The following is a 57,671-nucleotide window of genomic DNA, read 5'->3' on the forward strand; positions in this document are numbered from 1 at the left end:
CGTTCAAATACGCCAGCATCCCGCCACTCCTGAAATCGGCGATGAGCAGAGCTTGACGAGCATATACCGGTGGCATTCAGCGCATTCCACTGGCAACCCGTCCTGAGTACGAAGAAGATGGCGTTCATTGCAGCGCGATTATCAACCCGCTTGCGGTGCGTACCCAGAGGATGGTGAGTTTTATGCTCCGGGATGAGAGGAGCCATTTTCTCCCAGAGTTCATCACTGATTTGCCACTTGTTGCCTGCCATACGTTGCCCTCAGAAATTATCGTTATTCATTATATTATACGATAATTCCTTTTGGGATAGGCTCTAAATCCTTCTTGAAGTTAGAAATTAATTCAGCTAGAGAATCGGCAAGCTTTAAAGCGACCTTGTAGTCATAATCTATGAGAATTACCTGTCCGAAACTACCTTCCTCTGTTGGACTTAAATCAACGCAAATTAAACAAGATGAACAGTCATCCGCAATTGGGATTCTACTTTTGCCGAAGGTATACTCTTTATCTATACCTTTATCGGTATAACTGAGTACGTTTCCATCACCATCATGGCTATAGTTTTCTACAAGGCTTGAGGTCTGTCCGATAGAGAGTAAAGCGACGCCATAAGCAAAATTTGCTTGCTTCTCGGGGTCCTGCCCTTTAGATGTTTTGTACAGTTCAACTAAATCTTGTGGTAGCTCTCTACCCACATTACAGCGAAGCAAATTTATTTCTTCTTCCGACGCTGGCTCTAAGAACGCATCAGCAACTAGTGGTGCTTTATTAAGTATTTCTTTTCTTACTTGCTCGAACATTAATTTTCCCTCGTTTTCATTGTAATCTTCGGGTTTGAAAGAATAAGCTTCAAAATCGAAGCGATGGTATTAATCTATTTCTTCTGCACTGCTCCAACTCAAATACCAGAAGTCTTAGTTAGAATGAGTACTAGTTATGCGGAACATAGGAAACTCGTATTACCCCTATTAATTAGAGGTAATGCGAAATGCGGTTAACTTGAGCGAGTATGAGCAAAGAAAGAGCCGTTTCCTAACTTCTAAATTTCTCTGTTTCATGGGCATATTTGGGTCGGAGAGTTTTGACTGCTCATCACCGTGTTGCGCGCATTAGTGTAAAACTGGTAGATTAGAATTTTAATAAAATAAATGTTACATCTCTAGATTTTGAACGAATAACCCTTCACGATTCTTATACTTGTTAACGGCTCTTATATCAGTAGAAACGTAATCACCACCTTTATTATCAACTTGTCTAATCTCGTATCCTCCGCAATGAACAGAAATATTCGCTTCTATTGAATGCTCATTTTTTGTTTCACCATTTACTTTCTTTGCTGACGAAACCCATTGGAAGCAAAACCTATCTTGATTATCTAAATATTCCGTAAGAGCAACTGATGTCCCTTTATCCACTTCGAAATAATCAATTGATAATATCTTGGATATGCCAGGATATTGGTAAGATGGGTTCTCTACTGTTGGTTCACTTAGTTCGGTTTGATTAGCACAGCCAGCAATAACTGATAATGTCGATGCCATAAGTAGTATTTTCTTCATTTTTGTTCCTTGTAGATGATAAAATTAGCCCCACGATCTATTAACGCTTTCGATAGTGGGGTTGTGTATGTTTATCTAATTGTTTACGTTTTGAAGGTCACGATAATCAACAGACTCATCAGCACTTGAGATGCTTGCTGCCTCACCGAACATTGCTATGTAAGCACTTGGGAAAGTCAAAGCGGCCCCTGCTATACCACAGATTAGAACGAATTTTCCTACGCCCTTACTTTGTGGTGAGCTTTCTCGGCTATTCCATGCCCAGGTTGCAAGGCTAATGACAATCATTGCAATACCAATCCATAAGCCTATGGTATATGTAGCACTACCACCTGCAGCTGAAATTGCATCCACGTTTTTTGCAGCTTGCTCTAGCTTTGTTTCATTGGCTGCCATCGTAGTTACAGAGGTTAGTGCTAGAGCGATACCCAGGGCACCGGACCATTTCGTTAGTTTATTCATAGTTACTCCGTGCTATCTCCTTCATCGAAGATATAAGTTGTGTTAGAAGAGAGGTTTGCCCGACCAGATGAGTCGAGTGTTATTGGGTCCACTGTGTCACTAAAGGTAAATACCTCACCCACTAGATCTAAACCACCGTGGAAAGTTAATAATGCGCCAGCTATTGAGAAGGATATTGGCCATAGAACAGAAACATCATTATCCGCTTTGTTTGCTTTGTACCAACCGATGAAACCAAACACGACAAGACCGAGGCCAAGTACTGCTCTCAAATTCCAGAGAACTGCAATCCAAAGTCGAACATGTTTAATTACATTTATTCCGCCATCTGCAATGGTGGAGTTATGCGTTTCTGAAGCGAATGAACTACTGGATAATGTGTAAACAAACATCCAATACCACTTTTTCATCGAAGCGCTCCAATACAGTAAGTATCTGAACAGATTGTTCCGTCAGCCGAGATTTCTCTAACAGTTCCAATGAAGTCGTAGTATTTTCCTTTTTCTACGGAAATAGTTCTTTCGCCAGAGGTCTTGGTAAGATTTACGACTAGCGCACTGTTTAGGTCCTGCGACTTAGTGATCATTGCGTAGTCAGGAAGAAGAATTCGCCCATCCTTGTATGTTACTCCCGTACTTGGAACTACCATTTTTGGCGCTTCTATTGGCTGTACTACAGTCGAGCTAGATGCTATTGCCATCGTTGGCTGTACTACTTTGCTATTTACTTCTGTATTTTTACCAATATGTTGGGTGGTAGTCTTAGCAACCTGTACTGCCGTTGGCTTTGTAATCGATTCTTTAGCAGGTTTTACAACTTTCTTTTTAGACTGCTGAGAGCGTCGAAGGTTGGCTAGTTCAGTCGGCGTGTACTCCTGGCGTTCTTTATCAATAAAGTATTTGCTGCCAATAAGTAAAACTCCGTCTTCTCCCTCACCTTTAATGTTGGTGACTTTATGGTTGCCAATTTTTGATTTGAACGGCTCACTTTTGTAAAGAGTGATGTAATGTGGAGAGTTATCGGATCTATCTGGTGCACGTACAGCAAAAACCCCCTCAGCAATCTCATCCACAACGTTGAATTCTTTTAAGCGTTTACGCTCACTACTTCGCGCTGCTTTCGTATGTCCGTTTGAAAGGCTATTGTTTAATTTAGCAAACTCGCCTTCAAATGAATTTACATCGCTTTCCAATTTATCCAATCTATTGGTTAAACTAACGTTAAAAGTTTCTTGAGCAGAATTAAATTGATGATATGGCTTCAATCTCATTGTAATTGAGTCATCAATTTGTTGCTGTAAGGTCGAACTGATCGTCTGTGTAATATTCTGTGACGCAGCTTTCGAGGTTGACTTCACAATCTCACTTTTTTGCTTACCAAATTCATCCTTTACTTTGCTAGGAATGTCTATTTTAGTAATGATTGATTGAGCGATTTCTTGTCTTTGTAATTCAGTGATAGCACCAAACTCTTCAGACTTAGTAATCACATCTATTTCAGTCTTAATGAGTTCAGGCAATGATTGCCTGAGAGCGGTGATCTCACGCTCAAGATTTCTCTCTAGCTTTTGTATTTCTTCTACTTTGGAAGGGCCTCCAAAATCTGGTATCAAACCCATTTTATGTGCAGCTAAACTAGCACCACCAACAAGCAAAGTAGCTCCTACGACATAAACGAGTAACTTTACTTTTGGCTTTGCTGAGCTGCTTTGGCTTTTATTCGCTTTGCCAGCATTTGCGTCTTGAGCTTCGTTATCGCTCATGATGATCGCTCCTTGTTTTTAATTGAATAATGTATTATATAAAAGATCTAAATTAATTCCATAAACGAGTTTTGTTGTCACTCGGGATTGATACATTTTGCCCAATATTCGATTTGCGAATTTCAGAGCTTAGGTCAGTTTCTTCGGAATTAACTTCTGTTAGTCTATTTTGCTCCGCCATCATCTTGAGAAGATCGCTCTGATTCGGAGTTTGAATTTCATCCGTTTCTTGTACTTGATTCTCAAACAATAAGTACATAGTTTGACCTTTCGGTATCTCTACCTGAACAGGTCTTCTCGCATTATCGTATAGGATAGGTAAAAAGCCTTGTGCAGCTTTGGCGATACTATAAACAATTCTGTCTCTCGTATTATCAATCGCACCTGTCGAAGTTGTTGTTTCCCCATTTGATGTTGTCACTGTCGTATCAATGAGTGAATCCAAAAAACCTGTCATAAACAAACCAGCAAACATGCCACCAAACCTCTGGATGTAATGGTGGTCTACTTCACCTTCTATAAGCGCCTTTTCAGTTTCAGCAGATAATACCCAAGCTTTTACAGGGATTTGTTTCCCATCTCTAATAACAGACGTTACAGTTAAGGCAACACCTGGAGCTTGTTCTATAAGCTCCATTTCACCGAACGCAATACTACCTTCTGCTTTTCCGGTTAATAAACGAATTCTGATTGGGCCAGGAATGTCTGAGTCGATAGGCAAGGTGGTACGGGCATAAACCAACTCACCTGCATCAAATACTATAGACTCTTGGTCTACTTCAACTGGTGGCTGTCTATATTTTTCATTAGAGGTTTCTTTTTCATTGTCCGTATACCCAACTGTGTTTTCTTTCTTATAATAATTAGGATGAATCCCCATTTGAGTCTGACCTCCATCAGAACGATACAATGCTGAGGCCACTTCTTGTTCTGCATCACTCGGGTCAAAAACGAACTGTGATGTTTTACTATAAATGTCAGCCTTCTTACTATAAGTGATTTTGTACTTTTCGCCTGTATCTGGTGCGTAAGGGAGACCTGAAAATAATGCTTGTGCACCTTCTGATATCTTTTTTTGTCGCTCAGCTTCTAATTGTATCAACCGCTGTCGCTCAGCATCGGCTTTGTCGTTTCGATTCTTTATTTCTTGAGCCTTTAAACTCATTTTAGTCGTTGCTAGTTCGTTTCGGAGATCTTCTAGCTGGCTTGAAGTTTCTATATCTTGTTTAGGCAACGGTAATTTTACGTCTCTACCTGCACTATTCTCTTCTGTATCTGAATTTGTCTTTTTAGACTCAGCATCTTTGCCAGACTTAACTTCTTGCCCCAGGGGATCAACCTCCTGCGACTTAGGCTTGTCAACTTCGGTTTTTGTATCTGGTCCCGTTGCTGATTCTTGTACGCGAGTTTTACTGATATGGCTCTCGCCATTAGTAGCAGCCTGTTTACGCGCGTTCTTCTCCCTTTCTTCGGTTTCTTTAGCGATAGGTGAATTTTCAGGAACACTGATTGTCCCATCAGTTGAGTTCTTAATCACATCGTCAGTTTTAACGACAGGTCTACCCGCTGTTTTATCACCTTTGCCCGAAAGGTCTTCTGTAACTTGATTGGAAGCCATATAGATTGCGTATCCAATCCCTCCGGCGGCTACTACAAACAAACCTACAACGATTGCTATTTTTTTTAATTTCATCGGTGAGAAGCCTTATAGTTCACTTGTATCCACAAACGCTTTTACTTTCTGTCGACCATCGCTAAACCAATAGAATGAACGGGGGTAAAGCTTGTAAAGGTTGTAATCACCGACACTTCCCTCTCTTACCAAAGAGCTACCTTTGCTTCTTAAAATGGCTGTTGTTCTGATATAAACAAATTCATTATATAAATAGGCTTGGCCATTGATTCCTTGCAATTTAGTTTCTTTGGCACCAGGCACACCTGTTGTCGTACCTGAAAGAAAAGAAAAGAATTCTGGACCAGCTTTATCAAGATCTACACTTGAAGTAGAACGGTATTGTATTGGCTTGGCGTTCGGGCCAATTAGTGGAATGATCACTTGTCTTCGAGAATTGTAGTAATCTGTTTTTTCAGAACTAATCATGAAAGGAATAGTTGTATCTAAACCCTTCAGCTGAAACCAGCCCGAATGAGTTACTCCAGGTAAACGAGCTTCCAAGCTATATGCGTTACCGGGTGTTTTTCCAGCCTCGAAGGCTCCCTGAGCTCCTAGCTTAACATATACAATAGGCCAAGGAGCTCCTGTCTGGTCGAAAAATGAAATAGACCCAGGGAAGCCAGGGTACACCTGCAAAATTAACTCCTGAGGTAGTGAAGGATCGAATTTAATCGTATCAATTAGACTTTCCGGGGGCCTTACTAAAAGTTTATTTTCTGCAATTAGCCTCTGCCTTTCTATTTTACGCATCCTTTCAATAAAAGCAGGGTCGGAGTTCATTTTCTCACTTTTAATGATGTCATTCTTTTTATTCTCAGCCCTCAGTATCTCAAGTCTGTCTCTATTTTGGTAATTACTCTGGAGTTTCGAGTATTCTAGATCTGTTATGTACGTCTGAATTGCATTTTGTTCATACACCTCAAGTTCACGCATGTTAATCAATATATTTTCTATACTTCCATATTTCTTTAACAATGCATCCGCAATTGCAGCATGACTAACTTGGTTAGTTTGATTAGCTTGAGAAAACGCCGACAATGACAACACCACCGCACTTACTGTTAAGCGGAAATAGGCTTTCAGAGAGGAGATGTTTCTTGAGTGCATTGGTAATCCTTGAAGTTTAACAAGCGTAAATATATTTCATTTGTGTATTAAAAACAACCCTACTCAGACAAACCTAACGATTGTAGTGTTTTCTCTACAATATCACTGACTTCTTCGTCGCCGAGAGGCTCTGATTGGAGTTCTTCTTTAGGATATTCCAATATGTCCTTGACTTGATTGATCGCCGCCTCTGTGGCTCTTTCAGCATTAGGCTCATCTAAACCAGCTAACAAATTTATATCTATAGTAGTACCAGAGATAGTGCCTTTATTGTTCTCCTGAGCGCTTTCAAGAAATGGATCTGATAGGTTAGATGAAACATATCTACTGTTATAAGCGATATCCAACTCGCCGTATGCATCATTGTCAAAATTAGCAAGGTCTACTTCGGAGGTCTCTTCGTTCGTACCTAAATCTTGAGTGGATAAATATGCTGGTGGCGAAACAACTTCTTCGCTAGTACTGTGCTCAAAGGGACCTTCGGCATAGAAGTTGTTGTACTGCATAATTGAATCAAAATCGTGTTCTTCTTCTGGCCAATCCTCATCACTATAGGTGTTTTCAAAGTCATTAAAATCGAGCTCATCATTAAAGGCTGAAACTTCTTCATTATAAGCCTCCATAGAGCCCATAATCTGTACTTCAGCATCTGTTTGTGCAAGACCAACAAGCTCTTCATCGAATACATCTACTGATGATTCTTCAGGTCGTATTTCTTCGACTTCTTCAATGGCGCTCTCCGTTATCAACGTTGCGTCTTCTTTAATTATCCCTAAACCAATAGCCATCATCATTTGTTTAGAGATGTTTTCAGTGAGGTTTAATGCTCTTACTTCAGTTAGATTATTTTTTAGCTCTAAGAACTCCAACATTTCGACATTGCTATCGATATAATCGTTGGCCTGTTGAACATATTCATTGGATTTTACTAACTGCTGCCTCTTAGCCGTTTCTACCTCATCGTCAGAAGGCTCAAGCACCTGAGCAAAATAGTTCAAACGAGAAGTTTCTACATCTGGGAAGTCGAGTTTTAATGCTCGGAATGGGTATACATCACCACCAAAAATGTATAAGCCTTCTCCAGGTTCAGCACTAGCAAGCATCTTAGCGTTTACAGTATCTTTTTCTTCTACTCGGACATCATCGTTATCATGGACCGCCCCAGCCAAATTATTCTCTATTCTATCCTGACGGGAACCAAATACCTTGCCAGTTCGACCAAGCGCCAACTGTAACGATTCACCATGGTCTTCATTTTTAAGAATGAATTTATTGTTTAAGTTGCCCATTAGTGCTTCATATTCATCCCGGCCGCAAACCTTCTGGAACATTCCGGCTGTCTGAGCTCCAAAAAGAACGTGAAAACCATATGAACGAACCAAGGCAACAATCATGTAAAAACCTTTAACCGCATACATTCCGTACTCATCAAAGAAAAGTCGTACAGGATATCTAGCACTGGAAGGTCTATTGTCTACTGTAGTAATTCGAGAACCTTGTAGCTTATAGCCAGCAGCTCTCATTAAAATAGGCCGTAATCCCTGCAATAGAAGCCTACCCAATGCTGCAACGGAATCTGGGTTTTTGGCAATGGAAGGAAGCAGAACTAATAATACTCGCCCCCCTAAGCATACATCCGTCATATTTACTTCCGAAAGTTTTGTCACGAATATATGCCCCATGGTTTCACTCAAGTCAGCCATGGTTTCACTAATCATCATCACACAATATGTGTGCTGTTCATCTGCTTTACTATTAAGATCAAGGTTGTCTATCTGTTCCTCAGTCATATCAAATATGGCATCACTAATAGAAGGCAAGGTTTTTAAATACTGCTGGAGTGGTTGTCGGTACTTTAAAGGCACATCTTTTCGCGCTGCCTTTTTGAGCATAGTTTTAATGACAAGAAAGTTTCGAACCACTTCGATGTTTAAATCTAAGCCTTCCACATCCCTTTCGTAAGCAAGATACTGATATGCTCCCCCAATCATAGTAGAACTACGACCTTCCCAAAAAGAGCTATCCCCTCCATCCGTTTCACGCCCTAACCCCATGGTTATAGTCTTCATCTGGTCAGGGGTTCCCGCATTTAGAATATTCATGTTATTCGAAATGCGATCGTCGTCGTGCATGTTAGTAGTATCTAAGGAGTCCATGGGAGTCAGAAAATTGAGAACCAACAAATCGTGGAGTCTATCTAATCGTTTCAAGATAGCGAAAATTGTCCAAAACAATTTTATATCCGCCTTACCATCAACTATGACTGCTGATGTTCCTCCTGGCTGGAGAAGTGCTTGAAATAGCAATGTCAGTATAAGTACAGTTTTACCCGAGCCCGTACTGCCCATGACGAGTGTATGTCTTGTTTCCATATCCGGGTTGGATACGAGTAACCTACGTAGAAAAAATTCAAACCCGAATATTAATGTACCGTTTCCTCTTTTACGCTGGGGAATAAGATGGCCAGCTTTAACTGCGTCTTTTAACGACTCCTTTTTTGAAATAAACTGCTCCCACTCCGGCGCGTCAAAAGGATATTCATGCTTCTCTCTTGAGTTTGTAAGCTTCAGACAAATTGCAAATGCAAAAATAAAGTCCCCATTTTGAGGGAACATAAACAAAGCAATCCCGCATGCAGCAATTAATAAAGGAAATGACACATTTACTGCTGACTGTATTCGCATCCACATAGTGCGAGAATCACGATGAAAGAGCTCTGGGTTATTCAGTTCAGGGTTTGTGTTTAGAACCGACTGCTTCTTAAAACTGGCCATACTAATCAACTTCCTTGTACTGCTTCATTAACTCAGGAATATCCTCATAAGGGTCATTGAAGACTTTCTCATCCTTTTCTATATCGACACCTAGTGACTTTAGAATCTGTTTTGCCTCATTCTCTCGGCCATCAGCCTTTTTCTCTATCTCGCTGAGATCAAATAATCTACTAAATTCATCCTCATCCATGTTCAGGAGGTCTTCTCCTTTCTTACCTGCTGTTAATATTCTCTCTGCATTAATGTGAAGGTCTTGCACTGCTCCTAGGACACTTGGAATTGTCATTCGAAATCCGGCTTTTCTTTCCATAAGAAAATGCGAGCGAGTACCACTTGCTTCTAAGAAAGGTGTTTCTCTGCCGATAGACTGCAATACCATTCCTAAATTTCGGTCATGCTTAGTTACCCAAGTAAACTCGTTTCCTGCAATACGGTTTACATCTTTAAAGAGAAGCATCAACGCCCAGATTACAGTAGTAGAATAAGCATGCTTCTTTGTTACCATTGCATAGAGGATTTCTTCGAATGTACGGGTTGTCTTTCCATCCATTTTTTCCTTAAGCTGTGTAAGAACCTTTCTTTCAATACCGTTAAATAAAAGTATTGTGTCTTCGATACTGCCAGCGTAAGGGACGCCATCATTCAATAAAGTTGTTGGACGAAAGCCACCTATTATCGCTCCTCCTCTCTTAAACTTATCCGCTTCATTACCCTGTTTATCTACATATTCAATTGGAATGGTTTTCCCATTATCATCAAACAACCGTGCTAGTTTATCTTCCGAATGTAGTTGTTGCGGTAAAGGACAGAGGAGAAGCCTCTCTAAGCTGATAGTCGCTGTTCGAGAGCAAAACTCTATTGTTGAGTCTTTCGGGTTCTCGCAGTAATAGAAGTAACAAATAGGCCTAAAATTGCTAACAAACCCCGTTTCTTTTTGCATTTCTTTGTCACGTTCTATTTCATCTAATGTGACACCCAAAGGAGGATTTGCTGTGAGCATTTCGTAAGGAGATACACCCATAGCGTATCGGTTTTCATAGTCAGAGCGATTTTCGAAATTGTAATCATGTGAATAGTCACAAGGGTTTTCACCCTCTAAACGTTCTTTATATTTAGGAAACATCCAGCCAATGGAATATCCCATCAATTTATCGTAGAAGTTGGGCGGTACTATACGTTTTAAATGAGGATGAACCTTGGAAGCAGCCCGTATCATTGATTCAACGTTGTGTTCTTTTCTGGTTTTAGAGCGTATTGAATATTCTTTACAACCTAAGTAGATCAGAGCTAAAGCGAAGGGCCATTTAAGTATATTTCCGAAAATAGAGTCGTAAGCTCCAATATACTCGGGTGTAATCATCGTATAATGCAATTCTAATATTTGATATAGCCCCTCCTTAAACCCCCATCCTTGAAATCCTGTTAGCCAAGAGGTAGTTACAACCACGAGGTTCTCAAAAGCAAAAAATGTAAACATCTGAGCTATCTTTAGCATTCTCCACACAAAAGCAAGTATGTGGAAAAAGTGCGCGTAAACCCCGTAACCCATACCTATTGCTAATGCTAGAGCTAGGGCGACTGAAGCATTCAACTCTGATTCTTTTTCTGGCGTACGCTGACTCATAACTTAGGAATCCTTAAAAATTATGTTTGTGTCATCAATACGTCGCTCTTTAAGAATCATTTTTAGAGAATCATACTTTCCTTTGGTCAATGGAATGGGTAACACAAGCCGTGCCCTTAGACCTTTTCGATGAAGTATAAAGTTTACGGTTATGACGAAGTAGTAATAGAGGAAGACAACACATCCGAAAGTCGTTAAAACTTTTGCCGAAAAGTTCTTGTCGGAAGCTGTTAACGATTGCATAGCTTGAGTTATTTCGAAGGTTAAGACGATACTGATCACACAAAATATGACCGAAGCTCCGACAATCGCTTGCCCTACTAAATGTGACTTAAGTACTGGATGTATCGTTCTGAACTGTTTCCACATTCCGATATATGTGACGAATAAACTAAGTACCGGAGCAAGAAGAGAAACTCCACCTGAAACAGGCATTAAGAGTAATGAAAGATACTGTAGAAATATTAAAGTTAACATTTTTGCACCGTTGCTTTTAATCCATTTAAGGCATATATTTTTCACATCATAGCAAATTTATCAACGGATGGAATGGTTTTAGCTAAACGAAAACAACCAAATCTAACATCTCGGTCAACCCTCAAAATCAAATCAACCAAACAACCAAACAACCAAACAACCAAAAATATGGCATTGCTTTTCATCCGTAAAAGACATATATTTTTGTGATTATAAAATATGTCATAGGTAGTAGTAGTTTGGAGTCACTGTTAGGAAGCAACGTCATTTTGTTTTCTCAAAAAGAAAAAGAAACTTTATGCATTATCTCGAATGTCGAATATGGACGCCGTGTTGCTGAGTTACAACTATCTTCGGCTGATAGCTACAAACCTGTTTTGAGTATTCTTGTCTCTATTGTCGATAGTAACCATCCAGAGTTGGACACCCTCGATCGCTGCTTCCTTGTTAACTCATCAATCTCTACAGATTCCATTGAATTAACAGAGCTTTTAGAAAAGTTTAAAAGCTCAACCCAGTCATACCAACAAACGATAGAGATTGATGGTGTTGAATTTTCCTATCTGCGCAAGGAAATAGAAAGGTTACAACTAATAGGATAAATGTAATGGAAAACGAAGAGTCTGTTGGCTTTAAATCAGTTACCCAATCTGCCGAGTTAATTATCCATGCAGGGTCTTCTCCCATCCCAGGAGAAGTCAGAAGCCGCCTAGAAAAGATACCAAGTATAAAGCCAAGACCAGCGCGCAGAATAATGGGTGTGAAATTGGCTGAATTGGGTGTCAATAGAAACCCTTATGTTGCAAATAGAGCAACTAAGGCTTTACTTGCACTGACTTCAATTACGTGGGGCCTCACCCTGCTTTTATTGACTGGTTCGCTGGTTAATTTTTACCTGCTTGAAAGAATAAATATCAGCGCTACCTCCCATGACGCAAGGATTGAGCCTACTGGCAAGCCTGTACGCATCGGTAACTTGGATTAGAGGAAGGATATGTTTCGCTCATCCGTAATTAAGAATCATCGAGGGCTCCTATCTGGTTTCGTAGTGCTGGTGGTCATTATCTATTTCTTAGAGTTTGCACTAAACACTCTTACAACAAATAAATCTGGTTACTACAAGATCCCCACTTACAACGATAAGGGCATTACCCGAATAGTTCCTCAGGTCCCATTAAGTGACCGTCTTTTTTCTGACTCTGAAGTTATGGATTTTGTAACTGAAGCTATGTACAACACACTCTCTCTATCTTTCGATAGTTATGAATTGTCTATGACAGAATCAGCATTACTATTCTTTACTACTTCTGGCTGGAAGTCATTCTCAAGCGCAGTTCAAGAAGCAGAAATTTTATCAACCATTTTCTCTAATAAAGAAATTATTGAGTTTTACCCTACCCGAGCGCCTTTTATGGAATACAGTGGCACAGTTGACGGGAAAATTGATGGAAGATTCACAAAAGATGCCTACTGGGTATGGCGAGTTAAAGTTCAGGGCAAGATTATGAAAAAATCTTTGAAGGTTAAAGACGCAACTGAAACTGAGCTCGAGGCTATTCAGAATCAAAGGCACCAGGCCGCTAATGTAACTTTCTGGCTTGATTTACAACGTGTGCCAAAGGGTAAGGGGGCAAGTGCAGTTAAGATCATAAGTTCTTCTAATTGGGATGTTGATTGGTTATGAATATTCCACGACTTATTCGCATACTTAAATTCGACTGGCCATTTGTGCTTGCTATCGTTTTATCTGTTTTAGCTATTTTTAAACTTTCCGAATTCAATGAAGAACTATTAGGGAACCCGGATAGAGTTTTTCTTTATTCTGATGGTAATGGTGGTTACACAAGGGCCTTTGTATCACGTGACCCACGCTATACAGACGAGAAGGTTGTCAGGTTTCTTCGTCGTATGGTGAGCTCATGCTATACCGTCGATTATAAAACCGCTCAACACCTAATGAACGGTGAACGCGATAACGATTATGCCAACTGTATTGAAAAGCACTTTGCGCCAATAGCCGCCACATCACTGTTCAATGTTTATCCTACTGACCCTATGATTGAGGCGATTCTTATGTCAGAAGGTAAGGCTAACGTTGTTGTTCCTTACGATCCTATCGTTACCTTAAAGAACAAACCTGGTAAGCCTTTAGTTTGGGTAGTTGAGGTTCCGATAATGGTAACAGTCCAATCGGTATCAGGAGACCAAACAACCTCATTCATTGCTCACTACACAGTTCTACCTGAACCTAGAGCGGATAACGCAAGTTCATTACTCATCGACAGGGTGGTTTTTAGATGAACGTTAAAGACCTATTCAATTTTATTAGTACAGCTTTGGGGAAGACTCCGTTAACAGGAAGACAAAGTTCGAAGTCTACTGAGGATAGCTTTGTTAAAGGGGATACCTTTAGTTGCCAATCAATACCCTCCAGCGAGGTTAACCGTAACCACGATGCCGTGTTTGAAACAGATAAACGTCATAATTTAATCTATGACAATTTTAAGTCTGTCCAGCGATCTCCATACTACGCTCTGGTTTTATTTTTCTTAGCTATTGTTGCATTTTTATACGCCTTGAACCTGTTCATAGATACCACAAAGATTACTTCAACAAACTACTTTATTGCATCAACGACAAGTGATACTGCTGTATACCCAATACCCACAGATAAGCATATCTTGCCGACTAAGGACCAAGAAAGAAACCCTGGCGAAACTTACTCTGAAGAAGAGTCAGAAGTATTAGTTCGTGAATATCTAGTTGATAGCCTTAAAGACTGTTTTTCAATGAACTACTTAAATGCAGCAACAGTACTGTCTAGGTGCAAGTCCAACCATTTGGACTCTGAAACAGACACCCAAGACATATTTATTGAGCTTCTAAGAGCAAGTAACTATATAAATATAATGAAGAAATACCAGACTTCTGCATTACTCCACGTAGACACAAGCTCTATTAAACTTTTGAACAAAGCAATAGCTCAGCGTGAAGCCGTACCTGGCAGCGGCGTTATGCGTAGCCGCGCTGTCTGGATTTACCAACTTAAGATGCATTATACGATGGAGAAAGTTTCTGTCTCTTCTCCCACCTTGTGGCAAGTTGAGATGATCAGAGAATCTGCTTTCAACAAAGAGTTCCCTGTTTCTATCTTCAAAATACGCGATATCGAGTGAGTGAACATGAAAAGTCAAAATAAAGAGCTTCAAGTTAACCCGAGAAACTTTCAACCGTCTTTGTTGCAAAAAAATTTACATAAATCACGCAAAGGAAAGTCAAAAACTAAAAAAGCGTTGGCAAAAGCTCCAAACTACTATAGAGACCTTTTTCAGCCAATTGAAGGGGTCTTTAGCCGACCTTCATTTGGCGAGTTTCAATTCACTTACTGTGGATACATGATAGCTAACCAGCGTGAGGGTGTTCTCAATATCTATGTACCACAAGAAACAGACTCCCCATTACTAGAGTCACTCGAATCATACGGGTTTTATCTATGTAAAAAGTACCCTATTTCTGTACCCAATAGCTCTAGATCCTCAAGACTTCTTATGAAGCGCTATCTTTCAGAAAAAGTATCAGATCAGCAAGCTGTGGAGACAATAATGCAGTTAAAGATCATGCTAAATGCAGCAATAAAAAAACAACAACAAAGTGAGGATTTAGATATATCGGCAATGCCTAGCCTCAGTCCTACAATATTTAAGTCACTAAAAGATATCGGTATAAATAAGCAATCAGAGTTAAGGAAGGCAGACTTAAATGTTTTGTTCCATAAGATCAAAAGTGGAAACTCGAAGAGCTATAAAGGGGTACGCTTGTTATTTCAGCTACATTGCTTAAGAGAGGATACTCAAGTTCCTTACTTATCTAACGATACCAAACAACGCTTAGTTGATTCTTATAATTTTTTCGCCAAAATTAGAGGATACGCCCCTCTGACTTATATGTTTTACAGCTAGAAAATAACCTTGCATTAGTTTCTTTCGACATGCAATTAAACCATCAGTTACAAGGTAACCAGTCGCTCATTAGGCCTCTATTTATTAGTTAGTTTCAAACAGCAATAGATGTTGAATGTATGTAATTCTCCACAAAACATATGGTGACGTTAGCTAGGTATCGTTCACCATACTACAAGTGCTGATTCCCTCATTAACCCTATATTTTAAATCCTTCGATTCTAGTTTCCTTTACCTCTACTGTTAGCTTGGGGTGTGGTAACTGTCCTCTAGCCAGCATTTGAATAGGATTTCCTGTTCGTTTTGTAGTGGTTTCTTTATTACTTTTTTCATACGCTACTTTGGGTGATATTGAAGACTCCCAGTAAAGAAGGTCTACTGGAAGAGCGCATAGAAATTGTAGAGGTTTCCGTGTCTTGAACTCACCGTGAACTAAGCGCCTTTGTGCATATGAGTAAATTAGATCCTTTTCTGCACGAGTGGTGGCCACATAGAATAGCCTAAGCTCTTCATGAACATTGTCTTTCTCATTACCTTTGAAGTGTGCTTCTTCTTCGCAGCCAATGACATATACACGCTTAAACTCTAAGCCCTTACTAGCGTGTTCTGTCATTAACTGAACCGCACTAGCCCCTTGCTCACCAGAATCCACCAGCATGTTAAGTTCTTTGATACAATCATGTAAGTGTCCATGAACCTCAGTGAAAGCAAAAAGGCGCTTTGTTAAGGTAATGACGTTTTGCTCTCTTTTATTAACTTCTGAGATTACTTCTGCTGTCATCTCTTGAGTTTTATACTTCTTCTTAGCGTTATCTATAATTTTGGGTTTGAACAGCTCGACCCAGATTTGATGCAAACCTTCCTCTAAGCCAGAAAGTACTTCTCCCCACTTATTTCTCAGTTCAGAATCACTAAGTTCATAGTTATTTATTTTTGCTAAGTCAGTGATTGAACCGCATTCGAACAATGCTTCTTTGATAATTGAGTGGCACTCCAACAAAGAGGCAAATCCAAGCTTTCTATCTTGAGATTTTACAGTTCCATACGTGGTCATGTACTTACAGTATTCAATAACTGTTAGGTTTTTATCAATGAGCTTTTGGCGCATAGTTACGCCCTTAGTTTTAAGGCTTGCTGCATCAATGACACGTGAAGCAGCCATAACATCCTTCTCATTAGCACAGAAACGTAGGAATGCACTCCAGTCCTTTACTTCTTTACTATCAAAGAAATCCTTGTCGCCAACAACTCGGTATTCTACCCCATGCTCAATAAGTTGAGCTTCAATTGGGTCTTTGATTACTTTTGAACGATACAGAATGGCAATTTCTTCTGGTTTTAATTCACCAGATTCGATAGCCTGTTTAATCTCATTGGCTGTCGTAATTGCCTCATCCTTGTCATTGGCAAATTGTCGGGCAATTGGCTTATCACCCTGAATATTTGCCATTGCTATCATATGTCCGTCTGTAACCTTTTGGTCTTCATGCATTAAGTCAGCAATAGCATTGGCCACATTTACAACTTGTTCAGTTGATCGAAAGTTCTCTCCCATCTGAACAATCTTCATGTCTCCGAATTCTTTTTGAGCATTTAGTAACTGACCGACATCTGCAGCCCTGAAAGCATAAATACTTTGTTTTTCATCACCAACCATAGTTAGGTTATTGCCTTGACCAACAATAAGTTTTAACAATAAGCCTTGGACTGGGTTAGCATCCTGATGCTCATCGGCAAGTACTGCTTTAAACTGGTTTTGCAACCAGGTTCTAAAACCTACATCATGTGTGAGAATTTTTACCGCATGGACGAGAATGTGGTCGTAATCAATAGCATTCAGCTCAATCATTCGTCTGTAGTAGACCTTCCAGATACAAACGCAATGGCTTAACAAGGCTTTCTCATCAAAAGTCAGATTTGGGTTGGTTTTGGACTGGTGCTCGAACTCAGACTTAGGACCACGACCATAGGACAAGGATAGCCCCATGAAGTTTTGAACATACTTTGCACCACCGTGCTCTTTTAAGAACTCATAGTCTGAGTTCGATAATGTTTTCTTAGCTGACTCATTTATTAGTGTAAGGGACTCAGTTTCATCCAAGATAACTAAGTCACTCGATGTATAACCGCACTTTACAAAATATGGGTGTTGCTTTTTGATGGCAGGTTTTATGACTTGGTTTAGTGCAAAGGAGTGCCAGTTACAGATAACAGCTTGATAAGCTTTGATACCTATACGTAAGTAAAGACGCTCTAACATTTCCGCAGCAGCTTTCTTGGTAAAGGTTATGGCACAAAGTCGACAGGGTTCCAAGCCTGACTCAATGAATGTCGCGGCCTTCTCCACAATAACGCGAGTCTTACCACTACCTGCCCCCGCATTAATCATGCAAGGTACTCCAGTCGTGTTGACTCCTTCATACTGACTCGCGGTTAATTTCATTCTCATCCCTCCCATTTAAGTGTTTATATATGGTATTTTAATTCAACCTCAAAGTCAACTTTAGTCTATTGTTTTTTGTTGCTAAATGATATATTTCATTTAACGGAGGATTGCGTCTATGTTTGAATTTTTGGGTGTAACAGCAGCTGACGGTCTTGAGCAACTTAAAGAACCGGAAAGGTCTTATTACGAATATGTAATAGAGCATGGCGACACGGGGCTGTACAAAGCCATGCCGTGGAAAAGTAAACGAGATTTACTTCTTACTTACAAAGGTGAGATTGAAGAGTGTACTTTAATCTCTAGCAAGCTAAACAATATACATCCTAAATACATACGTACAATCATGAGAAGCGAGAATGGTTGGCCAGGAGCTGACCAGAAAGCCAAGAACGGTTCTGGTGATTTAGGAATAATACAAGTTAACCCTAAGGTTTGGGATCAAGAGTTTCGTAAGCTTGGTGTGACTATAAACTGGGAAGACGTCAGAGATGATGTATGTGCAAATCTATTTATTGGTGGTGTCATTCTGGCCAGAAGATTAAACGCAACGAATGACATTTTTAAAGGCCTCGCTAACTACCATCGATATGCAACTTCAGACAATAAATATTTTCATTACTCGTACCGCCTGAAAGCAATGAAGCACTTTGCTGATATTGAATCTGAGTATGGTCGTTGGATTTCTCACCGAATACACGCAGTCAATAAACTAGGAGAATAGCCATGTGGGTCGCTATTGCAGAGAAGTCTTCTCAAGCTGAAAAGATCGCATCAGCTTTGAATCTTAGAAAGCAAGGTGGATTATATTCAGGCTTCTACAAAGGGCAAGAACTGATCCTTTGGTATGCCGCAGGTCACTTCCTCGAACTGTCTCCCCCTACAGAGCAAATACAGAACTTCAGTTGGAACGATCCACGTACTCACGAACGCATCCCTCGCAAGGTTCCTTATAAAGTTTGTCCGGACATACCAGCTCGTGACGGATACCCGGCAAGAAAACCAGGAGAGCGAATCCAATTACTTAAACAGTATGTCGACAAAGCGACTTTAGTCATTGGTGCTACAGACCCAGACCGAGAAGGTGAAGTCATATACCGTAGCATTTTAGATTTCCTTAAATACGATGGCCCATTAAAACGAGTTTGGTTAACAAAGGGGTTATCCAAGGATGCAATACAAACCTCTTTCGATGAAATGGTCGATGCATCTCAATACTACGGCGAATATTTAGCTGGGTCTAGTCGTCGTATGGCAGATTACGCAGCCATGGTTCTAACTGCCACCTACACTTATTACTCAAGAAGGGGAATGCTTGGAAAGTACCTAGGCTCAGGGGATAAGAAAAGCTCAACGACATCTGTTGGTCGAGTTCAGTCGACTGTTGTAGGTTTTACTTACCATCGTCATCAAGAAAGAGCAAACTTTAAATCTGTAACTCACTTTCGTCCGGTACCGCTGATCAGGTGTAACGGCGCTGTAAGTTTTGAAGGCCGATACCTTCCAGAGATAAAAGACTCCGACTATGACTCCCCTATCCCTGGCGTAAAGTGGGATGAAAAAAATCTAGCATCCAAAATATCGCCTGATATGTCTGAGGAAGAAGTCGAGGAGTTAACCATAAACAATAGACCTAAACCTCTTTATATCGACAAATCTATTATGATGGATTTTACGGAAAGGCTTAAGCAAGCGTGCATATTGGATTTAGATATAAATGAAAGTATGGCGACTTCTGCCCCACCAAAGCCTTTATCACTGACCAAACTACAGAGTCTGATTAGCAACGCTAGTGCCACTGATGTCCTCAATGCAGCACAACGCCTATACGATTCTGGTTTTATCACTTACCCAAGAGGTGAAGAACAAGAGATTTCTGACAAAGATTACAACCCTAGGGATATTGCGGACAAATGTACTCAACTAGCAAAATGGGACCAATTTGGCCAAGCCGCCCTTAAAATCGCTGCCATTCAAACGGGACAAGACGATACCTGCGCAAGTTTCAAACCAAGCTGCTATACGCCAGGAGATAAAATACACGATGCTCTAGCTCCTGTTGTTATACCTAAACCAGGAGAGCTACAGGGGCTAGATCTTCAGGTCTTTGAAGAAATTACGTCGCATTACTTGCAAGCACATTTACCTCCATCAAAATATTTAGTTCAAGAAGGGGTTTTAAAATTCGATACCCATGGGCTTTTTGGAGAACCGGTATCTAGTTTCAAGATCACAAAGCGATCTTGTATAGAAACTGGGTGGGAACATTACTTTAAAGGTAAAGAGACCGTCCAAACTATCAGCTTAAACGATTTAGACAAAAGCAATGTTTCAATTCCAGATGTTGAGCTAAAGGAGTCTACTACAACTAAGCCCCCTCTCTTCACTGAGGCCTCACTACTTTTTGCGATGTACCATGCGGCAAAATTCGAGCCTAATCCTATTCTTAGGAATTCACTCAAAGAATCAAAAGGCATTGGGACACCAGCTACTAGGCCAACTCAAATCGCAACTATCTTAATGCGTGAGTTCGTAGCGTATACTAGCAAGGGTAAAAACCCTTCGATTGATATCACCCCAAAAGGGATTGAATTGTATAAGGCACTACCTGATTCATATAAAAGCCCTGGTACTACTGCCAAATGGGAACTCAAACTTTCTGACATGAGTAAACTCCCTCAACGAGAAGCAGAAGCAGCGTCTCTGGAATTTATAAACACTCAAATTGAAAATACTGAAAAGCTAATAGGTTTCCTGAATAAAAACCTGTTTGATAAAACACCAAGAGACGGTGTGAATCCTAACATGCCACTTTCAAACCAAACCAAAGATAAACTTCAGAAGCGTTGTAAAGGGCTCGGACTACCAATGCCCAGACAGGCCTTAGCAAGTGAGGCTAAAGCGAGGCAATGGCTACGAGAGCACCCTTGGTTGGTAACTGACGCTATGCGAAGAAAGATTTCACAAATATGCTCTTTCAAAAAGATCCAGCCGCCAGCGCTTAAAATGACTGACTTTGGTAAAGCTCTAGAATTTATAAAAGTTCACGAAGATGATGTCCCAAGTACTCCATCTAAAAAGTTTCTTGATTACGCAAAACAGTTGGAATCGAAGACTGGCCTGAAAATTCCTTCTCAAGCGATTAGTAACGCCAAATTACTATCTAAATATGTAGAAGAGGCAAAACGTATTAAGAAACCAAGTAAAAAGACTATTGCTGCTATTAACGAGCTGGCTAAAAAGCTAAACGTTAGGGTTCCTGCTAGTGAATTAGAAAATGACGAAAGAGCAAAAAACATACTTAGCCGTATGAAAGCAATGATTGCTACAGCATCAAAATAAGGGGTTCAAGTAGATATGATGAATGATATTCTCAAAAGGTATAATATTCTCGAAAAGTATAAACAGGCGTTCCTAACTTCTGACTTTTATAATGACCAAAAAGTTTTAGCACCGGATGATTTAGTCCCGATGATAAGAGGGTTTCTCCATGCTAATGGGGAAGATTTATTAGTGGACAATCACACTAATATCTCTGCGTTCGCCAAGTCAGTCTTTGCGGAGACCAACCAGGAAAAGTTCGAAAGCTTCTTAACCGAACTAAAGTTACTTGTAGACGAGCTTAATTTAGACTTTAGAGGTTCTGCCGACATACCTAACTATGACAATCTCTCTATTACGCTTAGCTTCGACACAGCAAGCGAAGACCAGATTGATAGATTGATCCGTTTCGTCAGAAATAACCTCACGAATAATTTCCGAGCATCAGGCCAATACCCTTTAGCTGTATGGAAAGCTTTCATTATCTCCTCAGATTGCTGGTCGGTAGAGTTCCGATTCTCACCGAGATGGGAATTTAAAGAAGATATCCAAGGATAGAAGATTTAGAGTTAATGGTGTTAAATGCTGGAGGACATTATCAGTATTGGCAAATCAACTAACTAGGAAGATCTATGCACAAGGTGACTACGATATTAAAAACAAACATTGGGAACGTGGAAGGTTACTTAGATGAGAGCGGTAGCCTGTTTATTCTGAACCCGCCTAAGATTGAAAATCGCAAGCTTGCTCACTTCCTCCCAACACCTTCACAACGTTCAAAAGATGATGTGGAACAAAACCCGAATAACTACCTAAAGGTCGAGGAACCGAGTGAGTTCGAAGGGGTTTGGGAAGTGAGTGGACCAAATGTAGGAAAAGGGGATGCGTTCACACCTTATCCTTTTATGTTTAAGAGAGTAAGCCCCCCATCTGAAGGTAGTTAATACGGCACAACTATATTTTGGGTGGTTTCTTAATTGTCAAGATAAATATTTTTAGGTGCGGTTATTTCTAAATCGAATTAACAAACCGTAATTTGGACTTATAGACAGGGTCTTATTCAGTTAGTTAGTGTTCACTGACTGATATTTTGAATTTTGCTATTTATCCACAAATGATCCTCGAACTGCACCTTGATAAACTTTTTTTATCGCACTATCTTGATACCCGTGAGCTCAAGTAGTTCAGTGCATGGAAGCAAATAGTAGCTGTGCTTAGTTTCTTTCGTGATATTAAACTGGAGCTCAAAATCACTTAAACCCCACCATAGGCAGGGTTTAAGAGAGAAGCCAAATCGAGTAGCTGCAACTACTCATTATGGCTGCTGGGTATCATTCTCGACACCTGACACACGAGACTATAGATCACCAGTAGCCTATTTGGCAATTTTCTTGTTCAATAGTTAATGGTGATTAATATGTACCCACAAAGGTTTATCTATCTGATTATGAGAGTATGGAAAGCAATGGTCTCGGTATTCAAACTCAATCCACACATATGTATCAAAGGGTTAATGTATCTAGTCGAGTTTTTTAGAGACTAATCCATTTGTATGTACACACTTCTTAAGGTGTGTACATTATTTAGACAAAAATGTTAAGTCCGTGTGCTCTAACTTCTTATACACATTTGGGTATTGGGCTCGAGAAATCTTTAAGTTTAAAAGACCTTGGGCTATTTCATCACTTTTAAATTCGGAGAGGTCAAGTTTACTTTGCAAATATCTACCATAATCAAACATTCTATTTACCTTAGCTTGTAATACTCCCAGCTCAACTAGTTGATATTCCGCATCTTCTCTCCAACTAGGCCTACGGCTCGACTGCTTATTCTCATATTCATTTTCTACTCTAGCGGATAAGTACTGAGTCTTACTTAGTATTTTTGCCATTACCAGAACAACATCTATGTCTGCGTTTTCCATGCATTTTGTGAATATGGCTGTTGTATTGGCCAAATCTAGTTTCGGTGGTACAGGCTTCTTACCTGTTCTTTTCGGCATACCTTTCCAAAATTCAATTGATTCGGTGTAGAAGCTAGCCATCTCAGTTGTGTATTTAGTTAAGTCAGACAGAGTTTGAGGTAACAATGCTCTTGCTGCTAAAAGTTGGCTCTCTCGATTCTGTTCTTCGTGATATTTAGCTGCATAAACCGCCAATAAGCTTGCTGTAAAAGCAATCATTGCTGCATTCAGAGTTTGCCAATGAGACCAAACTTCTTGGACATATGACCAATTTCCACCACCATCAAACCATGGCTTTAATATCATCATCACGAAATACACCCCGATCAAAATACAACCAAAGGTAGAAAAGTATACTCTTACAAAAGTATCCAAGAGAGTTTTGGGAGACCCCATTCTTTTCTGTATTGAGCTAAGAAATTCAGTACTGATACCGATAACTTTGCGAAGATAATTGGCCCCATCACGAAGCTTCTCTACCCCAGATAGTTCTTTATCCATGTTGTACCACTCCTAGTAAACAATTTTTTAAAGCTTAAGGTTACCAAATTGTACTCGTTTCTATGCATAATGAGCGCGATACTCAACCACAGTCAACTAAGAGGTTCATAGTTTCGTGTCTATGCTCTAGATAGCCGATTAGGTTGAGGAGCTCTCGGAAGGAATTAGACCAAGCGTAAGTAGTAAGCTTACGCTTGTTAGAAGAGTTCTTAGTGAGGATTAGAGACGTTCTTGGTCAATGAGTTGCTCTAACGTATTTCAAATGTATTCCCGTAGGAGTGATATTGGTTAAATCTCGACTGTATACATACCCATACTTTTGTAAGAGGTCAATTGAGTGATACGTCCAGCCAGCGGCAAAGGCTACACCAGCCAAGGCAAAATAAACACAGATTTTATTAGCTAGCTGCATTGCGCTTTGAGAGTAAACTTCATTAATTTTTTTTCCGCACAACATAGCTTTTGGGGCCATAAAAAAAATACAACCTAACGCCCCTAATAATCCAATCGGCACCCACAGAGTTAGAACGGATAGCTGAACAGTGTCAGCTTTATTCAATAGTTCAAGATAGTCTCTATAGACTACATAAGATGGATAGCCCCAACAAATTATCCCAAACAAAAGAACAAAGATACCAGCCAAACGTAATCTTGTTTTATGTGACATTCTCAAGCATCCTTACGACTTGATTAGAAACTTTGTATTCACCCCAAACAACCTCAATTAAGACATATGTTGCTGTAACAAATAGCGCACCAACCATTACGGGAGCTCCCAGAGCTGCCGTAGCAAATAACAGAACTTCACCAGCTGCTGTTTGCAACATGAATTTGAACATATCGGCACCTACATTGCCAAACCAATCCACTAAGTGATAGTCGTCTTTAAAAACTAAGTCGCTGGTGGCTAGACTAGCGGACACCACAAAGGTTAAGGCACCCGCACCCTTGAAGTTTGCAGTTCTAGATTGAGGACTAAAGCCTGCTTGCACCGACTTAAATGAATTTAGAGGGTACTTCTTACCATTCATATTAAGCCGAGTACCATTGACAAACGCATGCCGTAGCACTTTGCCATTCTCGTTTGTCCCTGAAAATGCGACAAATAATTTACCTCGACTTTCTACCAAATCAGCTTTAACGCCTAGATCGCCAAACTGTTTAGCAATTGATATCGCATTAAACATAGGCTCTGTGTGATTGAACCAAGACTTAGCGGTGTTAATGCTCAAGGCGATAGCAGCGACATCCTTACCAGACTCCAGCCAAACGTTATGTAATATTTTATGTGCATCCTCTAAATCTGTAATTAACACATGCTGGTGGTTTTTAGCCATTTCATCCCCAAGTGAACACTGTAATCCTATTGAGTCACTGAGAAGCTGAGGAGCATTCAATCCTAGAGAAGTAGGTCCTAACCCTGCTTTTTCTCTATCTCTAAGAACCCTCTCACGATTTTCTGCCCATCTTTTTTCATCGCTTGCTGAAGGAGTTAATTCAGCTCTACGCTCTCGTTGCTGACGAGCGAAGAGCTCTTTTGTGGTTTCTCGTCTTTCTTCTGGGGTAACAGGGGCAGATTCATATCTCATAGGATCATACTTACACTATAAAAATATGATTATATCAATATTTTCAATACGTTATCATTATCAACAATGCCGATTTACGCTTTAACTGCCAGAAAAGCCATTATGGCTAGTTAAATGTTCACATTGAAACCTAAATCACATCAACTTGAACTCAAGTAGAAAGCTTTTAAAGAATAGTTCCCAAATTGGTATGTAATTTATGATATCGATACTATTCATCTCAGACCACTGAGTTGCTTTAATGTGTATGGTAACCGATCGCTGATGGATAGTAGTCCTTCCATAATGGCACATTCTCGTGTTGAACAACTTTCCTATAGTGGAATACCTTACCCTGCTCGTTGCACCAATTTTTTAGATACATCTCAGGTAAAAAGTGATTGTCTTTTTTTACGCTCAATGAAGCCTCCATTTTCTCTTTTAACGCTGCATTATGGTGCTACAAAACCTTACCATACCACCGGGCTTATACCTTACTACTCGAATCTATAGTGCAATTACAGTGTCTCTCCTTGCTCATGAATCGTATACTCAAAAACCTATGGTTCACAGATGTGCACCAGGCCATCTAACCATCCCAATAGCTCATGCTCTTCCTTACATTGCACCAGTACATAGCTGGATATATAATTACTGTATATACATACAGCAGTCAGACGTGTTTTTAAAATGGGTGTTTTACAAATATTTGATCAGTCAATAAATTGCGGCATAACAGGCTTTGAAGACCCAACAAGCGGGAGTGTCCGTAAATCCCTGTCATTGTCAAAACAGCTAGTTCATCATCCTAGCGCAACCAAATTAACTGTTGCTCATCAAGATGTACCTTACTTCGGTATTTCAGATGGCGATTACCTGCTTGTTGACTCAAGCCTACAACCTGAAGCAAACGACTGTATTTTGGTTGAATACCTTGGCGAAAACGCTCTTGTGTCATTTCAAGAGATACAAAAGCAAGAAGATATTGTAGTTCAAGGCGTTGTATCTGCTCGTTTTCATTGGTACAGAAAAGGCCATTCGATACCTATACATAACTCATTGAAAGAGTTCGACCTTCATGAGTTATTAATACCTCCTGAGCAACAACATACATGTGTATTGATGCGTGCAAACGGTAAGTCTATGTTACCAATCATTGATAACGGAGATTTGCTACTCCTTAACCGCAGCCTCTCATTTAAAGAAGATCATCCCGTTATCATGGCTTTAAATGGTGAATTGGTATGTAAGAGGTTGAACAAAAGACTGAAAAAAGCATACAGCGACAACCCAAAGTTCAGATCTGTTTATCTATCATCAAGTGACGAAATTCGCATTTACGGCTGTGTCTCTATGGCTATCCGAATTTACCGGAGAGAACTTCGTGGCCGTTAAATCATTCGCACTAATAGACGGAACGGGATTTTATGCGCACAGTAGTGCTCAATTTCATCCTGGTTTAAAAGGGAAACCAGTACTCGTGTCAGCAGGCCAAGGTATTAGTATTGCCGGAGCAAATATAAAGGAATTTGGGATACCCAAGTTCTCTCCTATTTGGGAAATCGACTCTAAAGTTGCCATGCATCATGGCGCAATATTTAAGTGTAATTTTAATACCTTAGGGCAGATATCTAGGAACTTTAAGCAATCACTTATAGATGTTTCCGAGGGGCTACCCATTTTTCATTACAGCGTCGATGAATCTTGGGTGGAGACTACGGAGCTACTGAAGAATGGCATTGACCTGGAAAGCGAAGCTTGGCGTTGGCGTGAACACATTTGGAAAACAACGGGGGTTCCTACAGGAGTCGGGATTGGTCCTAGTTTAACTCTTTCAAAACTGGCTTCGTTTGCAGCCAAAAAACTTCAGGGTAGTAACGGTGTATTTGTCATTAGTAAAGACAATTTGATTCAGACATTAGAAAAGGTACCTGTTTCAGAGGTTTGGAACGTAGGCAGGAAGCTATCTAAACACTTTTCTCATATGGGCATTTATAGCGCGTTAGATTTAGCTCGCCAAGATCCTAAAAAAATGCAAAAAGCCTTTTCGATTTCCGTCGCCAACACGGTCCATGAGTTAAATGGCACACCTGTCTACAATTGGAACGACACACGACCTAAGAAGCAACAAATTTGGTCCACCAGCTCATACCGGGACCGCTTACAATCAAGGGAGTCCATAATGTCGGAATTATCTCTTCACCTTGCAGAAGCATTTTTTAAGTTACGAGCGCAAAAATCAGAAGCCCTGGCTATAACAGCATTTGTGTCCACATCCATACATGACGATCCTCAGGAGCAGTTTAAGGCTAGCCGGAGCATACACTTAAGTTACGGTGTATGCGATACCTCTGTAGGTCTAAAGACGTTGAGAGCTATTCAGGGTGACCTTATTCCTACTCAACCGACAAAAACGCGCATTTATAAAGTTGGAGTTGGCCTTACTAGTTTAATCGACGCAGAGCACAAGCAAGCAGATCTATTTGAACATGATGTTAATAACCATAAATTAAGCAAAGCAATCGACTGCATTAATACGCGCTTTGGGAAAGGAACAATAGAATTTGGAGCACGTACAAAGCGGTACTCAGAGCGACCAGGGAATGTAAAGTTGCTAGAGCTGGAGAATTATTTCAGCGATTTTAATGAGCTACTTGAGGTTAAGTGTATCTGAATGTATTGGGTTGTGTGAATTAGTGAGAATGCAATCTGTCAGTTTGGTCTCCTGAGGGTGATAAAATCTGACAGGTTGTTCTATATTGCTTCTGCCCTATTACGAGTTTAAGCATTAAGGTAACGCTTTTTCTGCTTTTCAATCATTTCTTTATACAGTTTAAATCCGCGACGAATGCTCTCATCGGAAAAGCCAATGCCATACCCTAGGTCAGAAAGTTCAGCAGCGAGGTTTTGTTCCAACTCCGTGTAGGTTAGTTTTTTAGGGTTGATTGAACGGTCTTGGTGTAAAATCATTCCACAAAGGTAGTTTTTAATCTTACTGCGTGGAGGAGAATTAAGGTTGTTGGACTGATACAAACTTATTGTTTCATCTATTTTCCTGCCCCCGATAGATTCTAGCAGCTTGTTTAGATTAATAATCTCTTCTATTGAAGTAGCGCATTGTATTTCAGCTCGGATATTATTTGCTTGAGAGGCATATAGGGATTGTTTAAACCATGCCGTTACCCACTTTATCTCATTGTCGGAAAGAGGCCTAGAAACATCAACACTCATATTGACCCAATCAATAAGTTCCACTTTGTCTGATGAACCGCAAAACTCAAGAGCCATCCAAGCAGAGAGGTGCTCTTCTTCAACTGTAAATTGTCTTTCCTCATTTGCTAACGTCCGAGATAAAGCTTCCTTTGGAACCAGTTTTTTTCTGGTAGAGTTATCCAAACCAAAAGACTCACGATAGAACTGATGAAGCGTATATGGCGCACTGTAAAAACAAAGCCCTTCACTCTTTTTCTCAAAAGGGAGGTGGAAGTAGTGCAAGGCTTCTCTATAATCATAAATACTAAAGAAAAGTGTTGGCGAATACCTGTGATAAAAGGTGTTTTTATATTCTCGAATAGGAGACAATGCGGTGACAAATTGCTCATCAATCATCTGAGCAATGCTAACCAAATCAGGTGATATTGTTTGCAGCTCTTGCTCTAAATTCTCACCCTCCCAATTCTCAGCCTCTAATGCCCTTTCTACTTCATGCTGTAAACACAGAGTGATATCTTTAACCCAAAATCGATCGGAATGGTTTAGATCAAAATAATAGTCGCTAAACACAAATGCATGAAAAGGACCATCGATGATCTTGTCTGGTTCTATGTCACTTACTGAGAATGCAGTTTCAAGCTCAACCCTTTCTAAACATGTTTTAGATGCATCCAGAAGAAGACCGTATGCTTGTTTATAAATTGCTACATCTTCAGGATAAAGCTCGCATATTGCTTCTCTGTAAGCCTCTTGGCAAATAAAGTCACAACAACTGCTTTCTGAACTTCTTTTAAATCCGGCAATTAGCTCTCTAGACACAACCTACACTTCCAACAAAAAAACAAGTTCAAACCTAATCTAATTTACCTTTTTTTTCAATGACTCCTATCGAGTTACTGATCCGTTAGGTTATGACTTTTCTAACACCAAACTGGAAATTAATTCTTTATATTCAATATGTTCTGTTTAATGGAATCTATGTATATCACAGACACATTTCACACCCATAATCTCAACGAATTGTCAAGGTCAAGAATTAATGCGTTTGTGCTACTGTCCACGGCTTTTCCATAAGATAAATTGGTTTCATTCATTCAAGGTAAATCATTGCAATTTAAGGAGAACTAATGAAATCAAATGTGCTCCCCTTTAAGGGAAAGCGAACGTCTAAACTTGAGACAGGTCAAGAACCACAAGTTACTGTACAAGAGCTCGCGCCCAGAGAGTTGTTTGATATGGCTTTTGGCGATGAGCAAGGGCGAACAAGGCTAAGAGAAATGAAGCGGAGGGAATATGGGTTTAGTAAATAATCAAAGTACTGAGTATGAGAAGTACATCGACGAACAAGAAAAGCTAGTCGGTTTAATCAGAGTGACTGGGGCAAGGATGTACGGCTATGGGTATGACGATGCTGTAGAAGACTGCCAAGACAGAATCAACATGCTTGAAAATGAACGTGAGTTGTTGGAAATCACGGTACATGAACAAGAGGAAAAGTTAAGACAAGTAGGCTCTCATTTAGGTGCCGGGCTCAGTAAGCTTAGGTAATCAGGTCTAACGCTGAACGCACCCCAAAAGCTATGCCATCCAGTCCATATTATTTTTTAGTCAGTTGGTCATTAAGTGAGAAGACCAACTGACTAATTTGGAAAAGTTCGAATTACACTTTGCGAGTCTACTTAACTAATTGAGGGAATTTCAATCATTATGCTCTTGTTATAGCAATCACCTAAGATAAAAAAACCAAGTAATAAATCAGCACTTACTGCCTACCAGTGCTCTCTTTATAGTCTGGGAACCTTTCCTGATATTGTTTTGCAATAGAATGATAGCTATCTTTTTCTGTGACAGCCCGGCCCCCTTCTAAAAACAAAATATGCCTCACAGGTATACGTTCACTGAGTAATTCTTCTAGTTTACTAACATCGAAACTTTTGCCCAATTTGCATTTGCAAACCGTATTTACTAGGCCCCCCATTGTGGATACCTTTTGCCACTCACGAGCAAGGGTATCAATATCATTATCAGTCCAAACTTTCGGATTAGGAGGTGTACCATTATGGTAGAATGCAAGATGATGGAGAATACAGGTAGACCCCTTAGGATTTCGGTCACCTATAGGTGTACCATTTGGTTTGCTGGAATAAAACTGCTCCCATACAACAAATCCTTGTTTGTTAGGTGCTACCTGACGGGCTATCTGAGATGAAAAGTGAGAGATAGGTGGTTGATAATTAGGTTTCAGATAGTCCCAATTTGGCCGATCACTTTTTGCTTCAAACAAACATAGTTTCCCGACTCCCTTGTCATAATCAATCAATAAAACACAAGCATCAACGCCCCATGCTTGCTCTTCATTTGATTTCAACTTCTGTGAAAATGCAGCTGATTTTAACGGTAGCCTAGCATTAATCCTATTACGAATTTCTGCAGTTAGGACAGATGTATATTCATTTTCACTAGAAATGATACCTATACTAAAATCGGTTCGAAGATCAACATCAACCTGATTGATCAACTTTTCTATCAACTCTCTCGTTTCTCTGTCAAATAGTGCCATTTACTTACTTCTCCTAATTTACTCATCTCGATAGAATTATGATTGGCGTCTCTTTTTAAAACGGCCTGAGCTACTTCTTTTGTTCTTTTGAAACTCTCTTGCCAGTTCAAAAATGTTTTGTGAGCAACGTTGTACAGAATGAAACGGATGGGATTCTACGAATCGTAACTTGGCTCTTGTGATGGCGACATACATTAGATTCAACTCATCTCGAATTTCGTCTTCTGTACGCTCGATTAATTTCAATTGGTCACAAAAATCATCCCCTAGCACCACCTGGTCAAACTCTAGGCCTTTCGTTCTGTGGCAAGTTCCTACGACAACTTCAGCAGCCTCAATATTATCCACTTTAGAACGCTTCAAGTTCTCATAAATATCAAACAAACCAGTATCATATTTAGAGACAAGTCTGAGGATTCTAGCCATATCGATGTTTTTCGTTTTTTTTGCAACTTCTACGAAATCTTCGAATGTAGTAAAATCACGCTTAAAGTCACGTGAGCGTATTTTATCGTACTGCTCTAGCTTCAAGTAGAGTAAATCAAAGAGCTCGTTAAATGGATAGTTATTAAAACCTCCAGTCCAGTAAATGCTCTTGCCACGTTCGTCAGCTTCTATCGCGACTTCAATCGTTAATACGATCGTACGGTTGATATAGGCTATCTGGAGATTTTCATCTAAATCGTTTTCTGAAGTTAAAACAGACTCGATAATGCCATTATCGGTCCCCTTAAGCCGTTCATGAACACCAAGTTGGTTCAGAAAGGCATTGGCATATGTAGCAACCTGTTCATTGAAGCGAAATGACTGGGTTAATGAGAAAACTTCGGCTCCACTATTTTCTTGAACTTTCAGTGCATCTTCGGCACCGCGATAACGATAAATTTGTTGCGACTCATCGCCACATACATAGACTCTCATATTAGTTTGAGCTTTCATAAAAGCTCTCACTGCAGGGTTAAGGTCTTGCCCCTCATCTACAAGTAGCACATCAAAATGCTCGCTCAAATCTACTTGGGCAATAGAGAAACCTTTTAGGTAACCATCGTGCGTCATGGGAACCGGACTTTCCAATAACTGCATTTCATTCCAGATTTGCTTGGCACTAGAAACTAGCTGCTCTTGAATATCCAATGATTTTTTATTTTTGGGGTTGTATGGAGCGTGTTTTTTTTCTATTTCTTGGTCTTCACTACAAAAATAGTTTTCTAAAGTAACCATAGTCCCGTTTGCGATGGACCAGTCGCACCTGAGGTGCTTTCTAATCAGCCCCATGCTGAGGTTTTCTGCAAACTTGTGGCGGTAGTATTTTCCTACGAATTGATATGCTAACTGATGGCCAGTGAGTGATAGACAATTGGGAGGTAAATTAGCGGCATCTGCGATCGGACGATTATAAGTAATATAGAGCATTCTTAGCTCTGGATATGCATTCGCGAACAATCTAAATAATGTAGTTTTACCAGTTCCTGCAAGCGCTTTGATCACAGCAAGCCTAACAGGTTTGTATATGACGTTTTGTTGTTCTAACGTTGGTTTCATTCTGCCCCCAAAGCCGTTTTAATATGGTATATTGTGACAGCAAAACAAAAAGCAGTCAACTATCATATATAATAAACCCCGGAAAATATCCAGGGTTTATCAATTAGTTAGATTTCAGTTTCTAGAGATTACATTGGTGAGGTTTTTCGAGATTAGAAACCGTTAGTGGCGTTAATTCATCGCTAAAGCAATGGTACTCATCAACGAAGTTCTTTTCACACATACGGTAGGCAAAGAGCTCATTACCCACATTTGGAAGCATAAGTTTTCCATTTGTAGTGTCTGTAACTAATTCAGCACCTGCCACATCTAATGAATCAAGGCTTGAAACTTTATAAACTTCTATTTTGGTGTTATCGCTAGTGACATGATCATTTAACTTAAACTCCCCCATTGAACAAACATCAATAGAACCACCGAGAGTATCTAAGTAAAACTCTACATCACACTCACCAGCTAGTGGACTTTTTAACGCTACCCCTTCCTCTGACAACTTTCTCATTTGAAGCATTGCCTCATATGCATTCAAAACACCATAGCCGCAATATCCATTGTCACAAGAATAATTAAGAAAACCACTTCCCGCTTCACCGACCATTGGTTTGCCTGTCGATTGTTTAAGAATGGTAATGATTTCTGTAGGAGTTAAATCGGGACTTTCGTTGAGCATTAGTGCAATTGTGCCCGTTACTAGAGGTGTCGAAAGACTCGTTCCAGCCGTTTCGGTGTAGTCCAAAGCTCCATCATTATTCGAATCAACGATTGTCGGCAATGAGAGGCGGTCACCATAAGCAACAATGTCTACGTTAACATCAAAGTTAGAAAACCCAGACTTATATCCATCTAATTGGTTTGAGCCTACTCCGATCACACCGGGACAATCTTTTGGTAACCCTGTTTCATAATTAACGCCTCGATTCCCTTGCGCTGCCACAAAAGTAATCCCCTTATCTTGCGCTACTCGAATCGCGTCTTGAACGTCACCACCACACATTGTGTTCCGCAACGTTAACGACATATTTATAACATCAACTGGCTCTGAAATTAGCGGTACACCAGGAACCTCTTGTCCACTCAGCCACTTGATTGCAGCAGTTAAGTCTTCAACTTTTGCTTCACTACATTTCAGTGCTCGAGCTGCAACCAATTCAACATCAGCTACACCTTTTACGCCATCCCCTTGAGGGTTGGCACCAATTAGTGATGCAACCATATTGCCATGACCTATATCGCAGTGTTCACCACGGTCAGATATCGGTGTGTCAAAATTTGCTGTGTAACCTTCAGTTCCGATAAAACTATATCCATCAACAAAAGGAAGCTCTGGAGTATTTAAAAAGCCTCCATCTATAACACCCACACGTGTCACGTTATTGGTTTTTGCAGTATCTCTGGCCTTAGAAATACTATTCGCCCCTTTAAGTAAGTCTTGGTCTGCCCAATAGGTATTTAACTGTGACTGGTGGTAACCAGTTGAGTCTGACATCGCTAAAGGATCGACTCCTTTAAATAAGATAGGTTCTGCAATGTTCGCATGAGCATAACCGTTAAAAACTGCAGCGCTAATTAGTAGAGATAGGGTGATTTTGTTCATTCTATTTGTCCTTAAATGCTGCAATTGCCGTAAGTAGGGTCAGTTAAATTTTCAACAAACTGAAATTCAGGGTTGAACTTGAAAACTGACAGTTCAGTAAACTGACCGTAGTTCACATTACCTTTAAAGAATGAATAGCCTGTCGAAGAGGCATTGAAATCCACTGCTGGGAGTACACTCAGGCTATTCTCTTTTGCGGCAATCTTGTTCAGATGATCTATGTATTGTTTAGCGCTTGCGTTTAGTTCAGATTCAAAACTTGATAATGGATTAACAAGTAGAGTCTCTATACCACCATTATGCACCTTGCTTACTGCCAACTTGATGTCGTTTAGTTTGTCCAGGTATACCTGCTCATCAAATTCGGGTGTAAATGGGAGCTGACCATGACCCATCAATAAAAAAACCTTTTCATAAGCATGTTGGAGTGATTGTAGCTCCGAAAACTGCTTAATCTCTTCACTGTTATCGATGTACGTTGAAGCGACTTCAAGACGCTCATTAAGACTTGTGTTAACAATATCAAGGCTAAAGTTCGTAGATATTTGCTCGCTGCCATCTTCAAGTGTCAGTGTGAGGCTCAAATCACCTGAAGACTTAAGTAATTCATCTGCTGAAAGAATTAAATTCGATTTATTTACAGACCAATGAATATTTTTTTCATATTCACTTAGAGGAATTTGATTGAGAACCGACTGTGGATCTCTTACAGTAAGAGTGTAGTTATCTGATTTTGAGTTTGTTTCTAATTGGACGGTTATTGACTCCCCATTCTCCACTAGTGATTGAGTTGGATCTGTTACAGTAAGTACAAGTGACTTATCGCCACTACTGCTATTGGTGCCACCACCTTCTCCGCCACCACCACAGCCAGATAGGACTACTAAAATCGAGAGTGCTAAGTAGTTTTTCACTTCAAATCCTTTTTTTTATACGTAAATGACATAGATTAGTTTTCTAAATAAACCAGCGATTTCGCTAGTTTATTGATTGCTCTCAGATTATCCTTATCCAGATTCACGTTTTGAGCTTGCAGTTCAACTTTTGTCGTTAAGTTGAGGACTTAGAATGCTTTTTCATAAGCTTTTCTTTCAAAGCGGGCAATTTTCGCTCAGATGTCTCGTATTCGACAGCTAGTTCCAAGAGCTCATCATTACTAAATCGACTCGTTAACCCAACGATCGCTGCCAAGCCTTTTGACATGGCGCCTTTTTTTCGTGCGTTATCCACAACGCTATTACGAGTACCCAATAATGAATACACCCCTAACTTCGACATACCCAGCTTCAGGAGACGACTCTCCAGAGCATCATAATGCTTCACTTTACAGCGCTGTGACTCTGTAACGCTTAAGATAGGATTGTTTACACTCTGAGATAGAATGTGGATCTGTTGCTCTTTTGGCATTTTCAAAAGAAAATCAACGCATCGAATATGCGATTCCTTTACAGGTTCGTCGGGATTATTTTTGTACTTTTGAATCGCGACTTCATTTGAGCCAAGAAAATAAGCTAATGAGCGTACAGACTGCCCCTTTCTCCGTGATTGCAATTCATCAAAAGGTAATTTGTCTAGATTTTTCTGAAAGTCACTAAATAACATTATGCCTTTATGTTGCGGTTTTCCCGCAACATACCTTAATCTAATTAATCCGAGATAATATCTCTTCAAGAAGGACTTTGTCGTTTTCTAAGGCCTCTGTCGCTGACAATCTGCCCTGCCCAAGCTTAAGGTTTTTGTAAAGGTACCAAGTACCACGTTTGTCTATAATTCGAGCATCTAAGCCTAAATCAAGAACTTCACCGTAGTAATCGAAACCCTTACCAAACAATATTTTGGTTTCAGCTTGTTTAAATGGAGGGGCAAGTTTGTTTTTGACAACCTTAATCCTGGTTTCATTACCCATTGTACAATCGGTGACTTTATAGCTCCCCGTTCTGCGAATATCAATTCGCGTTGTAGCGTAGAACTTTAAAGCATTTCCACCTGTTGTTGTCTCAGGGTTTCCAAAACCACCAATTTTAAAACGAATTTGGTTTATGAAAATAGCCATGGTATTCGTTTTCTTTAGAATACCTGTTAGCTTCCGGCATGCTTGCGACATTAACCTCGAATGAAGGCCCATACTAGCTGCCCCCATCTCTCCTTCTAACTCCATTTTAGGACACATTGCTGCGACACTATCGATAACAATAATGTCTACTGCTCCCGATAGAGCAAGAGTTTCTGCAATAGACAGAGCTTCCTCCGCACTATTGGGCTGCGAAACATACAATTCTTCGCTATTAACGCCAATTAATTTGGCATATCCAGGATCAAGCGCATGCTCAACATCAATGAAGGCACAAATACTTTCTTTCTTTTGTGCTTCAGCAATGACTTCCAATGCCAATGTCGACTTTCCGGAGCTCTCCGGGCCAAAAATTTCATGAATACGACCTCGCGCTAACCCGCCCACTCCTAAAGCTTTATCAAGCTTAGGTGAGCCTGTAGATACGATGTCAAGATTGTTAGTTGTTGCTTCGCCCCCAAGGCTTTGCACAGCACCCTTGCCAAATTGTTTTTCAATTTGCCCTAAAGCAGCAGCAAGAGCCACGCTTTTAGGTGAAGGATTGCTGTTATTGCTAGCTATTGTAACCATAACTACCTCGCTCTGTTTTGTTATATATTATAGTTGAGCAAAGTGTTTGTCAATGGTATTTAATACCATATTAAATCATTTTATAGCTACTGTTTATTTCTGGAATGAGGTACTTCGGTAGGCATATAGGTAAGAATTGTATCCAGATTGATCAGGCTGTCATCTGGCTCCAGATTTCCGGCTTTTGACTCTATCTGACTTGCACTTGCATTATCAATTGGGCTAGGTAATAGCTGAATCCCAAGTACAATGCTAGAACACAGAAACCAAACAATGAGTATCGTCTTTTGCAAATTATCTCTACGCTTGTGCATCTCTAACCCTCCAATTTAATATCATATATTATAGATTGGTTTGTAAATTTTTCTATCTATATTCGGGCTTATATCGATATAGACGCAAAGTTGAGATATAGGGTTGCTCTTCAAACTTACTACGAGCTTTACTAGACCCCAGTCTTTTAGACTTTGGGGTAGACTCAATCGAAACCATAGAACCAATGAGTACCGTTCTCGCTGAATCCATATCGGTAGTTACAACAAATATTGGTAACGAAGCAACTCTTGAATGACTTTTCTCTCCCACTCCTGGTACATATCTAGTGATGTTCGCTTTAATACTTGTTGGACTTGGCGTCCGGTGCACAAGAAACTCCGAATCAGAAATCTCTGCAATTTTCTTAGAAACGATGTCAAAGCTATCAGAACCGTTATCAATGATTTCTTTAGCTAACTCAAGCGCTTCTTCTTTTGAGTATTTCTTTTGGTTACCCCACCCTTTTGATTCGTTATAAAAAACTATTTTTTTAGGTAGCGCCTCTTCTACCACCAGCAAGCGTTCACATTGTTTAAAGTGAACCCTTTGCATGCCTATCTCTGTTAATAATTTTCTTACATAATTCAATGCGGCAGTATTGCTTTTGCATTTACTCGAGGCCTTAGCTTCTTTTACAGCGTCTGAAAATGCCTTTTTGGCATGATTTACTTCTAGTAATTTGGGAACTACATCTTCAGGAATGAAGACCACTCCAGGTAACTGGTTTAACTCTCGTCCTGATTGGTATTCATCGTAAGTGATCGCCGTTATAGCTCTAATGACCGCTTTAATTGGTTTGATGTCAGAGGGATTGTTTAACTGAACGTTAAAGTACGTTTGCTCTAAGGAGTGAGCAAACGCATGAAGTGAGGATTCTAATGACTGAAGTTTTCGTATGACTGGCACACTGTGTAGTGACTTGGACACTCTTCTTCTCTCTCTATCATTTTGGATTGATTTGTTTCAACCCGCTTAGAGCCCCTTTGAGAATAGGTTGCCACCTTATCAAGGAAACCTCTATCGTTAAAAACAAAGTCAACATACTCTTCATACATCGGCAACCCAATTTTATTTTCCCAATATCTATAAGTAACTACTCTACCCCATGGGAAACTTTGGGTTAGTTGGGGCTCACCGAATATCTTAAATAGTTCAGTTTCAGTAGTTAACCCAGGATCAACTAAGTATGCTGGATTATTAGGGATTCTTGTACCACCAGCACCATATTCACCAGTAAAACCAAATACTGGATCAAGACTATCATTTTGAGCACAACCGAAAAGGGAGGCGCTCAACATTACAGCTAACATTAATTTCTTATTCATCATCTTTTCGTTTCGTCATGATATTGAGGGTTTGTTTTACAAAACTAAAATCAGGTACAACTGGCATAAATGCCGCTCTCATATACTGTCGAACTGTTCGATGTATTGAGAACAAGAACCGCCCAATAAAACTATCTATTTCCGATTCATTTAGTTCTTTGTATGTCACCTTAATTTGGAATATTGAGGCGACTACCACGACGCACACTACTGGAATTAACCAGTTAGGAACGAGTGTGTAGTACATATTCAACCCCCAAAAAATAGCCGCTATAACACCAAGTAATGGAAGAAGAGCAATTGCAGCAACCATAGGAAGCCTCCTGTTGTTTTATAATAGGTTACAGCATATACAATTTAAAATCCAATTCCTAAATTCATATCAGTGTCAACCTCTTGTTTAACTTTTTCGTCTACTTGTTTGCACTTGTCTTTTACTGGTCCAGAAAGCTTATTGAGAATTTCATTATTCACAGATGTATCTATAGTGAACTCATTAACTATATTACCAAGCTTGGCTTTAACAACTGCTGGTGGAGTTGCTTCAGCCCTGTCAACAGCTTCTATTTCAGTACTTATGTTAGAATGCAAAGATGGTTTACCTGTCCACGAACTTACCTCAACCTGCCTTAATATCTCAAGAAGGTCCTTGGGGTTTGCAGAGTACGGTAGGCTTAACTGACTACCTTCAAGTTTGGGTTCATTATTATTATCGAAAGTGATATTTAAGAGTTTAATGTGCCCATTGTTCGAGTACTTATGGATAAAGTCTTGTTTAGCTGCAATCTGCACCTCTGTAGATAAATTTCTACCAGCGTCTAAATTCGCTTTATAACCACGATACAGGTCAAACGACTGATGCTCATGTTCAACATAACCTGTTTTTCTAACGACCAAACCTTGATCAATTACTTTACCATCAATGAACTGGTTGAACTCTCCAGCCTTTTTAATCGCGTTTACCAGGAGCTCATCCACATTTAAAGAGGTCTCGGTAACCTTGCCTAATTTCTTGAGAACAGAATCCCTAAACCCTTGGAGCTTGTTAACCAATGAAACCTTAATAACTGGCTGTATACGATCAATATCTCTTAGATCAATACTTTCAGCCTTCATAGCTAACCATTCTTCCGCAAGGCTACGTCTATCTAGAGGCTTGTTTTCATCAAGGTGCCCATAGTTTTGTTTTATTGTAGCCTTGTCTTCAGTGGAAATGTTTTGCCAAACAGTCTCCATAAGGTCCACATACTCGGAGTTTGTGAACATCTTCTTAAATCCCAAGTGTACCGCTTCATGTGCAATAGTCTTTCGAAGTCCTGACTCATATGCGTTATGTTCACTTTGTAGATTCACATGCATTTCACCATTGTGGGCAACCCCAGCGAGTGTAGAGCTGTAACTTTTCAGATCATTACTAAGAAAGTTCATTGAATCTATCGTTTCATGTACACGAATCTTTAAGTAAGGGTGATTAGCCTGAATCTCTTCAAGAATCTTTATTGATTTGGGGATATCCAGCTCAGGATCTACTTGGGAAGTGGGAGCAGCACCTATTGTTCTTAACGTGTCAGGATTATGTTTTATAAAAGAATGTACAGCTTGAGCTTTACCATCACGCTCGAGCTCACTGTAAAGAATAGTTTTACCTTTAAAGCCTTCCTCCCTCAGCTTCTCTATTGCCAACATTTGATCGATAATTTCAGGCTCAGTTACTGCTTCAGGTAAAATGATTGCTCGAACATCTTTTATGGTCAGTTTTTGAATGGGGTCAGCTTTCTCAGAACCTATTGGCGAAAACCTTGTAGCCTCAGCTAGCTGGTATAATTCATTCGATAAACTATCGCTCAAAGCTTCTTGCGAAACAGGTTTGTTTAGCGATAAAGATTCCACTATTCTACTGAATACATCTTCCTTTGCTTTTGATACATCAATACCTTGGTCCACCGATAACTGGGATACTATCCCTTCAAATTTTTTAATAAGGTCCGCATAATACTCAGATGTATGGTTAGTTGGCCCAACAAGCTCACCATCCAGGGTCGCTTGTATTTTACTAAGGTCTTGGTTAGATAAATGTACTAATGCTGCCATCATCTGCGGAATAGTGACATTATTGGAGTTTTCAAGGAAGGCCATAGCTTCATGTTTACTTTTTAGTTCTACACTCGGCTCTAACTTGCATTCTAAGATGTTGTTTAATAACCAAGTATTGAAAGCATCCCTCTCACTGTACTCATCCAACTGCAAATTTAATTGTAATGATAGAGCTTCATGGTCTACTTCTGATTCTTTTGTATATACGTCTAGTAATTTTTCAAGGTGGTACCTTAAGCCCATTAATTCGTTTCGCGGATCTAATTGTTTGTATAGTGTTGTTGCAGTTTCGTCTAGTAACTCAATACTTTCTTTGGAGTCATCGAGCTGCATCTCATTCATAAACGATAAAACTTGTGATTTAACGGCGCTATCAATTTTGTCATTTAATGATTCCCCTTGCTCTAACAAAAACTGTTTAAAGTCTGGTTCAACGCCCTCAAGCTTTTGAGCAGTAGTGAACTTCAAGTACTCTTCAGCAATTTCTACTAAATCTAAATTCTGAATAAATCTTGCACCGGGTAGATTCTTCTTTGGCAAGTCTGCAAATCTTCCCTGGCTATATTGATAAGCTAAAAGTACTTCTGGTCTTTTACAAAGCTCCAGAGCAGACTCTAAACCAATTTCACTAATAGCGTTTTCTAAATTTGTTGAATCAATACCTAGATTATTTAGTGCTTCGAGCATGCCGGGCCACTCTGAAAGACGCTCCATATCCACAGTGAAGTTCGATATTAATGGGTTGTTTAATTTTCCTTGGGGTGTCCAACAATCAGACTGAGTGATCGTATTTTGAAAATCTACGATTAAATCGATACCTTGATTCGATTCAATGAACTCCTGGAAGGTATTCGTTTCTACCTTAAACCCCTCTCCACTTTTGACTTTATCTAAAAGTGAACTTAGGTTTCCATTTAAACTAAAGCTCGCAATGAGAGAGTTCTCATAACCATTTTCATGAGTCACATCCCAATCTTGCTGTTTCAAATGGTGAAGGGTGTAATAGGTATTGGCCATGCCTTGAGGCACTAGTTTTAAGGTATCTACCATCTCATTTGCTAATGGATGATCAAGGCTTAACTCTTTACCTTTAATTGAACCATTAGAAAACTCACCGTGTTCCATTAGGTTGTCTACAATACGCTCTCTATCTCGGGTAATGATATAGCTATAAACCATAATTTTAGACCTTGTTATTTATCCTCAAATGACATATTTACTATATTCCATAATCTTTATAAATTCGATTTATTTCAACTCGCGCGTGTGTTAATGTGGTATTTATACTGTGTAATTATCCTTCAGGTACAGCTCATGAAAATCTCAAATTGGCCATCACTCATTAAATGGATTATCTCTGTTGGACCAAAATCAGCCTCTACAAGTCAGCAATATATTACTTCACTGCAAAGTCGTGACCGAGACGCTTGGCGAAAACGAGTATCAAAGTTTAGCCCCAAATGTACTTTTGCTGGTGTTATTAGTGATGCAATGCACGAAAAAAGAGGCGGACTTGTAATTGGTATCGAGACTAAATGTGAAGGCAAGATAAATTTGTTGATCCCTAAAAACAAATGCAACGAAATGGATTTAGCGAAGTCGATACTATCTAATGCATCTATAGTTTCTATCACTTTCACTCCATACATTCATTTTGAGTACGGTCTAATTGGGCTAGTAGAAAGCATAAGTTCTTTATGCCACAACACAGAGAACCAAATATCAATTAAACCTAAACAATTGCCGAAAAATGCAACCTCGACCAACACTACTATCACTCAAAGTGTTCCTCGTTCCACCAATAGCTGGAACAGTTCGAGTGACGAGCAATTGATGAATTACTTGAGTCAAGATATTGGTTTGAGGCAGATAGCTTTACAGATGAACGTAACACCAAAATTCATTACAAATAGAATGCTGCAACTAAGCATAATTGACATTGACCAGTTCGCTGAAATAAAAAGGCAACTGTTAGATTTAGGGTGCTTTCAATAAATGGCTAATGCCACTTGATACCGAAGAGGATTAAACAAGTGGTAGTTTTGTAGAAATATCTATCGTAGAAGCAGCGATCAAGAAGTGCTTTGCTTGGTCAAAAACCTCAGGCAAAAACACTATCAAATGAACCAAACAAAGAGGAGCACCAACTTAGTAAATGGTCTCCGAACGGAGCACGGCTTTGAATGTCATATCACGTTTGACCTTGTTTTGACTCACAGCGTTCCGGCGACGGAACGCGATTCAATTCTTGTATAGCGCCAAATGAAAAATTTATATTAGTATCCCCGATGATGATCGTTCAGGCCTTGATATATAGCACTAGCGATTAAATAACCTGTCAATCCAAATACAGACAGAGCATTAGTATGTAGTGCACCATTGAAGTAAGTAGTGATTAGAGATGAAATAAACACCACTACAAAAATTAAAAGCGCTATCTTGAAGCCCCAGTCAACAAAGAAGTCTATTGCAGGACCAAAGCTCAAAGCTAGGTTGTTATTCTCCATTACATTCTCAAGCCTTTTCACAAGCTTCTCCTAGTTTTCTTTATAGGGTTTTCGAATAGATTTTGGCGCTTTGGGTAGCCCGTTAAGCATATCTATATGAGCTTGTTTCTTACTATGCCCTAGCTCAACTTCCTCTGCAATTTGGTAGACTCTTACCTTGCTAAACCCCCACCGATTGGCTAGGTGTGCTGTAGTCCAACCTTTTCGTTTATAGCACTCAATGTATTCGTCTTTAGTCACGGTAACAAGAAACCTATCTTTGTAAAGTATGCTTAACTATATACGTTAAGCATACTTTACTCAACAACTCAAGATTTTTAGTCTTCGCGTTTCACTAATAACATACTAGAATCTGAGTATTCGTTTAGTTTGCACATAGGCCAGCTCTTAATAATTTCGTAATTTTTTCTGTTGATTTCTAAAGGTACTTCTATCATCACATCAATGAAATGTTTACTGTTATATGGAGTAGACTGCCGATGTAATACAATTTCTAACTTATCTTCGCGTGGGATTGCAGTACTTTTTACATAAACACTCGGAGACACAACAGCCTCTACCGCGGTCCGTTCTCTCAAAAATACTAGCAATTGCTCTTTAATGTCGCTCATTATTTTTTCTCTATTTATTAATAGCTTAGCTTATACATTGTGTTTCTGTACACTCAGATATCTGACCATATACAGCGACAAAATCAACCTATAGATTCTGTTCGCACTGTATTTGACTTTTTTCATTAGGATTCTGTGATGAAAGCCTCAAATAAAAATGATAGCCTCAACATATCATTGATACCCATTAATTATCATTGACAGTCATCACCTGTTAATTGACAATGTGACTGTCAATTTTATGGAGAGTCACAATGTCATCAGTCACTGAATCCGTTTTGCAGAATTTGGAAAAAGCAAACGAGAGCGTAAGTCGTACCGAGTCAGAACGTCGAGCAAACATCCTTCAGCAATCGAAGGTTGTACTCGATGAACAGTTTGAAGTCAGCAAGGTCATTCTTAATCACTCAGTTCCACAAACCAAAATGAGCAAAATGTGTGGCTGGGACTCTGTCAACACGTTTAAGAAAAAGGAAGAAGATTGGGTGGAGCAAGGCTATCAACCACCTGAAATGATCCGTGGTAAGTATGCGTATTCGCCAGACTATATTCATGAAATTCTCGATTTAGCTGGTAAGCCAAAATGGTCTGATTTTAATCGTGGTACTCATATTATCAATGTACAGAACCAGAAAGGTGGTACAGGTAAGTCCATGACGACTATTAACCTGGCTCAGGCATTAGGTTTACAGCACCTTGAACGTATCCGCATTCTAATCATTGATTTAGATCCACAGGGTTCACTTAAATTGTTCGCTCAATCTAAGGAATACAAACAAAATGATCTGGACCAACTCACTGCCGTTGACATTATGACAGCGGATCTTGAGGGTAAAGATTCTCTATATCAAAATTTCGTGAATTATGGTTTAAGTCATGAGGATATTATTGATGAAGCAATCCTTAATACCTTCTTACCTAATGTTCGAATCATGCCAGCGTTTCCTGAGGATGAGCGATTTTCGTCTTTACATTGGCTCGGAGAAGAAAACCTAATTCCAAGATTAAAAGAACGAGTTATCGACCCTATTCGTAACCAATACGACTTAATCTTTATTGATACAGGACCTCAAATCAACCCGCTTACTTGGAGTGCACTGTACGCTTGTAATGGTTTGTTGGTACCAGTATCTCCAAAGGCTCTCGACTGGAGCTCCACAACTCAATTCTTGGATAATTTACCTAACCAGGTTCGAGCTTTGCCAGAAGGTTCAGAAGGTATTCGTTGGATTAAAATTGCCCGTACCAACGTCGAAGAAGAGAAAGACCGAGATACTGAGCTATCAAATCGTATCAAAGATGAGTACCGTTCCATGGTATTCAATAACTACATCATTCGCTCAAATGCTTTTGATACCGCAGCCAAAAATTATCGAACAGTACTAGATGTCGCTTCTAGCGAAGGTATTTGTATCCCTCGACAGCTACGTGACTCTAAGGACTCAGTAATTGATTTAGCAAATGAGCTTAAAGATCACTTAAAAGATATCGATTTATAAAGAGGGCACCATGTCAAGTCATAGAAGAAATGTCCAAGCTTATACACCAGGTGGTAATCGTACCTCGAAGTTATCATCAGATAGTGTTGCAATCACAACGAAAGAGGAGCAACTCCTTAACGAGGCAGCTCAAGCAGGAGTATCCGAACTAGAAATTGCGGTTGATGGCCAAGAAGTCTTGTTTCAACTGGTCGAAATTCCTTTTGATAAAATTGAAGCCGAAACATTCGTATCAGAGGATAATGTTCGAGATCAATCAATTATGTCTCGGCTGTCAGTTATAGATATTACCAACAAGATCTCTGATAAGGGTCAACTCTATCCCGGTCTTGCTATAAAACACACTGATTCACAAGGGGGTGTCACTTATGAAGTTATTGATGGCTCTCAACGCAGAAGCGGTTGTTTCTACAGTAAGCGCGGTTTTAAGATCTATGCTACAAGTCAAAATATTACACGCGAAAGTAAGCAGTCTTTATCTGAAGTAAGTAATACACATAGACCCATGTCTCTCTATGAGTTAGGTAAGCAATGGCTGAACCTCAAGAAAGAACAAGGTTTGAACAATATTCAGATTGCCACCGAGAAAGGCTATGACAAAAACTTAGTCTCAGCTGGTATAAAAGCGGCAGAGCTACCAAAATGGCTAATAGATGTCATTCCTAGTGTTCCTGATCTAGGAAGACCTTCAATAATTGAATTAGACAAGAAAATAACTAGCCTTTCTGATAAAGAAAAATCAGGCTTTGAAAATTTTTGCTCATCTTTATTAGAAGAGACAGAAAACCTAAGGCTTACAGCATTAAGTGCTAAACACGCCAACGCTCAAATCGTAAAAAAGATTCTGTCATACAGCTATGCCGAGCATGATGAGGATCAAGGGCAAGATGCATTGACAAAGCCAAAGAAACTTAAGAAGAAACTTGATAACGGCTCTGAAGTTCACGTAAAACATGACTCCTTGAAAGGTGAGTTCAGTTTCACAGTTAAAAATATAAGCGATGAGCAAAAGCAGCAGCTTGATCAGCTTTTAGGAGATTGGGGATTATCCATATAGTGTGGCGTTTATCTATCATGCTGAAAAATTGGGCATTTAACTGTTTATAGTGTCATTTTCTTTGAACTAAGCTGTAAACCTGTATATAATTCGCTTCGGAGTTAAATTGCCCCCAAGCGTTTATCTCTGTCCCCCTCTTACGCTTTTGCGTAGGAGGGGGTTCTTTTTTTCAAACCAGAAAATATACAACTCCCCCTCCCCTAATATCTTTACTTGATCAACTCCAAACTTGCGAAAATAAGCTTGTAGCCACAGAATTCTTTAGGCCAGTGTATCCTTTTACTGATATAAGTTACTCTTTTATCAACCTCAATGGCTTGTACTATTTTAAGAGAGTGATGAGAGCAAACCAATGGACTTGTATACTAATCGAACTTCAAAAAATGATTTCATTAAACATGGCATCACAGATCATATAGAAGATGGAATGGACTTATTCATTGCTTCAGCTTTTTTCACAGAGTTTGATGTTATAGATGAGGTCCTTGGAAAAGGATGTAATTTAAAAATCATTGTGCGACTTGGTTTTCCAACCTCACCATCTGCACTAGATAGATTACTAAACAATAATAAGGTTGAAGCTAGGTTCTTCACGACCAACTCATTCCATCCTAAGCTTTACATTTTTGGTGATAAGTCCATCTTGTTGGGTTCAGCGAATCTAACTCGATCCGCCATATATTCTAATCAAGAAGTTATGATTGGCATCCACCCGGAAGATCATAGATTTATAGAACTGCAAGAGTTATTCAGTGAATACTGGCGTGACGCAAAAGTGCTCAATAGAGATGCAGTCAAATGCTATCGGAGTATCTATAACAAGTACTATCATGCAAATAAACTATTAAATGACATGGAACACGATGTCATCGACACCATGGGGGATGTGAACTTCTCGAACATCAATCGCGGTAAAAAGAAAGCATCACAGAAGTCTATTTTCCAAGATACATACCAGCGTTCATATCAAGAATCAGTTAGTGCTTTTAATCGAATAGTAGAAATCTACAAAACCTTCGATAGAAAAGTTAACGGTGACTTAATACCATTAAGATTAGAAATTGACTCATTCTTCAGCTTTGTTCGCGACTTCTATGCCACTCAAGACACTTGGAAGCACCAACCTCTTGGATGGGATGAACAACAACGGTCTAAAACGGCAAAACTTATTAATGAATGGATGAATACAAAATGGGAACATTTTGAGGATCGCATTGTTCCGCATAATTATCCCCTTATAAAAAAAGTCCTCGGTTCAAAGGAAGCAATCATATCAGCTTCAATGATTGATATAGTTGAGGCACTTTGCGTTCTGCACTCTTTCCATGACCGGTTTCGCTTCTACAAAGGTGGCCTCAATACATTAAAGGAGAGCTTTATGGGAAGTAATGAAGAACAGAGGGTAAAAAAGACTCTGATATACCTACTATACGGCACTGGAGACCCTGTAACACGTATGGCAAACTGCATATACGATAGTGAGTATAAGTTGAACCAATTCGGAAAATCTAATGTTCAGGAGCTAATTGGATGGATTAACAAAGAAGATTTGCCAGTCATCAACGGTAGGACAACTAAAGTACTAAGATACTTCGGCAACAAAGTTGTTCAAGTAAGTGAGTAACGAAAGTTATAGTTATTGACGCCTCACTTCTGTTGAAATGAGGCAATATGATATCCTAAAAACTACGCTACTTCTTCTACCTCTGCATCGGTCTCAATAAGTCTAATCATTTGCTCATATAAATTAGTCCGCTCAAAGTTCTCCTTTGTATATTTGCTTCGAAGATACTTCTCTACCCCTTTGACAGTTACATTTCTATCTGATGATAATGGTTGCTTAAACACTTGAGCCAGCAACTGGCAAAAGTCATGCCCATTCGCGGTCTGATATATACAATAACCAGCTTGATTTAACTCTACGTATTTATTGTATATGTCGATACAATGAGTTTGTTCTACTCTCGGACTTCTTCTGATTGCAGCTTCGATTAAGATTTGAATGTTTATTGACACATTAAAATCGTTAACCGTCACAGCTTCGCTAGTAAAGTAGTTCATACCTTTGAATCTCACATTCAAATTCAGCAACCTACAAGCGAGTTTTACAAGACCGATTTCATTACAGACGCTCATCAGATTACTCATTAATCTCTGACCAACTTCATCGATCTGCATCGGACCCAGAATATGATTTTGTGTATGTTCAGTTATAAAATCTGTGATAAATTCATCATGAAGCATCATAATTTCTGCATCATGCACGTCCGTCATAAATGTATCGTTGTAAGTCTTTTCTAGTACGTGGTCGAAGTCTGCATCGACTATACCGTAAACTTGATTAGAAATACGAGTCCTCAGCCTATCAACAGCTTCTATGACATCCGCCTTTCCACTTGCTGGAGTGCAGTAAAAGAACTCTGTATTTCTCAACACCATGTTAAACAGAGTAATATCGGAGTCGCCTTCAACAACAAATATAATCCTATTGCCTACGTGGTCAGTTTGGACCTGTAAAAGCAGAGCGCTAAATTTAGTTTCATCGCTACGTTCTCTGGTAGCATCTCTTAAACTCGACATAACTAGTTACTCTTTGCAATCACATGCTTGTCAAAGAGGTCAATTGAACTTTCCCATTCATCACCAATCACATCCGGTGAATGCGTTGTTACTATAAGCTGTGAGTAGTGATTAAACTTTGATATTTGAGAGAACTCATTAAGGAGGTCTTTCTGCCATGAAATGTGTAGAGATACCTCAGGTTCGTCTATCAAAATGATTGCACCATTTTCTGCTTTGAAAATTAGATCAAAGAAAATAGATACTTGGTTCTTCTCGCCTGAAGACAACTTTTCTAAAGGTATATTAGCACCAACATGATTGAAGAATGCGAAGCCGTATTCCGGGTTAACTGCTATAGTTTTAAATGAAAACTTTTTCTTCTCAATTAGCTTCGAGAACTCGCTCAAACGTCCTACAAAGTCTTCATGCAAAGATTCTTCATAGAATATTTCATCCAATTTATCACTCAAGTTAATGGTGTAGTCTGATACAAGGTTTAAGTCATTCAATTCGAGATACTTACTCGACTTTGGTAGCAATCCGAAACGAGTGTAAGGTGCTAACAGGTCTTGTAGGCCAACTATCCTCTCTTTCTGCATGTACGGTAATGCGTTATTTTGAACTTCGTGTGATTCTATTGAAATGCATGAAAATAAGTCATAAACCAACTGGTCAAGCTTGTGCAATTTACTTAGCGCAAACTTCATTTTATCTTCTAGAAACGCTCTTTGCTTTGTAATGATGCTATATGCTTCAGTTTCGTCATTCAGATGTACAGAATGGATAAGAATAGAAAAAGCTTTTCTGTAATCAAATACCTTTTCTTCAGACAAGTTTTGGGTTGAAGGAATGATGATCTTTTTTGCGTCATTAAGAAATGACTCGATCTGCATACCAGATTCTGAGTTGAAGTAACGGACAAGACCAAGATTGGTTTTCAGTTCGAATGTATCAAAACTTATTTTAGATAATTCTTTGTAGTTATTTGAGATAGCATTATGAATCAATTTGAGAAGCATAGTCTTACCATAGCCATTGGGGCCTGTAATAACCACATGATCGGACTCTGGAAGTTCAATGTCATAGTTTAAAAAACCAAACAGATTCTTAACTGTAATTTTTTCTATTCTTAGGAACATTTTGTAGTATTTTTATTGAAAATTATGTCGCATTGTACCATTAGAGGTAATGTCGTAAAGTGCATATTGATTCTGGGTATTTCTGTTTCTGTGGGTTATTCAGTGATTTATGGGTAATGACCAAAGACCAACGTAGCTTGAATAGTAAAGATTTATTAGTCTGAACTCTTTACTTTATCTAGACGATTTATATCCACATTCTTAACCAAAGCATCTGCATCAAATATCAATTGATTTTTTTCATTAACTTTTGGTCTGAATAAAACTAGTACTTTACCAAACTCCCCTTCTGCCTCAGCTGTTAAGGTCGTATTTCCTGAACTATCAACCAAGTAGTTTGTTGAGTCTGAATCCAACCTTCCAATTCGGCCATTCACGTGAATAATTCCAACGTCATAGTCTCTTGATGACAAACTCTCGGAAAAATACTTTTTTAACTCTTCAGGGTTATCCAATATAGATTCAGGGTCATCAACGTACGCACTTGCAACCTTAAGTTCTATATTCTGTTTATTATGAATTGATGTATAATCCGGCCCATTTGGAGTATTTGAAATGCCAGGGCTAACATATAAGCCCACAATTGCCCAAATTGCTGAACATGATGTAACTATTGCTCCTCCACCTTTTGATGAAACCTTGAGATTGTTCCATTCGATTAGTTGCTCCTCTTCCTTTAACGAGGCGCCTCTTTTGAAAATTTTATAACCAAAGTACGCAACGAAAGAACCAATAGAGAAACACAGAAGCATCCCTATACCGTTAAAGACAATAATACCCAATCCTTCCATGGATCTCCCTTATCTTAATTTTACTATTATTTTGTTAATTCATCTAAACAAGCTTAGATCATTCTTGTATCAACAGAGCTCAAACTTAGATTCTTTTTTCTTAGGCTCACCTTACATTCTGTTTACTTATGAACTATTAGTTATTCCGAAAGTATTTATCTGTATTCATTAATTCGTATCGGCAAGTGAGCTTTTTCTAAGGAGTATTTTGTGGCTACCATTCATTCAAACGCATTTGAATTTAATCTCGATGGCTTAACTAATATCAATTTCATAGAACAATCCCATTGTATCACCCATGGTCAACCTTATGATGGAGTCCGTTGCTACAACGCTTGTCACAAGGAGCCAGCAAAATTGGTTGTACTTGCTGGCAGGAAGGGGTCACATGAAGTTTCTAACTGGCTAGTGTCAAATGTAAATTGGCCCAAAGAAAACGGCCTAGGAGGTGCAATAGCAGATACCTATATGGATGACATTCCACGTAAACTCAATTTTGCCATTCGTGGTTGTATCATACTCACCATTTTCGGTATTGAGTACACAATCGAAGACATTGTCCTCGCACAAGGTAAGTCTGGTGCTTACAACAACTGGTGGCTTGGTTCGAGCTCAATGATAAAGATAAAGGCAGAAAACATGACAGATTCATATGCTCAGGAGCTGTCCGAAATGGCCAACAAGTTGATTATGGCAGGACTATCTAAGAGTTTCGCTAGAGCAATCAATGCTATCGGCATTGGAATATACAAATTAACAAAACCACATAAAGTGGGTCGTTGTCTAATTGGGTGCACGAATGACCAATTCGATAAAAGTAAGTCCGTGGTTTTCATAAGTATGAAAAACAGTTCGGCTGATGCAACTATGATGGGTACTTACGCGCTTGATTCTGAAAAATTGTAGTATTTAAAACACTTTAGATTAAGAATATACATTGTATATTCTAATACTTTTTTTTGAACAACCATGTTGATTAATAGTTAATCAAGAGTTCTGGAACACTATGCCAGATGGATATCTGAGTAATATACACTGTATACTATTTTAACAAATAGCTCCCTTTAAAATATACAGTGTATATTTACAATGTGACATCAATACTGGTCCCATTAGAATATACACTGTATATCACCCCAAAAATTCACATCACTTAAGCGTATTGATTAACTTAATTAAACTATCTGGGTCAGAGGTGTAGAGCGATACCAGCTCCTTTTTACTTAGGTTAGTTAGTATCTTGGCTATCAAATCCTGGTTAGTATTGGTTACTAGGTTCTGAACCTTAAACTCTGAATACCCCATAACCATCGCAACATACAAGTGCCTGTTTTCCTTAAACCACTTCCAATAGGCAGACTTAGAGAAGCCTTCATCTACAAGTCGATCTGGAGCACTAGGCAATCCTAGTTCGGCGTTAACCTCTTTTATGGTTTCCAATTCCACCAGCCTGTTGACAAATAGCTTTAGTTCATCGTAATCATTACAGTAGTTGAATGCATTATCCAACATGAAAGCCTGTTTCGGCTTTGATTTCTGCCACAGTTTTATTGTGCTTTCACTCTGTTTAAACGCTTCAGCTAAGAGAGATAAATCGTTTTTATAGTCATAAGTAAACATAATTGTTTTATAGATTTAATAGTGATTCGAGTAAGGGTTTTGGCGTTACATTTCTTGTAGAACGTTTAGTTACTTTTGTCGTATGCATATTACTATCGACTCGATCAGGAGAAATTGTAACATTCGTATTTACTGGCATTGTACATAAATCCGTTGATAGAGATAGACGCTGTTCGAGTGAAAACTTTGATATTGTTTCACGAAGAGAAAATCTCTTTATATCTTCAATTTGAGCTTTAAACCACTCGAGGGTGATAAGAGCCTCAGATAGGTTTGACTCATATTCTCCCAACCGAGTTAAGTAGTTTTCTACGCTTGGGTTAAATGAAGCTAGAAAATCTTGTTTGTCTAAGTTAATCACATTTGAGGCTGGTGTTTCGATATTACTTAGTCGCGTGTATAGAGCTGCATTCAGATTTCTCAATTCAGTTTTTAGACAAAGATATTCCTCTGAACTTTTATACTTAAAAACATCGTCAAATTTCAAGTTAGATAGGTCTTTAGATACCTTAGCGATTTTTGAAACTGTTTCACTATCAATACTATTAATGGCATTTGAATACACTCCTTTAAGTGCCCAGTTCATCGCAATAGATTGCTCTAGTACTGAAACAACTGAGTTTAGCTGTTCGATTGTAAAGTGTGTAATTTCCTTCTTAATAGATGGCTTAGCATTCAGTTCTGTTAGTTGGTTAGTAGAGAGAGAACTTTTGTAGAACTCTTCAATCGATTTGAACGAGTCTGAGCTTAATAAAGACCAGCACTTTAATGTTCGATGAATCTGAGGCTGATTATCGGTCAAGAATAGTGTGGGATTGTTTAGCTTGACAGTTGATTCACCAAATCGAGCCAGGTATTTCTTCAATCTATCACAGTGATTCCTTAATCTACTCTCACAGCCTTCCAACGGCCTAGACAGTTGCAGCTTTATTTTGTGTCTTATTGCGTTTCTACGCTCCCGAACATGAAGTAATAGCTTAGCTTTATCGATCCTATGCTTTTGCATAGAAACCATAAAAGGCAATTGTTTTAGTTCTGATGCATTCATGTCTTGGTAGTCGAAACAACCAAGTTCTGACAGTAACTCTGTTCTCTTGGCTATGTCGAGGAATGTCGGGTAGTACTTTAACGATATCCTAACGGCCCCTGTCTCTACCATAGAACGTGCCACAGCTCCTAATTGCGTGGACCGTACTGATTGTTTTCTATTAGAGAGAGACAATCTACGTCTTCTTATGTTCTGAATGAGTGCAAGATCATGTTCAGCTTTAATTCTTTCGTAAGGTTGGGTTAAGTGCCACTGACTGAGAGTTCTTTCATTAACTACAATATTTAACTTGTCGCCTAGAGCGGCATTAGGGTCAATATAATGTGCTGGTGTAAAAACATCTTTAACTTCTTCGCCCAAGAGATCGATGTCAGGGTGAAGCACTCTATGATTATCTGCATGCGCATAGTGAAGTCTTGGATTTGTTTCAAGATTATAGAAAGAGAGTCTTGTTGTTCCCTTAGTAAGTTTACCTGATCTAATTTTTGCTACACGTTTTGTGAAATCTAATGAAGGTTTAACTTTTCGAGCCTTTTCCTGGTATTGGATATCAGTAACATGCGATAGATAGGGTATAGAAAGCTTGGTGTTTATCTTTCCACCGCCAAACATAGAACTAAAGGATGCATAAATCACTTTCGTAGCTTCTTGGATAGAACTAAATTCAATGCTACTAATTTGCTCATCAATTTCGTTATACCAATTTAGTGCTTTTTTGTTTGCATAACCCTTAAGTAGACTAGTTTTAAAGTACTCTGAAAATGCACTAGAAGCTTTACGTCCATTACACTCCAACTTGATTACCTTATCAGAGTTACTTGAAATCAAATCAAAGAGTTCAACTCTCTCAGCATTGACCATCACTGAAATCCTTCCTAAGAGATCACAATGTTTAGATCGAGAAGTGTCCTGGCTGATTGGTTCCAGCTTTAAATTATGAGCAATACTCACTTTTACAGGTAACTGTGTTTTAGGGAGGATCTTCGTGGTGCAGTTAAAATCGCTTTCATTCAAATCGCTCGCATCTATTGGACGCTCCCAGTAGCTAAGAAAGGACTTATGATTATCAATAAACCGCACTGGGTCATTGTCAACATTAAGAGTTTTCATTAATACGGCTTCAGGTAATTTCGATGAGTTAATGCTGATTTTTCCATGAATAGATTCGTACTCTGCATTACTTTTAGGATAAGGAATCCAGCCATTACCTCTCAAAAGTTCATTCCAGATAACCAAAGGTCTATAGGGAAGGGCATTTACTCCATCTAGACTCCATCTAAACGAAAGATAAGCAGCATGCTTTTCAGAAAAAATGTTTATTAAGGGTTTCTGGGCCTCTTGAATGTACATATCAAGAAATGCTCTTCTGGCTTTAGCGTTCAAGCTTCTATCATTTTTGATGTCTATAACGCCTTCATGTTGGTCGACGTACCCACTTTTATATAGTCGTTTGAACTCTTCAGCTTTTTTAGATGACTCAATTGAAATTTGAGCAAAATACCTAACCAACTTTTCTAAATACTTTACTTTTAGAACGTTCGGCTGAAATGCTACTCGTTGATATGCTGCAAAATCGATAGCTTTGGCATGCATCATTCTCGCATCCATATTGCAACTCAGCTGAAACATGAAATCTCTAATGCGCAGAACCTCTTCCTGTAAAAACACTTTCCATCGAGTATGTTTAGCTAGTGAGTTTTGGGTTTTATCGTGTTGAACCATTGTGCATAGTGTGCATCCAAATCGACTAGATCCATTGCAACCATTTGAATTCTTTTGTCCTACTGCAATCTCACAGACATCAGAAGAAGCATTCCCATAAATGGCCAAAAGCAGGGCGAAATCAGAAAGGAAGCCGGGAAGGGGAGGGAGCCCAGCTAAACTACGAGTAAGAGGCTTAGCTCCAGAAAGTTCTAAGGAAGTGAAAACCTCTTGGGTAGACCAGTCACGTATTGGAGCGTATAGAAACAGTGGGTAGCCTGTATTTAAGTCAGACTCTTTCATCTCTTTCAATAAATCACTTATAGACTTATCACTGGTTCCCTGAATAACCATATTACCTTTTCGCTTTGTACTCTCGTTGTTTCTTTGCCCTGTAGCGCAAATCACATCAAAACGGGTGTATTGCTGTAGTTCTTCGTCTGATTTAAAGCGGTCCAATAGGTTTTTTAAATATCTTTCGCTAGGAACAATTTTGAGAATAGAGCTGCAGTCACTATTACGTTGTGCATTTGGTATTAGCTTATTACTAGTCAGGTATTTGTTCGCGTACTCTTCATGAAATGACGGAGTGACAATATCGTAGTAAACGTTAATATCGTTATCTTTTGCATAGTCAATAAACTTAGATTTAACCCACCTGGTGTACATAACCATTGGAAGTGATTCCGAAAGAGTGTCAACCGTTGAAACAATTAAGGGGCGAGTTTTTTCGATCCAACCATTTTGAATACAAACTCGATAAGCTTCAGAAGCAGCATTCAAAACTGTGCTGGAGTCTTTACCCATACTGCAAGGAACAAACACTAGCGAATCACTAGATCGCAAAATCGTTATAAACTCTTCTACAACCGCATTGAACTTGAAGCTAACACTCTCGTGCAAAGCCACCAATTCGTTTTCTATTAGGTTTGTTGTTTCAAAAATATTAACCATTGGCTGAACCATTACTAAAGACCGACAACTATATAATACCATATTTAAACACACTTTATAGACTTAAATATACTTAGTGCACTTTTTTGTGCACATATATTGAAGGAGGTGTATTTATATGGTATTTTACTTCTATTCTTTTAGTCATCGGGTCAAGACATGTACACACCAATTTATTCTGAACAAGACCTTCAATTAGTACTCTTCAGAGCTAACGAGGGTATTTGCACGAATGGCATTTCTGTATTTGAGGGGGTAATAACAGGCAAAGAATTTGCTGAGAACTTCACTGAAGAAGAGAGCTCAGATAGTTTAAATGAGTATCAAAAAAGACAGAGAGACCTTGAGAAAGGTCGTGCACAAGGTTTGATTAAGTATTTCGACAATAGGGAGGATACAGTACTCCCTAGCATTACTGTCTTTGTTTCTTCATTAAAACTCCATGAGGAAATATCTATTGGTAACAAAGAAGTCGTCACAGCCACATTAGAAAGTTCATCTGACCGTCTTGTATGTGATGGTCAGAACCGTTTGAATTTGTTTAAGGACAGAGTTACGAATGCTAGTCCTACTCAGTACCATACGCTGGGAGTTAAATTCATTGTTACAAACACGGACACCTTAGAGCCAGTCACTCAAAAGATTAGACAGGTATTTTCTGACTACCACTTACACCTTCGTAAACCAACATCAGCACAAAACTTATTCTTTGACAGCTCGCAAAGCTTTTCCAGATTAATTAGGGACCAGATACTCGATAATGTATTAGTTGATGGTCATTCACTAAAGCGGTTTATAAGTACCACAGGAAAACCCAAGAAATCCCAGTTAATGGACTTGAAGCAGTTAGGCGATTTCATTTGTACCGCATTAGGTACAACTCCTGTAAAAATGAACAAATTGCTTGAAGGTTCAAGCGATACCGAAGCTGAAATAATTCGCTTAACAACTCCATTCCTCACCAAGTTTTTTTCTCTTATACCTATGAGGTTTCTTTCAGACTCAGGGCCAAATGTTATGTACACGAAAAGTATATTTTGGAAAGGGACTGCGATAGTAATTCGATCTATCTTTGAAGAGCATTTGTCTCGAATGCATAAAGCCCCCATTGATTGGTCAGTACTAGATGGGATAGTTCGATTGCCTGTGAAAGATATTACACATGACTTTTGGCTAGAGAATAATGTAGTACAGAAATCTATTTCAAGAAATGGAAGTATTAAATACAGAATGATCCGCAGCTCAGAGAGAAGCTGTGCTACTGCTATTTGTAAAGAACTAGAACTACCCTCAGTGGGAGAAGAAGTATGAAGTCACCAGAGAGTAATGACTTAGACCTGAAAGCACATCGATGCCCTAATGCGATGACAATGGCGAGAATGGGTCTATCTCGAGCAATTAAGGAAGGTGTTAATGAGTACAACATATACAGCATAGAACCACTGTTAGGAAAGCACATATCTGCTTACTTAAATGATGTCCAATGTAAATTTGAAATTCACATTGAATCGGTAAGGATACGTGACGAACATAAAAAGTTATGGTGTAACGAAAGCACAATCTTTGATGAAGATGATTTCGAGTTTGCAGAGCACTACTGTCGGTACCGTATCGCCTTCACCAACAAATCAAATTATGGTGAAAGTTGAGTACAACCCTTAAAAGAAACCGTGAACCAATTTCCTTAGTTCGAAAACTAAAG

52 protein-coding genes are annotated in these 57,671 nt (G+C 39.2%); 20 read left to right on the forward strand and 32 right to left on the reverse strand.

Annotated elements, in window-relative coordinates; translation table 11 throughout:
* From R7035_RS16020 to R7035_RS16065, 10 genes are all read right to left on the reverse strand, one after another.
* Positions 1-251 (reverse strand): transposase (locus tag R7035_RS16020; RefSeq protein ID WP_206937370.1); only part of this gene is annotated, 251 nt, incomplete at its 3' end.
* Between the two features lie 34 nt (positions 252-285).
* The gene (locus R7035_RS16025) at positions 286-801 is read right to left on the reverse strand and encodes an SMI1/KNR4 family protein (RefSeq protein WP_203347280.1); all 516 of its coding nucleotides are present in this window, start codon (positions 799-801) and stop codon (positions 286-288) included.
* A 351-nt stretch (positions 802-1,152) separates the two neighbouring features.
* A complete protein-coding gene (locus tag R7035_RS16030) occupies positions 1,153-1,560 on the reverse strand; it encodes a hypothetical protein (protein WP_025767067.1) in 408 nt (135 codons plus the stop codon).
* A 75-nt stretch (positions 1,561-1,635) separates the two neighbouring features.
* The gene (locus R7035_RS16035; RefSeq protein ID WP_025634012.1) at positions 1,636-2,022 is read right to left on the reverse strand and encodes a hypothetical protein; all 387 of its coding nucleotides are present in this window, start codon (positions 2,020-2,022) and stop codon (positions 1,636-1,638) included.
* 2 nt (positions 2,023-2,024) lie between these two features.
* Complete coding sequence (locus tag R7035_RS16040; RefSeq protein ID WP_025634011.1) at positions 2,025-2,432, reverse strand: hypothetical protein; 408 nt, start codon at positions 2,430-2,432, stop codon at positions 2,025-2,027.
* Positions 2,429-3,784: a hypothetical protein gene (locus R7035_RS16045; protein WP_025767068.1), complete on the reverse strand. Its 1,356-nt coding sequence runs from the start codon at positions 3,782-3,784 to the stop codon at positions 2,429-2,431. The genes R7035_RS16040 and R7035_RS16045 overlap by 4 nt, the downstream gene beginning before the upstream one ends.
* 52 nt (positions 3,785-3,836) lie before the next feature.
* Positions 3,837-5,477 carry a DotG/IcmE/VirB10 family protein gene (locus R7035_RS16050; protein WP_203347292.1) on the reverse strand — a complete coding sequence of 547 codons (1,641 nt, stop codon included), beginning with the start codon at positions 5,475-5,477 and terminating at the stop codon, positions 3,837-3,839.
* Between the two features lie 12 nt (positions 5,478-5,489).
* Entirely contained in the window at positions 5,490-6,566 is a 1,077-nt protein-coding gene (locus tag R7035_RS16055; protein WP_025634007.1) for a DotH/IcmK family type IV secretion protein, read from the reverse strand.
* A 59-nt stretch (positions 6,567-6,625) separates the two neighbouring features.
* Entirely contained in the window at positions 6,626-9,340 is a 2,715-nt protein-coding gene (locus R7035_RS16060; protein ID WP_025634006.1) for a type IV secretion system DNA-binding domain-containing protein, read from the reverse strand.
* Between the two features lies 1 nt (position 9,341).
* Entirely contained in the window at positions 9,342-10,964 is a 1,623-nt protein-coding gene (locus R7035_RS16065; RefSeq protein ID WP_025634005.1) for a hypothetical protein, read from the reverse strand.
* A gap of 716 nt (positions 10,965-11,680) precedes the next feature.
* Between R7035_RS16065 and R7035_RS16070 the strand changes: the two genes are divergently transcribed.
* The 6 genes from R7035_RS16070 to R7035_RS16095 are packed head-to-tail and all read left to right on the forward strand — an operon-like array spanning position 11,681 to position 15,400.
* On the forward strand, positions 11,681-12,043 hold the full coding sequence (locus R7035_RS16070) for a hypothetical protein (protein WP_025634000.1): 363 nt from the start codon (positions 11,681-11,683) through the stop codon (positions 12,041-12,043).
* A 5-nt stretch (positions 12,044-12,048) separates the two neighbouring features.
* A complete protein-coding gene (locus tag R7035_RS16075; protein ID WP_025633999.1) occupies positions 12,049-12,426 on the forward strand; it encodes a hypothetical protein in 378 nt (125 codons plus the stop codon).
* A 9-nt stretch (positions 12,427-12,435) separates the two neighbouring features.
* Entirely contained in the window at positions 12,436-13,125 is a 690-nt protein-coding gene (locus R7035_RS16080; protein ID WP_025633997.1) for a DotI/IcmL family type IV secretion protein, read from the forward strand.
* Positions 13,122-13,742: a DotI/IcmL/TraM family protein gene (locus R7035_RS16085; protein ID WP_025633995.1), complete on the forward strand. Its 621-nt coding sequence runs from the start codon at positions 13,122-13,124 to the stop codon at positions 13,740-13,742. Before R7035_RS16080 ends, R7035_RS16085 begins: the two co-directional genes overlap by 4 nt.
* Positions 13,739-14,617, forward strand: a complete 879-nt coding sequence (locus R7035_RS16090) for a hypothetical protein (RefSeq protein ID WP_025633994.1) — start codon at positions 13,739-13,741, stop codon at positions 14,615-14,617. Before R7035_RS16085 ends, R7035_RS16090 begins: the two co-directional genes overlap by 4 nt.
* A gap of 6 nt (positions 14,618-14,623) precedes the next feature.
* On the forward strand, positions 14,624-15,400 hold the full coding sequence (locus tag R7035_RS16095) for a TfoX/Sxy family DNA transformation protein (protein WP_025633992.1): 777 nt from the start codon (positions 14,624-14,626) through the stop codon (positions 15,398-15,400).
* Between the two features lie 199 nt (positions 15,401-15,599).
* On the opposite strand, the gene R7035_RS16100 is transcribed toward R7035_RS16095, so the two are convergent.
* Positions 15,600-17,843, reverse strand: coding sequence for an ATP-dependent helicase (locus R7035_RS16100; protein WP_025633991.1), 2,244 nt, complete (start codon positions 17,841-17,843; stop codon positions 15,600-15,602).
* 118 nt (positions 17,844-17,961) lie between these two features.
* Here R7035_RS16100 and R7035_RS16105 point away from each other — a divergent pair, with 118 nt between their 5' ends.
* The 4 genes from R7035_RS16105 to R7035_RS16120 all read left to right on the forward strand — a co-directional run bounded on the left by R7035_RS16105 (position 17,962) and on the right by R7035_RS16120 (position 22,108).
* The gene (locus R7035_RS16105) at positions 17,962-18,567 is read left to right on the forward strand and encodes a transglycosylase SLT domain-containing protein (protein ID WP_025633990.1); all 606 of its coding nucleotides are present in this window, start codon (positions 17,962-17,964) and stop codon (positions 18,565-18,567) included.
* A 2-nt stretch (positions 18,568-18,569) separates the two neighbouring features.
* Positions 18,570-21,185 (forward strand): DNA topoisomerase, encoded by a 2,616-nt coding sequence (locus R7035_RS16110; RefSeq protein ID WP_025633988.1) that lies wholly within the window; start codon positions 18,570-18,572, stop codon positions 21,183-21,185.
* Positions 21,186-21,200: 15 nt separating this feature from the next.
* Complete coding sequence (locus R7035_RS16115) at positions 21,201-21,722, forward strand: hypothetical protein (RefSeq protein ID WP_025633985.1); 522 nt, start codon at positions 21,201-21,203, stop codon at positions 21,720-21,722.
* Between the two features lie 74 nt (positions 21,723-21,796).
* Complete coding sequence (locus R7035_RS16120) at positions 21,797-22,108, forward strand: hypothetical protein (RefSeq protein WP_025633984.1); 312 nt, start codon at positions 21,797-21,799, stop codon at positions 22,106-22,108.
* Between the two features lie 635 nt (positions 22,109-22,743).
* Here the strand turns inward: R7035_RS16120 and R7035_RS16125 are convergent.
* The 3 genes from R7035_RS16125 to R7035_RS16135 all read right to left on the reverse strand — a co-directional run bounded on the left by R7035_RS16125 (position 22,744) and on the right by R7035_RS16135 (position 25,217).
* Positions 22,744-23,628 (reverse strand): hypothetical protein, encoded by an 885-nt coding sequence (locus R7035_RS16125; RefSeq protein ID WP_025633983.1) that lies wholly within the window; start codon positions 23,626-23,628, stop codon positions 22,744-22,746.
* Positions 23,629-23,863: 235 nt separating this feature from the next.
* Positions 23,864-24,295, reverse strand: a complete 432-nt coding sequence (locus R7035_RS16130; protein ID WP_025633982.1) for a hypothetical protein — start codon at positions 24,293-24,295, stop codon at positions 23,864-23,866.
* Positions 24,285-25,217, reverse strand: a complete 933-nt coding sequence (locus R7035_RS16135; RefSeq protein ID WP_025633980.1) for a hypothetical protein — start codon at positions 25,215-25,217, stop codon at positions 24,285-24,287. The genes R7035_RS16130 and R7035_RS16135 overlap by 11 nt, the downstream gene beginning before the upstream one ends.
* A gap of 669 nt (positions 25,218-25,886) precedes the next feature.
* On the opposite strand from R7035_RS16135, the gene R7035_RS16140 reads away from it, so the two are divergent.
* Positions 25,887-26,591 (forward strand): S24 family peptidase, encoded by a 705-nt coding sequence (locus R7035_RS16140; protein ID WP_054574980.1) that lies wholly within the window; start codon positions 25,887-25,889, stop codon positions 26,589-26,591.
* Positions 26,581-27,870, forward strand: coding sequence for a hypothetical protein (locus R7035_RS16145; protein ID WP_025633977.1), 1,290 nt, complete (start codon positions 26,581-26,583; stop codon positions 27,868-27,870). The genes R7035_RS16140 and R7035_RS16145 overlap by 11 nt, the downstream gene beginning before the upstream one ends.
* Before the next feature lie 107 nt (positions 27,871-27,977).
* On the opposite strand, the gene R7035_RS16150 is transcribed toward R7035_RS16145, so the two are convergent.
* Complete coding sequence (locus R7035_RS16150) at positions 27,978-29,228, reverse strand: hypothetical protein (RefSeq protein WP_025633975.1); 1,251 nt, start codon at positions 29,226-29,228, stop codon at positions 27,978-27,980.
* A gap of 474 nt (positions 29,229-29,702) precedes the next feature.
* Between R7035_RS16150 and R7035_RS16155 the strand changes: the two genes are divergently transcribed.
* On the forward strand, positions 29,703-29,957 hold the full coding sequence (locus tag R7035_RS16155) for a hypothetical protein (RefSeq protein WP_203347291.1): 255 nt from the start codon (positions 29,703-29,705) through the stop codon (positions 29,955-29,957).
* Positions 29,958-30,171: 214 nt separating this feature from the next.
* Here the strand turns inward: R7035_RS16155 and R7035_RS16160 are convergent, their stop codons facing one another.
* The 10 genes from R7035_RS16160 to R7035_RS16205 form a co-directional block, all read right to left on the reverse strand.
* A complete protein-coding gene (locus R7035_RS16160; RefSeq protein ID WP_025633971.1) occupies positions 30,172-30,969 on the reverse strand; it encodes a hypothetical protein in 798 nt (265 codons plus the stop codon).
* A 36-nt stretch (positions 30,970-31,005) separates the two neighbouring features.
* Entirely contained in the window at positions 31,006-32,511 is a 1,506-nt protein-coding gene (locus R7035_RS16165; RefSeq protein WP_025633969.1) for a 3'-5' exonuclease, read from the reverse strand.
* A 121-nt stretch (positions 32,512-32,632) separates the two neighbouring features.
* Positions 32,633-34,105, reverse strand: a complete 1,473-nt coding sequence (locus tag R7035_RS16170; protein ID WP_077202322.1) for a S8 family peptidase — start codon at positions 34,103-34,105, stop codon at positions 32,633-32,635.
* Positions 34,106-34,116: 11 nt separating this feature from the next.
* A complete protein-coding gene (locus R7035_RS16175; RefSeq protein WP_025633967.1) occupies positions 34,117-35,019 on the reverse strand; it encodes a hypothetical protein in 903 nt (300 codons plus the stop codon).
* A gap of 136 nt (positions 35,020-35,155) precedes the next feature.
* Positions 35,156-35,776, reverse strand: a complete 621-nt coding sequence (locus R7035_RS16180; protein WP_148299822.1) for a hypothetical protein — start codon at positions 35,774-35,776, stop codon at positions 35,156-35,158.
* The gene (gene recA / locus R7035_RS16185; RefSeq protein WP_044129452.1) at positions 35,748-36,746 is read right to left on the reverse strand and encodes a recombinase RecA; all 999 of its coding nucleotides are present in this window, start codon (positions 36,744-36,746) and stop codon (positions 35,748-35,750) included. The genes R7035_RS16180 and recA overlap by 29 nt, the downstream gene beginning before the upstream one ends.
* 366 nt (positions 36,747-37,112) lie before the next feature.
* Positions 37,113-37,988 carry a hypothetical protein gene (locus R7035_RS16190; RefSeq protein WP_138058891.1) on the reverse strand — a complete coding sequence of 292 codons (876 nt, stop codon included), beginning with the start codon at positions 37,986-37,988 and terminating at the stop codon, positions 37,113-37,115.
* Complete coding sequence (locus R7035_RS16195; RefSeq protein WP_138058892.1) at positions 37,937-38,389, reverse strand: hypothetical protein; 453 nt, start codon at positions 38,387-38,389, stop codon at positions 37,937-37,939. The genes R7035_RS16190 and R7035_RS16195 overlap by 52 nt, the downstream gene beginning before the upstream one ends.
* Positions 38,379-38,699 (reverse strand): hypothetical protein, encoded by a 321-nt coding sequence (locus tag R7035_RS16200; RefSeq protein WP_025633960.1) that lies wholly within the window; start codon positions 38,697-38,699, stop codon positions 38,379-38,381. Before R7035_RS16200 ends, R7035_RS16195 begins: the two co-directional genes overlap by 11 nt.
* Positions 38,700-38,743: 44 nt before the next feature.
* Positions 38,744-41,659 carry a hypothetical protein gene (locus tag R7035_RS16205; protein WP_225455763.1) on the reverse strand — a complete coding sequence of 972 codons (2,916 nt, stop codon included), beginning with the start codon at positions 41,657-41,659 and terminating at the stop codon, positions 38,744-38,746.
* A gap of 135 nt (positions 41,660-41,794) precedes the next feature.
* Between R7035_RS16205 and R7035_RS16210 the strand changes: the two genes are divergently transcribed.
* Positions 41,795-42,475 carry a hypothetical protein gene (locus R7035_RS16210; RefSeq protein ID WP_025633958.1) on the forward strand — a complete coding sequence of 227 codons (681 nt, stop codon included), beginning with the start codon at positions 41,795-41,797 and terminating at the stop codon, positions 42,473-42,475.
* A 281-nt stretch (positions 42,476-42,756) separates the two neighbouring features.
* On the opposite strand, the gene R7035_RS16215 is transcribed toward R7035_RS16210, so the two are convergent.
* Together R7035_RS16215 and R7035_RS16220 are read right to left on the reverse strand one after the other, a co-directional pair.
* Complete coding sequence (locus tag R7035_RS16215; protein WP_025633956.1) at positions 42,757-43,008, reverse strand: hypothetical protein; 252 nt, start codon at positions 43,006-43,008, stop codon at positions 42,757-42,759.
* A 296-nt stretch (positions 43,009-43,304) separates the two neighbouring features.
* Positions 43,305-43,598: a hypothetical protein gene (locus tag R7035_RS16220; RefSeq protein ID WP_025633953.1), complete on the reverse strand. Its 294-nt coding sequence runs from the start codon at positions 43,596-43,598 to the stop codon at positions 43,305-43,307.
* A 254-nt stretch (positions 43,599-43,852) separates the two neighbouring features.
* On the opposite strand from R7035_RS16220, the gene R7035_RS16225 reads away from it, so the two are divergent.
* From R7035_RS16225 to R7035_RS16235, 3 genes are all read left to right on the forward strand, one after another.
* Positions 43,853-45,097: a ParA family protein gene (locus tag R7035_RS16225; RefSeq protein ID WP_025633952.1), complete on the forward strand. Its 1,245-nt coding sequence runs from the start codon at positions 43,853-43,855 to the stop codon at positions 45,095-45,097.
* 10 nt (positions 45,098-45,107) lie between these two features.
* Entirely contained in the window at positions 45,108-46,154 is a 1,047-nt protein-coding gene (locus R7035_RS16230) for a ParB N-terminal domain-containing protein (RefSeq protein ID WP_025633951.1), read from the forward strand.
* 352 nt (positions 46,155-46,506) lie between these two features.
* On the forward strand, positions 46,507-47,778 hold the full coding sequence (locus R7035_RS16235; RefSeq protein ID WP_025633950.1) for a phospholipase D family protein: 1,272 nt from the start codon (positions 46,507-46,509) through the stop codon (positions 47,776-47,778).
* 62 nt (positions 47,779-47,840) lie between these two features.
* On the opposite strand, the gene R7035_RS16240 is transcribed toward R7035_RS16235, so the two are convergent.
* From R7035_RS16240 to R7035_RS16250, 3 genes are all read right to left on the reverse strand, one after another.
* Entirely contained in the window at positions 47,841-48,734 is an 894-nt protein-coding gene (locus tag R7035_RS16240; protein WP_025633948.1) for a DUF4435 domain-containing protein, read from the reverse strand.
* Between the two features lie 2 nt (positions 48,735-48,736).
* On the reverse strand, positions 48,737-49,855 hold the full coding sequence (locus R7035_RS16245) for an AAA family ATPase (RefSeq protein ID WP_025633946.1): 1,119 nt from the start codon (positions 49,853-49,855) through the stop codon (positions 48,737-48,739).
* A 155-nt stretch (positions 49,856-50,010) separates the two neighbouring features.
* The gene (locus R7035_RS16250) at positions 50,011-50,646 is read right to left on the reverse strand and encodes a hypothetical protein (protein WP_025633944.1); all 636 of its coding nucleotides are present in this window, start codon (positions 50,644-50,646) and stop codon (positions 50,011-50,013) included.
* A gap of 210 nt (positions 50,647-50,856) precedes the next feature.
* Here R7035_RS16250 and R7035_RS16255 point away from each other — a divergent pair, with 210 nt between their 5' ends.
* Complete coding sequence (locus R7035_RS16255; protein WP_025633943.1) at positions 50,857-51,552, forward strand: hypothetical protein; 696 nt, start codon at positions 50,857-50,859, stop codon at positions 51,550-51,552.
* Positions 51,553-51,795: 243 nt separating this feature from the next.
* On the opposite strand, the gene R7035_RS16260 is transcribed toward R7035_RS16255, so the two are convergent.
* Together R7035_RS16260 and R7035_RS16265 are read right to left on the reverse strand one after the other, a co-directional pair.
* Positions 51,796-52,266 (reverse strand): hypothetical protein, encoded by a 471-nt coding sequence (locus R7035_RS16260; protein ID WP_025633942.1) that lies wholly within the window; start codon positions 52,264-52,266, stop codon positions 51,796-51,798.
* 7 nt (positions 52,267-52,273) lie between these two features.
* Positions 52,274-55,981 (reverse strand): hypothetical protein, encoded by a 3,708-nt coding sequence (locus R7035_RS16265; RefSeq protein ID WP_139351517.1) that lies wholly within the window; start codon positions 55,979-55,981, stop codon positions 52,274-52,276.
* Between the two features lie 147 nt (positions 55,982-56,128).
* Here R7035_RS16265 and R7035_RS16270 point away from each other — a divergent pair, with 147 nt between their 5' ends.
* Complete coding sequence (locus R7035_RS16270) at positions 56,129-57,280, forward strand: DGQHR domain-containing protein (protein WP_077202323.1); 1,152 nt, start codon at positions 56,129-56,131, stop codon at positions 57,278-57,280.
* Positions 57,277-57,618 (forward strand): hypothetical protein, encoded by a 342-nt coding sequence (locus R7035_RS16275; protein ID WP_042776211.1) that lies wholly within the window; start codon positions 57,277-57,279, stop codon positions 57,616-57,618. Before R7035_RS16270 ends, R7035_RS16275 begins: the two co-directional genes overlap by 4 nt.
* The last annotated feature ends 53 nt before the right edge of the window (positions 57,619-57,671 follow it).

The sequence above is a fragment of the Vibrio sp. 1731 genome, assembly GCF_033339955.1.
GTDB lineage: Bacteria > Pseudomonadota > Gammaproteobacteria > Enterobacterales > Vibrionaceae > Vibrio > Vibrio alginolyticus.

Coding starts and splice junctions, on each gene's coding strand:
- R7035_RS16025 (WP_203347280.1), bottom strand. CDS start 801: ATGTTCGAGCAAGTAAGAAAAGAAATACTTAATAAAGCACCACTAGTT.
- R7035_RS16030 (WP_025767067.1), bottom strand. CDS start 1,560: ATGAAGAAAATACTACTTATGGCATCGACATTATCAGTTATTGCTGGC.
- R7035_RS16035 (WP_025634012.1), bottom strand. CDS start 2,022: ATGAATAAACTAACGAAATGGTCCGGTGCCCTGGGTATCGCTCTAGCA.
- R7035_RS16040 (WP_025634011.1), bottom strand. CDS start 2,432: ATGAAAAAGTGGTATTGGATGTTTGTTTACACATTATCCAGTAGTTCA.
- R7035_RS16045 (WP_025767068.1), bottom strand. CDS start 3,784: ATGAGCGATAACGAAGCTCAAGACGCAAATGCTGGCAAAGCGAATAAA.
- R7035_RS16050 (WP_203347292.1), bottom strand. CDS start 5,477: ATGAAATTAAAAAAAATAGCAATCGTTGTAGGTTTGTTTGTAGTAGCC.
- R7035_RS16055 (WP_025634007.1), bottom strand. CDS start 6,566: ATGCACTCAAGAAACATCTCCTCTCTGAAAGCCTATTTCCGCTTAACA.
- R7035_RS16060 (WP_025634006.1), bottom strand. CDS start 9,340: ATGGCCAGTTTTAAGAAGCAGTCGGTTCTAAACACAAACCCTGAACTG.
- R7035_RS16065 (WP_025634005.1), bottom strand. CDS start 10,964: ATGAGTCAGCGTACGCCAGAAAAAGAATCAGAGTTGAATGCTTCAGTC.
- R7035_RS16075 (WP_025633999.1), top strand. CDS start 12,049: ATGGAAAACGAAGAGTCTGTTGGCTTTAAATCAGTTACCCAATCTGCC.
- R7035_RS16080 (WP_025633997.1), top strand. CDS start 12,436: ATGTTTCGCTCATCCGTAATTAAGAATCATCGAGGGCTCCTATCTGGT.
- R7035_RS16085 (WP_025633995.1), top strand. CDS start 13,122: ATGAATATTCCACGACTTATTCGCATACTTAAATTCGACTGGCCATTT.
- R7035_RS16090 (WP_025633994.1), top strand. CDS start 13,739: ATGAACGTTAAAGACCTATTCAATTTTATTAGTACAGCTTTGGGGAAG.
- R7035_RS16095 (WP_025633992.1), top strand. CDS start 14,624: ATGAAAAGTCAAAATAAAGAGCTTCAAGTTAACCCGAGAAACTTTCAA.
- R7035_RS16100 (WP_025633991.1), bottom strand. CDS start 17,843: ATGAAATTAACCGCGAGTCAGTATGAAGGAGTCAACACGACTGGAGTA.
- R7035_RS16105 (WP_025633990.1), top strand. CDS start 17,962: ATGTTTGAATTTTTGGGTGTAACAGCAGCTGACGGTCTTGAGCAACTT.
- R7035_RS16110 (WP_025633988.1), top strand. CDS start 18,570: ATGTGGGTCGCTATTGCAGAGAAGTCTTCTCAAGCTGAAAAGATCGCA.
- R7035_RS16115 (WP_025633985.1), top strand. CDS start 21,201: ATGATGAATGATATTCTCAAAAGGTATAATATTCTCGAAAAGTATAAA.
- R7035_RS16120 (WP_025633984.1), top strand. CDS start 21,797: ATGCACAAGGTGACTACGATATTAAAAACAAACATTGGGAACGTGGAA.
- R7035_RS16125 (WP_025633983.1), bottom strand. CDS start 23,628: ATGGATAAAGAACTATCTGGGGTAGAGAAGCTTCGTGATGGGGCCAAT.
- R7035_RS16130 (WP_025633982.1), bottom strand. CDS start 24,295: ATGTCACATAAAACAAGATTACGTTTGGCTGGTATCTTTGTTCTTTTG.
- R7035_RS16135 (WP_025633980.1), bottom strand. CDS start 25,217: ATGAGATATGAATCTGCCCCTGTTACCCCAGAAGAAAGACGAGAAACC.
- R7035_RS16140 (WP_054574980.1), top strand. CDS start 25,887: ATGGGTGTTTTACAAATATTTGATCAGTCAATAAATTGCGGCATAACA.
- R7035_RS16155 (WP_203347291.1), top strand. CDS start 29,703: ATGGGTTTAGTAAATAATCAAAGTACTGAGTATGAGAAGTACATCGAC.
- R7035_RS16160 (WP_025633971.1), bottom strand. CDS start 30,969: ATGGCACTATTTGACAGAGAAACGAGAGAGTTGATAGAAAAGTTGATC.
- R7035_RS16165 (WP_025633969.1), bottom strand. CDS start 32,511: ATGAAACCAACGTTAGAACAACAAAACGTCATATACAAACCTGTTAGG.
- R7035_RS16170 (WP_077202322.1), bottom strand. CDS start 34,105: ATGAACAAAATCACCCTATCTCTACTAATTAGCGCTGCAGTTTTTAAC.
- recA (WP_044129452.1), bottom strand. CDS start 36,746: ATGGTTACAATAGCTAGCAATAACAGCAATCCTTCACCTAAAAGCGTG.
- R7035_RS16195 (WP_138058892.1), bottom strand. CDS start 38,389: ATGATGAATAAGAAATTAATGTTAGCTGTAATGTTGAGCGCCTCCCTT.
- R7035_RS16200 (WP_025633960.1), bottom strand. CDS start 38,699: ATGGTTGCTGCAATTGCTCTTCTTCCATTACTTGGTGTTATAGCGGCT.
- R7035_RS16205 (WP_225455763.1), bottom strand. CDS start 41,659: ATGGTTTATAGCTATATCATTACCCGAGATAGAGAGCGTATTGTAGAC.
- R7035_RS16210 (WP_025633958.1), top strand. CDS start 41,795: ATGAAAATCTCAAATTGGCCATCACTCATTAAATGGATTATCTCTGTT.
- R7035_RS16220 (WP_025633953.1), bottom strand. CDS start 43,598: ATGAGCGACATTAAAGAGCAATTGCTAGTATTTTTGAGAGAACGGACC.
- R7035_RS16225 (WP_025633952.1), top strand. CDS start 43,853: ATGTCATCAGTCACTGAATCCGTTTTGCAGAATTTGGAAAAAGCAAAC.
- R7035_RS16230 (WP_025633951.1), top strand. CDS start 45,108: ATGTCAAGTCATAGAAGAAATGTCCAAGCTTATACACCAGGTGGTAAT.
- R7035_RS16235 (WP_025633950.1), top strand. CDS start 46,507: ATGGACTTGTATACTAATCGAACTTCAAAAAATGATTTCATTAAACAT.
- R7035_RS16240 (WP_025633948.1), bottom strand. CDS start 48,734: ATGTCGAGTTTAAGAGATGCTACCAGAGAACGTAGCGATGAAACTAAA.
- R7035_RS16245 (WP_025633946.1), bottom strand. CDS start 49,855: ATGTTCCTAAGAATAGAAAAAATTACAGTTAAGAATCTGTTTGGTTTT.
- R7035_RS16250 (WP_025633944.1), bottom strand. CDS start 50,646: ATGGAAGGATTGGGTATTATTGTCTTTAACGGTATAGGGATGCTTCTG.
- R7035_RS16260 (WP_025633942.1), bottom strand. CDS start 52,266: ATGTTTACTTATGACTATAAAAACGATTTATCTCTCTTAGCTGAAGCG.
- R7035_RS16265 (WP_139351517.1), bottom strand. CDS start 55,981: ATGGTTCAGCCAATGGTTAATATTTTTGAAACAACAAACCTAATAGAA.
- R7035_RS16270 (WP_077202323.1), top strand. CDS start 56,129: ATGTACACACCAATTTATTCTGAACAAGACCTTCAATTAGTACTCTTC.
- R7035_RS16275 (WP_042776211.1), top strand. CDS start 57,277: ATGAAGTCACCAGAGAGTAATGACTTAGACCTGAAAGCACATCGATGC.